Genomic DNA, 41,520 nt, shown 5'->3' with positions numbered 1-41,520 from the left:
GGCTGCTTCGCAGCCCAACGCGGGGCAAGCCCGCTCACCACAGCAAGCCCGCTCCCACATTTTGATCCGGTTGAGTCAGGGAAACCGGGTTACTTGCCCGGCACCAGCGTCAACCGCGTCTTCCCGTACACCCCGTCAAAGTTCTGTGGCTGCATCGGGAAGCTCAGGTATTGCGCCTTCAGCCACGGGTCGATGCCATTGGCATAGTTCGGGCTGGCCGGGTTGCCGGATTGGCCGATGCCGCTTTGGCCCATCATCGGTTCCGCCAGGCCGAAGTCGACAATCATCCGCAGCGCCGGCACCTGGGTCGTGTCGAAACTCTGGCCCCAGCTATACGGTGCGCTGTTCAGCGTGTTGTGATCGCCGCCCGCGGCCAGTGGGCCGCGAATGGCCTGGCCGCTGGTGTTCTTCCAGGTGTAGCTGTGCAGTTTGCCCCACTGCCAGGCCTTGTGATCGGCGCCCAGCGCGCTGTCGCCTGCGGTGATCGCGGCGGCCAGGCTACGGGCGAGGATCGCCGGCTTGTCGGTTTTCTGCCCGGTGCGGGCGTCATTCCAGAACGGGCTGTCTTCGCGCCCCAGCAGGTGGTCGGCCACCGCCGAGTACGACAGGTTGGCGTTACCGATAAAGGCTTTCCAGGTGGCGCTGTTTTCCGGACCGAGTTCGTCGAGGAAAATCTGCTTGGCGCTTTCCTGCAGGAACAACTCATAAATCGCCGCGTCGGCGGAGGTGGATGCCAGCCGACCGTCAAAGGCCATCAGGCGGCCCAGTGCTTCCCGCGCCTTGGCCTGGTCTGCCACCGGCAATCCATCGATCGCCTGTTTCAGCGGCTGGACCATGCCCGGCGCCTGGAACATGCTCTTGAGCTTGGCGGCAAACGTGGTGGTCTGGTCGTACTGCATGGCAATCATGCTGCGGCTGTCATGCTTGCCGCTGCCGGCCAGTTGCGCGATACGTTCGGCGCGTTCCGGCGCGGCCCACGAGTTGGACAGTTGCATGCCGTAGCCACGGGGAATGGTGCGCTGGTTGGCCGTGCCGATCCAACCCTGGGCCGGGTCCTGATCGTAGGGGTGCAGCATCGCGTCGGCGTAGCCATCCCAGTCGAAACGCCCGTCCCAGCCCGGCGATGGCACCAGGCCTTCGCCTTCACGGCGGTTGGGGAAGCGCCCGGTCACTTGCCAGCCAATGCTGCTGGCGTCGGCGAAGACCATGTTCAAGGCAATTGCGCGAATTTCCCGGGTGGCGTCAGACGCTTTACCGGCGGTTTGCGCACGGGACAGGTCGAAGAACGCGTCCAGGCTCTTGTCGTCCTTGAAATCGGCGGTTTGCAACGCCAGGCCGTAGCCGCTGGTCAGCGACTGGGCACTGTTGAGCAGCGGCCCGTGGCGGGTTTCGTACACCGCTTCGCGAATCGGCCGCTGGCCCTTGGCGAAGTAGGTTTCATTGCGCACGATGGCGGGCAGCCATTTGCCGTTGTTTTCGTAGTACAGCGCGTTGCCCTGGCGCTTGACCTTCTCCAGGAATACGTCCTGGGTGTCACCCGAGACCTGGCTCATGCTCCAGGCCACCTTGCCGTTGAAGCCGGAAAGCAGGGTTGGCAAACCGGCGATGGACACACCGGCGGCCTGGTATTTCGGCGAGCGGATCTGCACGTAGTTCCACAGCGACGGGGCCTGCATCGAGGTCGACAGGTCATTGGCCAGCAGGCTCTTGTTGCTGCGGCTGCGCTGCGGGCCGATCGCCCAGTTGCTGGAGCTGGACGTGCCCAGGGTGTTGAGGGTGCCGAGGTGCTCGCTGAGGCTGGTCAGCGCAGCGAGGCCCGGGATCTGGCCCAGGTTGATGCCCTTGAGCTTGTCGGACTCGGCCACTGGCAGCGGTTCATCCGGGTAGCTCGGGGTCAGCCAGGCGAGTTTGTCGGCACCGACTTTTTGCGCGAGCACCAATGACGACAGCTCTTCCTGCAAGTTGGTCGACTCGCTGAAATTCAGCAGGCAGAACAGCAGCGCCGAATCTTCCGGCTTCCAGTATTCAGGCTTGTAGCCAGTCTGGGCCAGGTCTGGCGGCAGCTTGTCGCGGTAGCGGAACAGGTAGGCGTTGACCCCGCGCGCATACACCTCAAAGAAGCGCTTGAGGCGCGGCGACGAGGCGTTATATAGCTCGCCGGCGCTTTTGCGCAGGTTGACCGCCCGCATGAAACGGTCGACATCCAGCACATCCGGCCCGGACATTTCCGCCAGGCGGCCCTGGGCCAGCAGGCGCAGGGTGACCATCTGGGTGATGCGGTCGCTGGCGTGCACGTAGCCCAGGGTGAACAGCGCATCGTGGAAGGTGCTGCTTTCAATCAGCGGGATGCCCTGGCTGTTACGGCGCACCGAAACGTTCTGCGCCAGGCCCTTGATCGGCTGTACGCCGGAAACCGGAGGCAGGGTGTCTTGGGTGCTCTGTAACTGGCAACCGGCCAGGCCCAAGGCACTGGCAATTGCCGCGGCAACGCCGAACCGGGGAAGAAAATGTGAGAGGGCTGGCGAGGCCATGGCAAAGCTCCTGCGGGGGGTAGCGTCAGTAAAGGCGCTACGTTAGTGAGCGCGGCGAAACGACGCAAGCGGGAGGCGATGCTTATTTCAGGATTTGCGTAAGGTTTCTAGTCGGGCACAAATCAGTGTGGGAGCGGGCTTGCTCGCGAATGCGGTGTATCAGCTAAAAGAGTTGTGGCTGATCCACCGCATTCGCGAGCAAGCCCGCTCCCACATTTTGATCCCGTTGACCTTCAGGATTTTGGCGGATTGACCTTCTGCACCAGCTCATAGGCACGCACCGTCGCCGGGCGTTGCTTGATGTGGTTGAACCAGCGTTCTACATGTGGGAAGTCTTCCAGCTTCTGGCTCTGCCACTTGTGGGAAACGATCCACGGGTAGATCGCCATGTCGGCAATGCTGTATTCCTCGCCGGCCACGAACGTGCGGTCGGCCAGGCGCCGGTCCAGCACGCCATACAGGCGGGCGGTCTCATCCACATAGCGTTTGATCGCGTAGGGAATCTTTTCCGGGGCGAACTGGCTGAAGTGGTGATTCTGGCCGGCCATCGGGCCCAGGCCACCCATTTGCCAGAACAGCCATTGCAGCGCTTCCTGACGACCACGCAGGTCCTGGGGAATGAACTTGCCGGTTTTTTCCGCGAGGTACAGCAGGATCGCACCGGATTCGAACAGGGAAATCGGCGCGCCGCCGTCGGTCGGGTTCTGATCGACGATGGCCGGGATGCGGTTATTGGGGGCGATCTTCAGGAAGTCGGGCTTGAACTGATCGCCCTGGCCGATGTTGATCGGGTGTACCTCGTAAGGCAGGCCGGCTTCTTCCAGGAACAACGACACTTTGTGACCGTTGGGGGTGGTCCAGTAATACAGGTCGATCATGAAGCTCTCCAAGGGTGGTGACGCTTGAGCGAATGCCTGTAGGTATAGGTGATGTTAGGGTGACGAAAATTCAATGAAACATTTGGGTCTATCGATATGGAAATTCGTGCGGGCGCAGCGTTGATTCTGATTGACCAGCAAAAAGGCATTCACCATCCCAGGCTGGGACGGCGCAATAATCCGCACGCCGAGGAGCGCATGCAGGCGTTGCTGGCGCATTGGCGGCGCGAAGGCTGGCCGGTGATTCATGTGCAGCATCTGTCCCATTCACCGGAATCGGTGTTCTGGCCGCAGCAGTCGGGGGTGGAGTTTCAGGATGCATTTATTCCGCAGGCGGGTGAGCAGTTGATCCAGAAACGGGTGCCGGACGCATTTTGTGGGACGGGGCTGGAAGCGAGGTTGCATGAGGCCGGGCTTCGGCAAGTGGTGCTGGTGGGCGTGGCCACCCATAACTCGGTGGAGGCCACGGCCCGCAGTGCCGGCAACCTGGGGTTTGAGACGTGGGTTATCGAAGATGCCTGCTACACCTTCGACAAGGCGGACTTTTTCGGGCAGATGCATTCGGCGCAGGCGGTACATGCCATGTCGTTGGGCAACCTGCACGGCGAGTACGCCACCGTCATCTCTTCAGAAACCCTCCTCCCGTAGGGAGGTCAGGTTACGGCGCCGTCCACCAACACCTGCAACGTTTGTTGTGAGCATCGCTCGATGCGTACCCGCACACCATAGACTTCGGCAAACAGCGCCGTATCCAGCACGTCATCCGCCGCGCCACTGGCGTACAGCCGGCCCTGGCGCAGCACCGCGATATGGTCGGCATAGCGCGCCGCGAGGTTGATGTCGTGCAGCACCACCACGGCGATCAGGTTGTGTTCCCGCACCAGTTCGCGCACGCAATCCATGACCTTCAACTGGTAGTTCAAGTCCAGCGCACTGGTGGGTTCATCCAGCAGCATCACCTGTGGCCGGCGCGCAATCAGTTGCGCCAGGCTGACCAGTTGCCGCTGGCCGCCGGATAACGTGCTCAATAGCTGATCCGCCAGATGAGCGATGCCAATCCTTTGCAACGCATCAAAGGCCTCGCGCATGCACGCGTCGCTTGAAAGCGCAATGCTCTCGACGTTCGCCACCCGCAGCGCCGCGATCACGCTTTCCATCACACTCAGGCTCAAGCCCGGCGGAAGGTTTTGCGGCATATAGGTCACGCGCCGGGCGCGTTCACCGACGGACATTTTCGTCAGGTCCAGGTCACCCAATCTGACAACGCCCTGCATCTTTTCCAGCCCCGCCACCGCCCGCAGCAACGTCGACTTGCCCGCACCGTTCGGCCCGATCAACGCGGTCAGGCTGCCGTGGGCCAGGGTTGGCAAACTCAGGTCATGCACAATCTGGCGCCGGCCATAACTGACCTGGGCGTTCTGAATCGACAGCCCGCTGCTCATAACTGCCTCCCGCGCTTGAACACCAGCAACACGAAAATCGGCACGCCCACCAGCGCGGTGACGATACCCACGGGTACGATCACCCCGGGCATGATCAGCTTGCTGGCGATGGATGACAGCGACAACAGTAACGCGCCGACAAGCGCGCTGGCCGGTAGCAGGAAGCGCTGGTCTTCACCCACCAGAATCCGCGCGATGTGCGGACCCACCAGGCCGATAAATCCGATGGTTCCCACAAACGCCACGGCGGTGGCCGACAGCAGGCTGATGCGCAACAACGAGAAAAACCGCAGGCGCTTCACATCGACACCGAAGCTTTGCGCGCGGTCTTCGCCCATGCGCAACAGGGTCAGGCGTGGCGCGGCCGCGAAGGAAAAGGGCATGACCACGGCGACCACCAACGCGAGGATGCCGAGCTTGTCCCAGTTGGCCCGGGTCACGCTGCCCAGGGTCCAGAACACCAGTTGTTGCAGCACATCTTCGGTGGCGACCAGTTGCAACAGGGCGACCACCGCGTTGCAACTGAACACCAGGGCAATCCCGAACAGCACCAGGCTTTCCACCCCGGCACCGCGCAGCCGCGACATGGCTTGCAGCAAAAAGACCGAGGCGGCGGCAAACACAAAGGCTGAAATGGAAATCGCCGTATTGGCCGACACCCACAGCGTCGTCACCGGAAACACAATCACCAGGGACGCGCCCAACGCCGCCGCCGAGGAAACCCCCAGGGTGAATGGACTGGCGAGCGGGTTGTTAAGGATAGCCTGCATCTCGGCGCCCGCCAGCGACAGCGCGCAACCGACCAACACCGCCATCAAGGCGTAGGGCAGGCGCACGTTCCAGATGATCACCTGGTCGGTGGCGCTCAGGTGGGCCGGGTGCAGCAAGCCATCGAGCAGGGCGCCAAGGCCCATGCCCGACGGGCCGCTGGCCAGGTCCACGAGGATCGCGCACATCAGCGCGCCACCCAGCAGGGCCAGCAGCCAGCAACGACGCGCGAGCAGGCGGCGATAGCCTTGGCTGGCGGTGGCGAGGTCGAGGGTTTGAGTGGTCATTGGATTCGCAGCCTTGAAAACGACGAAAATCCCTGCCGGTACACGGTCAGTGTGGGAGCTGGCTTGCCTGCGATGGCGATGGTGAATCCAGCACCGCTATCGCAGGCAAGCCAGCTCCCACAGGAACCGTGTACAGGCAGGGAATGGGTTGTGAGCCTTAGTTACTTGGCCTTGCCATCAATCCAGTAAGCACCCTGCAGCGGCATGCCGAGGAACTGTTGGTTCATCGCTTCCATGGTCGCCTTGGGATCCAGCTTGGCGAACAATTCCGGATGCACCCACTTGGCCAGCGCTTCAATCGCCAGCAGGTTGTACGGCGAGTTGTAGAAGTCATGCCACAGACCGTGGGAATTGCCCTCACGAATCGCCCGAAGGTTCACAAACTCAGGGCGGGCCAGCACGGTATCAAACGAGGCACGCGCGTCTTCGTTGCTCACGCCAGCACCCAGAATCAACCCGGGCTTGTGATTGCCGGTGGCCACATACACATCCGGGTCAGCTTTCAGCGCGTACTCGACACTGATATCTCCCAGCGCCCCCGGCACCACGTCGGCGGCGATGTTGCGCCCGCCCACCAGCTTGATCACTTCACCCATGCCGCTCTTGCCAGTGGTGTGCCCCGGTGCCTGCCAGGCGCCGGCCAGCAATTCCAGGAACACGCTCGGGCGCGGCCCGGCCGGCAAGGTGGCGACGGCGTCGGTGATCACCTTGATGTGCTGGTCATAAAAGTCGAGGAACGCCTTGGCCTGGGTTTCCCGGCCCAGGGCCTGGCCCAGGGCGGTCATGCTGGCGTGGGTGCCTTGCACCGGGTTGATGCGGAAGTCGACGAACAACACTGCAATGCCCGCCTTGGCCAACACGTCCGCCACCGGGCTGTGTTCAGTCGGGCCATGGCCGGAAATGCTGAACACCGCCAGGTCCGGTTTCAGCGAAAGAATTTCCTCGGCGCTGACGCTTTGCTCCGACGCCTGGCCAATCAGCGGAATGTCTTTTACCGTCGGAAATTTCGCCACGTAGGCGTTATAGGTGTGGGCGTCCAACAGTTTCAAATCATTCTGCCAGCCGACAACCCGTTGGAATGGCGCGTCCTTGTCCAGCAAGGCAAAGGCCGAAATCAGCCGGCCTTCGCCGAGCACCACGCGCTGCACGTGGTCTGGCACCTCGACCTTGCGGCCCAGCACGTCGGTGACTTCATGGGCGGCGGCGGTTTCGGCGTGGCCGAGGATCAGCACGGCAAACAGTGCGCCCAGCTTGAGGAAGTTGCGGGGTTTCAGCATGGCGAGAACTCCAGGTGAAGGCGGCGCATCAGACATCGCTCCAGCGCCGCAAAAGGTTGTGATAGGCGCCGCTCAGTTGCAGCAACGCGTGGTCGTCGGCGTGTTGCGCGGTGAGGCGTTGAATCGCCACGTCCATGTCCAGCAGCAGTTGGCGCTGGCTGTCTTCGCGCACCAGGCTTTCGATCCAGAAGAAACTGGCGATGCGCTCGCCGCGGGTGACCGGGTTGATCTTGTGCAAACTGCTGCCGGGATAAATCAGCAGGTGCCCGGCGGTCAGCTTCACCGAGTGCTCGCCGAACGTGTCGCGGATCACCAGTTCGCCGCCGTCGTAGCTGGCCGGATCAGCCAGGAACAAGGTGGCGGAGATGTCGGTGCGCACCCGTTCGCGCACACCCTTGAGGCCGCGAATCGCATTGTCGATATGCCAGTCGAAGGCTTCGCCGCCGCTGTAGCGGTTGAACAGCGGCGGGTAGATTTTCTTCGGCAGGGCGGCGGACATGAACAGCGCGTTATCCGACAGCCGCGACAGAATCTGCTCACCCAGGCGAATCGCTACCGGCGCGTCTTCCGACAGCTGCCGGTTGTTTTTCGCCCTGGCCGAGCGTTGCCCGGCGGTGACCTTGCCGTCGACCCACGGTTGATCGAGCAGGGTGGCGACGGCCACCTCGACTTCTTCGGCACTCAACAGGCCGGGGATTTCGATCAGCACGGCTTAAAACTCATAGTCGACACTGGCGGTGAGCGTGCGCCCGGCGCCCGGAATGCCGTAGAGCTGGAAGCCGTCCAGGGACGCGCCGATCTGGCTGTAGTAGAACTTGTTAAACACGTTGTTCAGGTTGAGGTTGACCGTGGTTTGCCTGGTCACTTTGTATTGCGCAGCCACGTTGTTGAGCCAGTAGCCGGGGGCCTTTTCGTGGTCACGGGTGTAGATCGCGTACACGCCGGACGGGCCGGTGGCGTAGCTGCTGTTGTTGTTCAGGCCGCCGACGTATTTGTTGTCGCTGTAGCGGCGGCGTCCTACGTATTGCGCGCCGTAACTCAGGCTCAGGTCGTCGGTGACGGCGTAGGTGGTCCACAGGTTGGCGGTCAGGTCGGGAACGTTCTTGGCTTCCTCGCCTTTGTTGGCCCCTTTGGTCTGGGTGCTTTTCAGCGCGGAGAACCCGCTGTACACCGTCCAGCGCGGGCTGATATTGCCTTGCAGGCCCAGTTCCACACCGTCTACGCGCTTGGCGGGGAGGGCGCGTACCGGAGCGCTTTCGCCGTCCTGGTATTCCCAGGAGTTGTCCAGTTCGGTGCGGAAGATCGCGGCGGTGACGTTCAGCAGGTCGTGGGCAATGTCCCACTTGGTGCCGATCTCGTAGGTCTTCGACTTGGCCGGGGTGTAGTTGCTGGTGCTCGCGGCGCCGTAGATCTGGTTGTTGGTCGACGCGCCCAGGGCTGACGGTTGTGCCGCTTCGCTGTAGGACACGTAGATGCTGCCGTTAGGCAACGGCTTGTACACCGCGCCGACCCGGCCGCTCACGGCACCGTCGGTGCTGTTGATTGAAGCTTGGCCACGTTGGGTGGTCTCGGCCTGCCAGTTGTCGTAGCGCAGGGAGCCGAGCACTTGCCACTGTTCATTCAGGGTGATGGTGTCACCCAGGTAGATGCCGGCGTTGTCGATCACTGAGCGTGGCTGGCCTTCACCCTTGGTCACTTCGGTGCTGGCGAAGCTGTGGTTCGGGTCGTTCATGTCGAAGAACAGGTCTCCGGCCGGCACTTCGGCGTTGCGTTTCAGGCCGCCGTAGGTCTCGTGATAGAACTCGAGCCCGCTGACCACTGCGTGTTCCAGCCCGCCGGTATTGAGCTTGAAGGCGAAGTCGGTCTGGTTGTCGAGGATGGTGTAGCGCGTCGACTGGCCGAAGTCGCTCCCTCGCAAAATACCGTAGGCGGTGTTACCGCTGTTGGCGTATCCCGGGTAGGCATTTACCGTGCTGCCGGGCACTTGGCTGATCGGTCCTACGCCGGTGTAGCCCAAGGTCGCACAGCGCGTGCCGGTGCAGGTTTTTTGGCCATTGCCGTTGGCGGCGAAGAAGCGCGCGGGCGAGAGCACCGCGAAGTTGTCGGTGCGTTCCCACTTGGTCTGGTTCTTCAGGGTCGCTTCGTTCCAGTCGAAATCATGCTCGAAGCGGGTGGTCAGCGAAGTGGTTTTGGTCTGCTGGGTGTACAGGTGCGAGTCGCCATACCAGTTGGAGCGCTTGACTCCCGGCATGCGGTCGCCGTCGGTGCCGCGCTGGATCGGCACACCGCCGTCCGGCGTGTTGTCGTCCTTCTGGTAGAAGGTGTCGATAAACAGGCGGGTGTCGGTGCCCAGGCCGAAGCCGAGGGAGGTCGCGATGCCCCAGCGGTCGTAGTCCACGTCGTCACGCTCGGCCACCTGGTTGTAGTGCTTCATCAGGTTGATGCGCAGGGCGGTGGTGTCATTCAGTTGTTGGTTGAAATCGCCGGTGAGGCGGCGGTAGCTGTCGGTGCCGATGCCGGCCGAGAGTTTGTTGGCATCCCCCAGGTGCGCCTCTTTACTCACCAGGTTGACGCTGCCGCCTACCGCGGAAACGCCGGATTCGATCGAGCCGGTGCCCTTGAACACTTCTGCCTGTTGCAGGTTGAAGGTGTCGGTGCGGGTCGATTGGCCGGCATCGCGCACACCGTCGACGGTCAGGCTCTGCTCCGAGGAAAACCCGCGAATCGAAAACAGGTCGCCCCAGCCCAGGTTGCCTTCGCCGGACATGAAGGTGATGCCCGGCACGTTGCGCAACACTTCCTGCAAGGTCTGCGCGTTTTGCTCCTTGAGCACTTGCTGCGGGACGATGGTTACGCTTTGCGGGGCATCAAGCAGCGGCTGGCTGATTTTTGCCGAGGTCACCCGGTCGACTTTAAAGGCGGAAGTGGCTTCACCGTCGATCTTGATTTCCGGCAGGCTCAGCACTGAATCATTCGACGCCGCCACCGGCGCATCGGCCCAGGCGGTGGGAGAAACGCTGCCGGCGGCAAGCAGGCCGAACATCGGCGCAAGGGTAGATTGCAGCGACAGGGCGCGCGGGGTAGGCAATGGCATTCGGAGTGACCTAGGCTAAATTACAATTAATCTCATTTAGATTCGGTAGTCTAAAGACCGATACCGGCCGCCATGCCGTGGCTTTGTAATGTGGATGCGTGATTACCGCTTCCCACAACATTCCATTACATTTGCGCGTACTCCTGGCTGAAGTTTCGGCTATCTCCTGCCTTTTGAGTTTCGGACGAATTGCCCCATGGCCAAGCAAGACCACCTGCTGATCGTTGATGACGACCCGCAAATCCGCCAATTGCTGTGCGACTACCTGAGTGACGCCGGCTTCCAGGTGTCCACCGCCGGCGACGGCAAGGAAATGCGCCGCCGCCTGGCGCTGAATGTCATCGACCTGATCGTCCTCGACCTGATGTTGCCCGGCGAAGACGGCCTGAGTTTGTGCCGCGAATTGCGCGTCAGCTCCAACACGCCGGTGATCATGCTCACCGCCAAGGGCACGCTGATCGACCGGATCGTCGGCCTGGAAATCGGCGCCGACGATTACCTGCCCAAGCCGTTCGACCCGCGGGAGTTGCTGGTGCGGATCAAGGTGGTGCTGCGCCGGGTGCAGAGTTTTCCGGACCGGGCGCGGCTCGATGAAGCACCGAGCATCAGCTTTGCCGGCTGGCAGCTGGACACCCGGGCCCGCCAATTGCTTTCGCCGGAAGGCGTGGTGGTCAGCCTCGGCAACTCCGATTACCGGGTGTTGCGCCTGTTATTGCAGCATCCCAACCGGCCGCTGAGCCGCGACTTTTTGCTCAACCACGTGTTCGACAAAGACAGCACGCCGTTCGACCGCTCGATTGATGTGTGCGTCAGCCGACTGCGCTCGCAGTTGCCGGCCGGGTTGATCAAGACTGTGCGCAACGAGGGTTACATGCTCACCGCCGACGACGTGGCGCTGCAATCGTGAAACTGCTGCCGCGTTCGCTGTTCGGCCGGCTGGTGCTGATCCTGGTCAGCGGCATGCTCGCGGCCCAGGCCCTGACCAGCAGCATCTGGTACGACATGCGCCACGGCCAGGTGCTGGAAATCCCCAGCCGGCTGATCGCCACGCGGCTGGCGGACGTGGTGCGGCTGGTACACAGCGATCCGGCGCAGGCGGATGTGCTGATCAAGCTGCTCGATACGCCGCGCTTTCGCCTGACCCTGAGTGACCAGGCCAGTGATGTGACAAGCAGCATCAGCGACAGCGACCAGGCCACCGAGCGCTTGCTGAATAAAGTGCTCTCGGAGAAAACCGGCTACACCCAGAACCTGCATCTGTTGAGCCTCAAGCTGCTGGATGCCGAGGGCCAGCATGCCGGGCTGTCGACTCTGCTCAGCTCCAGGCCTGTGGTGGGGCAATTCCTGATTGACCTGCGTTTGCCGGACGGGCGCTGGCTGCAGGCGCAGGCCACTGAGGAACAAGGCTGGACCAGTACTTCGCCGATGGACTTGCTGTTCGATTACGTGATGCGCATTTATCTGCTGCGGGTATTGGTGCTGGTGATCATTGCCCTGGTGGCGGTGCGCCTGGCCATTCGCCCGCTCAACGCCCTGGCCAAGGCTGCCGAAGCCTTGGGCCGGGACATCCAGCGGCCACCGCTGGCCCTCGATGGGCCCACCGAAGTGCGCCGTGCCGCCCAGGCGTTCAACGCCATGCAGCAGCGGCTGATCGCCAATATCGCCGAGCGCACGCGCTTCCTGGCGGCGATTTCCCACGACCTGCGCTCGCCCATTACGCGCCTGCGGTTACGTACGGAAATGCTCGACGACAACCGCACCAAAGAACGTTTTCGCAGCGACCTGGAAGAAATGGAGCACATGGTTTCCAGCACCCTGGACTTCGTCAGCAGCGGCGAAATCAACGAGAAGCGCCAGAACATCGACATCAACGCCTTGCTGCAAAGCTTGCAGGCGGACCTGCAGGACGTGGGCGAGACGGTGACGATAGAAGGGCGGGCCAAACAGCCATTGCCGGGGTATGCCCGCAGTCTCAAGCGTTGTGTGCAGAACCTGCTGGAGAACGCGGTGCGTTATGGCTCCGAGGTGGTGGTGCGGGTAGAGGACAAGGCGGACAGCTTGAAGATCGTCATCAGCGACCGTGGGCCGGGGATTCCCCAGGAACAACTGGAACAGGTGATGGAGCCGTTTTACCGGGTGGAAGGCTCACGCAATGTGGAAACCGGTGGTTACGGGCTGGGGCTGAGTATCGCGCATACGATCGCCAGTGCCCATGACGGGCGGTTGAGCTTGAGCAATCGGGAGGGTGGGGGATTGGAAGTGGTGTTGGAGTTTCAGCGCAAATCCTGGCCTTGAAATACAGGCTAAATGTGGGAGCGGGCTTGCTCGCGAAAGCGGTGTATCAGTAACAGAGAGGTTGACTGACACTGCGCTTTCGCGAGCAAGCCCGCTCCCACATTTGGATGTGCAGTGTTTCGAGAATCGGGTTTCTTAACTCAAGCCCCGTGGCACTTCTTGAATTTCTTCTCGCTGCCGCACGGGCAAGGATCGTTACGACCCACGTCCTTCAACGTATTGCGCACCGGCTCCTGGTGAGCGTGGCCGCAGTTCGGGCCGTGGACATGGCCGTGGTCGTGATCATGATGATCGTGATCGTGGTTGCAGTCGGGACCATGGACATGGGGTTGCTGAGTCATCGATGTCGCTCCGGAATAAAATCGCCGGGGATTATCTCGCCATTGCGCAACACCTGCACGTCGTTCCCGATAAATAAACCGGTTTTCAACTCGCCTTCAAGACGATAGGGCACGGGATTGCGCGGATTTTTCAGCATGTCGACCACATCGCGGATCTGCGGCCACAGGTTGGTGCGCACCGATACCCGGAAAAAAGCGTGGCTGTGGGGTGGCACGGTCAGCCATTCGTTGGACTCGCCTTCGGTCAGCACCATCGTGCCGAGGCTGACCTTGTAAACCAGGCCGCGTACGGTCAGGTCGTTGTCGTCACGGTTATCCACGCGGAAATACAGCTTGAACTTCTGCTCCAGCAACTTGACCCGCACGGGGTCGACCTTGACCAGTCGCACCTCGGGGGCGGGCGTATCGTCGGCGAACCACGACGCGCAGCCGGAGAGCCCCAGCATCAATGCCAGCAGAAGGCTGTAAGTCCTGAATACCCGCGCCTGAGAAACCATGCCGTTACTCCGTGTGAAGAGTCAGCATAGCAAGCGAGAGCCTGTCGGGTATCAATGAATGTCAGAGGTAGCCGGAACAGCACTTCTTGAATTTCTGCCCGCTGCCACACACGCAGGCGTCATTACGCCCGGCCTTCACGTCCACCGTCGGGTCGATAAAGTACCAGTGCTCATTGTTCTGTACGAAAGATGAGCGCTCGCGGTGGCTGTGTTCGCCGGTGCTGTCATGCCAGCGAGCGGTAAAGGTCACGAAGGCGTGTTCCGGCTGGCCGCCGAACACCTCGGAGCTTTCCACTGAAAGGCCCAGCCAGGTGCTTTGGGCGCTCCAGGCGCCGATGGCGGTGGTGTCCAGCCCGGCTTGCTGCGCAGGCAGGGTGGTTGCCACCAGGTAGTCCACCAGGCCCAGCACATAGGCGCTGTAGCGCGAACGCATCAACGCTTCGGCGCAGGGGGCCGGGTGGCCGGCGTGATAATGACCGCAGCAGGCATCCAGCAGGTTGCCGCTGCCGCAGGGGCAAATGGATGTACTCATCGGGTTACCACCAATACTTTCCAAAATTTTGCGGGTTGGCCCAGAAGCGGGCGTTCAGCCAATCCGGCACCTGTTTATAGTCAAGCAGATCATAGGTAAACAGCGTCAAAACCTGACCGTCGCGCTGGAAGCGTTCGCTGGCTTGCAGGGCCAGGGAGAAGAAGTCGGTGTCTTTCCAGTGGCAGGCCTCCAGGTCCACCAGCACCGCAATGCGACTGGCATTGAGGTTGCGGATGCCCCCCAGCAGGGTCAGGCCCGCAGGTTTTGACAGGTGTTCCAGGCAACCGACCGCCAGTGCCAGGTCAAAACGCTGGGCCGCGAGGTCGGTGGGCAAGGGGCCGGGCTCGGCGAAGGACACCACGGTATCCGGGTGTGCTTCCTTAAAGGCATCCAGCGCCGGGAACTGGCTGGCGCCCAATAACAGCAGGCGTTTGGGCGCGTGAAGATCAAGCAGCGCAGCGAGCGCTTGCTGGGGTGTACGGGAAGAAATACCGGCAGTCATCGAAGATCCTCACATCAGGACCGTAGAGACTAGCCTGCCTGAGCGTGCGGGCCTAGAGCGGGCGGCGAGAATAAACCGCTCGGCCCAATGAATACTGGGGTGTGACACGCTGGCGCAGATGAAAAGAGCCGTCTTTACTCCACTCGTCGGCCCCCGCCGATCCCCTCAGGAGAAAGTCAGATGAGCATCATGCGGACAGCTCTACCCTTGGTTCTGCTAACCGGAGTATTGACAGGTTGCGCAGGCTTGCAAAAAACCGACTGGCCCACCTGTGCCGCCGTCGGCGGTGTGACCGGTGCTGCCATTGGTGCGACCCAAAGCTCGTCCTATGCAGGCTACGGCGCACTGCTGATTGGCGGCATGGCTGGCGCCTATTGCTGGGTGCATGGCGACGGTGACGAGGACGGCGATGGCGTACCGGACAGCCGCGACAAGTGCCCTGGCACGCCAAAAGGCGTGCAGGTCGACGCCAATGGCTGCCCTCCGGTGCCGGTAGCGGTGGTTCAAGAGGAAGTGGTGGTGGTCAAGGAAGAAACCATCGTGATTCGTGACGTGCACTTCGAGTTCGACTCCGCGAAGCTCACGGCTGCCGACAAAACCAAGCTCGACGTGATTGCCACCCGCCTGAAAAAAGAGGCCCCGAGTGCGCAGCTGCGCGTCAGCGGGCATACCGACAGTGTCGGTAAAGATGCCTACAACCAGAAACTCTCTGAACGACGCGCTCATTCGGTGACCGACTACCTGGTCAGTTCCGGCATCCCGCGCAGCAGTTTTGTCTCCGTGACCGGCGCCGGCGAAAGCCACCCCGTAGCCGATAACAAAACCGCTGATGGCCGCGCGCTGAACCGCCGCGTGGAAATTCAGATCAACCGCTGACCCCGCCTCAAGGCCCCTGCGGAATCCCCAGGGGCCCCTTCATCAATTTTTTAATCCTTCACTGGCACAACGCCTGTAGAAGTCGTTACTGTGCGCCCAAAGAATAATGTGCAAGGGGAGCGTGCGGGATGAAGGTGTTTTGGGGGCTGGGTAAATTATTGACGTTGCTGTTCTGGGGCGTGGTGGTGGTCAACCTGATCACACCGCTGATCAACCCGTTCCACCTGTTGGTCAACCTGGCCGGCAGCCTGTTGTTGCTGACCCATGTTCTGGAACTGCTGTTGTTCAACGGCAGTGTGAAAACCCGTGCCCATCCCTGGCGTGACCGCTTGCAGATCCTGCTGGTGGGTATGTTCCATGTGCAGAGCTTTTCGACGCCGACACCGACTAATGATGTAAACAAGGAGGCCAATCATGCGTAAGGTTTTTCTGTTGGCCCTGCTGGTCAGCCCCATTGCCCTGGCCCAGAGCGTCAGCGTCGAGACCAACTCCTTGATGCGCCTGCCCAACAGCAGTGGTGTGTTGCAACTGGAGCGACTGGACGTGGCGGATTACGGCACCTTGCTGATTCCCGCCAATATCACCCAGGTGACCGTGGATGAACTGCACCTGGGCCGCGACGCGCGAATCGCCATCGTGCCTGGTAGCACCACGTTGCAACTGCAGGTGCGTCAGGCGCAGCTGGAGCAGGGCAGCCAGATCACCTCACGCGGCGCTCCCGGTACCCATGAGCGCCCGGCCAAGGCGGGGCGTGACCTGGTGTTGCGGATTAACTCGCTGACGGCCGATGAGCTGTCGGTGGATGCCCGCGGTGGCGCGGGTGCCCAGGGTTATGCCGGGCTGGATGGTGCCAACGGCGAAGACCCTGGCTGCACCTGGGGTTCGGCCGGGCGCGGTGCCAATGGCGACAACGGCGGCGACGGGCTGCCGGGCGCGGCGGGCGCGCAGGTCCGTGTGGAATTGCCGCAGGACTTCCCGGGCGAGAAAATCAAGGTCTGGGTGGACGGCGGAGCCGGTGGTTTGGCGGGCACGGCGGGCAAGCCGGGTAAAGGCGGGCAGTCCAAGGGGTGCCTGGTGTACCGCGCGGATGGCGGCGAAAAGGGCCGGGCCGGGTTGGAAGGGCAGCCGGGGCCAGCGGGGCCTGCGGGTGCTGTGACCATTCAGAGGCTCTGAGGCGACTGGCCTGACGCTTTCGCGAGCAAGCCCGCTCCCACATTTGAAACGCATTCCAAATGTGGGAGCGGGCTTGCTCGCGAAAGCGGTCTACTAGGCGCTTTAGAACATCGGCCGTGCCGAAGCAATCGCCACCAGCACCAACCCCACTATCAAGTTGATCCCCACCAATTTACGAATCTGCCCCAAGGCCGCAGCCCCGGCCGGCCAATCCTCCGCCGCCACCGCCACGCGCAGCTCCGGCAACTTCAGCGCCTGAATCCGGATAAACAGCGCCGTCATCACCACATACAACCCCATCATGACCTGTACATAACGCGGCGCGGTCTCAAACCCGCTGAAGCGCAGTTGCAGCAGGCCGACACCGCTGATCGGCAACACCAGCACCGCCACCCAGACCCACACGAAAAAACGTTGAAACACATTTACCCAGAGTTTCAGCCGGGCCGGCCCGTCCAGCGCGGCCATGGCGGCGGGGCGCAGGATCATCCAGGCGAAAAACATACCGCCGACCCAGATCAGGGCGGCCAGTACATGCAGGGTGTAAGCGAAGCTAAAGACGGTCATTGGGGTACTCCGTTCTGCGCGGGATTAATTAGCGGGGTATGATAGCGGCCGATCCGAACCACTGAAAATTTATCCAGCGTTTTTTGCGCCCGACTATCCATGATCAGCACTGAACTCAAAACCACGATCCAGGGCGCCTACTCGCGTTTTCTCGAAGCCAAGAGCTTGAAGCCGCGGTACGGCCAGCGCCTGATGATCGCCGAAGTCGCCAAGGTCCTCGGGGATATCGACACCGACGACGAAGGTCGGCGCAGTGGCGACCCCGCCGTGGTGGCCGTCGAGGCCGGCACCGGTACCGGTAAAACCGTGGCCTACAGCCTGGCGGCGATCCCCACCGCCAAGGCCGCCGGCAAGCGCCTGGTGATTGCCACCGCCACCGTCGCCCTGCAAGAGCAGATTGTCTACAAAGACCTGCCCGACCTGATGCGCAACAGCGGCCTGAATTTCACCTTCGCCCTGGCCAAGGGCCGTGGGCGCTATATGTGCCTGTCCAAGCTCGACGTGCTGTTGCAGGAAGGCCACGCGCAAACCGCCACTGCCTCGCTGTTCGAAGAAGAAGGCTTCAAGATCGAAGTCGATGAGGTCAGTCAGAAGCTGTTTACCAGCATGATCGAGAAACTGGCGGGCAATAAATGGGACGGCGACCGCGACAGCTGGCCCAATGCCCTGGAAGACGCCGACTGGGCACGGCTGACCACCGATCACAGCCAGTGCACCAACCGTCATTGCCCCAACTTCGGCCAGTGCGCCTTCTACAAGGCCCGGGAGGGCATGGGCAAGGTCGACGTTATTGTCACCAACCATGACATGGTCCTCGCCGACCTGGCCCTGGGGGGCGGCGCCGTGTTGCCCGACCCGCGCGACACACTCTACGTGTTCGACGAAGGCCATCACCTGCCCGACAAGGCCATCGGCCACTTTGCTCACTACACGCGGCTGCGCTCCACCGCCGACTGGCTGGAAACCACGGCCAAGAACCTCACCAAGTTGCTCGCCCAGCACCCGCTGCCGGGCGACCTGGGCAAGTTGATCGAGCAGGTGCCGGAGCTGGCGCGGGAGATCAAGACCCAGCAGCAATTCATGTTCAGCGCCTGCGAGCAGGTGGCAGACTTCAAGCCCGGCGAAGACGTGGAAGGCCGCGAACGGCCGCGCCATCGTTTCGTTGGCGGGCTGATCCCCGAGCACATGCGCGAAATGGGCGTCGAGCTGAAAAAGGGCTTTTCGCGCCTGACCGACTTGTTCACCCGTCTCACCGATTTGCTCAAGGAAGGCATGGATGGCGAGGTCAATATCGGCATCGCCAGCAATCAGGCTGAAGAATGGTACCCGCTGTTTGGCAGCCTGCTGTCCCGGTCCCAGGGCAACTGGGAGTTGTGGACCGCCTTTACCGTCGAAGACCCGGAAGACAACCCGCCCATGGCCCGTTGGCTGACCCTGTCGGAAAGCGGTGCGCTGTTCGATATCGAGGTCAACGCCAGCCCGATCCTGGCGGCGGAAATGCTCCGACGCAATCTGTGGAACGTGGCCTACGGTGCCTTGGTCACCTCGGCTACGCTGACGGCCCTAGGCACCTTCGACCGCTTCCGCATGCGCGCCGGGCTGCCGAAGAAGGCCGTCACCGCCGTGGTGCCCAGCCCGTTCCATCACGCCGACGCCGGTGTGCTGCGGGTACCGGACCTCAAGGCCGACCCACGGGATGCGCCGGCCCATACGGCGGCGATCATTCGTGACCTGCCATCATTGGTGGAGGGCTCACGGGGCACGCTGGTGTTGTTCTCGTCCCGCAAACAGATGCAGGACGTGTTCGACGGCCTGGACCGTGACTGGCGCAAGCAGGTGTTTATCCAGGGCAACCTGTCGAAACAGGAAACCCTGAACAAGCACAAGGCGCGGGTGGATGGCGGCGATTCCAGCGTGCTGTTCGGCCTCGCGAGTTTCGCCGAGGGTGTGGATTTGCCCGGTGCCTACTGCGAACACGTGGTGATCGCCAAGATCCCGTTCTCGGTGCCGGATGATCCGGTGGAAGCCGCGTTGGCCGAATGGATCGAAGCCCGGGGCGGCAATCCGTTCATGGAGATCTCGGTGCCGGACGCTTCCTTGAAACTGGTCCAGGCCTGCGGCCGCCTGCTGCGTACCGAAGAAGATCGCGGCACCATCACCTTGCTTGACCGGCGTCTGGTTACCCAGCGCTATGGGAAAGCTATCCTGAATGCTTTACCGCCGTTTCGGCGGGAAATTTCTTAAGGCCCAGTGGGCGAATTCGCCCACTTTGTGGTCTATCTCACCATCGCTTCACGTCATCAGGCCAGTCACCGGCCGTTTGGGAGAACCTTGTTCACATGATTCGCACGCTGCCCGCTGTTTTTGCCCTGTTGTTTGCCGCGCCATTGCTGGCTGCGCCTGCCGGGCAACAAACCTTGTTCAACTTTGTACGGCCCGCCGATGTGGTCAAGGTGGCGACCCAGGACGCCAGCCTGCCGCAATACAACGCCGAACAAACCGCTGAAGGCGAAGTGCTGCGCCGTATCACCTTCAACCCGGCGGCCGAACCGAGCCTGGTGCTCAGCCCGCAGACCGGCGCCTGGGACTGGTCGCAATCCGGTGCCATGAGCCTGCGGATTCAAAGTGCGATGGACTGGGCGCTGACCCTGTACGTCAAGGTGCAGAGCAATGACGGCCGGACACTGTTCAGCCGTATCGACCTGCCAGCCGGTCCCGCGCAAACGCTGTTGATTCCGCTGCAAGCCAACTCGCCCCTGAGCCAGGGGATGAAGGCCGGCCCGCCGATGCCGATCACCGTCGATGGCCAGCGCGTGCTGCTGGCCAGCAGCGAAGGGGAGATCGACCGCAGCCAGATCGTGTCGGTGACCCTGTCGATGATCAAGCCGAACGTTGCCCAAAGCATCTTGCTCGAACGCTTTGGCGTGCAGGACATCGCGCCGGTACTCAAGGCTACCTACAGCGATCTGGTGGACGCCTATGGGCAGTCCACCCGCGCCCGGTGGCCGGAGAAAGTCAGCAGCGACGAGCAGTTGAGGGCCGCAGCGGTCAAGGAACAGCAACAGCTCAAGGGCTGGCTGGCCGAGCGCGACAAGGCCTCCCTGGACAAATTCGGCGGCTGGAACAAGGGCCCGGCCTTTGACGCCAGCGGCTTCTTCCGCACCGAGAAGCGCGACGGGCGCTGGTACCTGGTGACACCGGAAGGCCATCCGTTCTACTCCCTGGGCGTCAACACCGTCGCCCCGGACAACAGCCAGACCTACGTGGCGGGCCGCGAATGGATGTTTGCCGCGCTGCCCAAGGCCGGCGAGCCTTTCGACAAATACTACGGCAGCGGTGACAGCCGCAGCGGCAATGGTGCCGATCAGGGGCGCAGCTTTAATGTCGGCCGCTGGTACGACTTCTATGGCGCCAACCTGCAGCGTACCTATGGCCAGCCGTGCGTGCCGCCGGCACCTTGTGCTCCGGAAGGTTTCGACCAGAAACGTTGGGTCAGCCACACCCTCGACCGCCTGCGGGCCTGGGGTTTCAATACTGTCGGCAACTGGAGTGCGCCGCAGCTGGCGACCGCCGACCGCGTGCCTTACACCTTGCCACTGTCGATCGTCGGTGATTACGCGAGCATCAGCACCGGCACCGATTGGTGGGGCGGCATGCCCGACCCGTTCGACCCGCGCTTCGCCATGGCCACCGAGCGTGCGGTGGCAATTGCCGCCCGTGACCATCGCGACGACCCGTGGCTGATCGGCTTCTTTGCCGACAACGAACTGGCCTGGGCCGGTCCCGGTGATGATGCGAAATCCCGCTACGCCCTGGCCTACGGCACCCTGCGCATGACCACCGACGTGCCGGCCAAGCGCGCGTTTCTCAAGCAATTGCGCGACAAGTACCGCAACCAGGAGGGGCTTTCCAGGGCCTGGGGCATCGAGCTGCCCGCCTGGGAACTGATGGAAGACCCGGGCTTTGTGCCGCCAATGCCAAGCCCGGAGCACCCGGAAATCGAAGCGGACTTCAAGTACTTCCAGAAGACCTTTGCCGACGCCTACTTCAAGACCATCTCCGATGCATTGAAATGGCATGCGCCCAACCAGCTGTTGCTGGGTGGCCGATACGCGGTCAGCACGCCGGAAGCGGTGGCGTCCTGCGCGCAATATTGCGATGTGCTGAGCTTCAACATGTACACCCTCAAGCCTCAGGACGGCTACGACTTCGCGGCCCTGCGGACGTTGGACAAGCCGGTGCTGATCACCGAATTCAACTTCGGCTCGGCGGACCGCGGCCCGTTCTGGGGCGGCGTGACGCAGCTGGCCCGGGAAGAGGATCGTGGGGTTGCCTACGCCAACTTCCTGAAGCAGGCCATGGCCGAGCCGTCGATCGTCGGCGTGCATTGGTTCCAGTACCTGGACCAGCCGGTTACCGGCCGTTTGCTTGACGGCGAAAACGGCCATTTCGGTCTGGTCGGCATCACCGATGTGCCGTTCCAGGGGTTTGTCGACAGTGTGCGCAAAAGTAACCTGGCTGCCGTCGATCAGCTGGGCAAGGAGGCCGAAAAGGCCAAGGCTGCCGCAGCGGTCCACGCCGGTGAGGGCGGCAAGCCCGGGCGTGAAGGCAATGCAGCAGCGCCGGGTGCAGAGCATTCCGGCGGGCATTCCGGCAAAGGTCATTGATGGGGGCTGATCGACGAGAGCGGGTTCACAAATCGCTCAATGGCTGGAACAATGTCGGCCACTTTCTGTAGTACTTTTCCAAGGGGGCTTAGGTGCAGATTCAGGGTCATTACGAGCTTCAATTCGAAGCGGTGCGTGAAGCCTTCGCCGGGCTGTTCGACGACCCTCAGGAACGTGGTGCCGCGCTGTGCATCCAGATTGGCGGCGAAACCGTCGTCGACTTGTGGGCCGGTACCGCCGACAAGGACGGTGCCGAGGCCTGGCACAGCGACACCATTGCCAATCTGTTCTCCTGCACCAAGACCTTTACGGCCGTCACGGCGCTGCAACTGGTGGCCGAAGGCAAGTTGCGGCTGGATGCGCCGGTCGCCAAGTACTGGCCGGAGTTTGCTGCCGCGGGCAAGGAAGCCATCACCCTGCGTCATCTGCTCTGTCACCAGGCCGGGTTGCCGGCCCTGCGTGAAACGCTGCCCGCCGAAGCCCTGTACGACTGGCAGATGATGGTCGACGCCCTCGCCGCCGAAGCGCCATGGTGGAAGCTCGGGGAAGGGCACGGTTATGCGGCGATTACCTATGGTTGGCTGGTGGGCGAGTTGCTGCGCCGCGCCGACGGTCGTGGGCCGGGCGAGTCCATCGTGGCCCGGGTTGCACGGCCACTGGGCCTGGATTTTCATGTGGGGTTGGCGGATGAAGAGTTTTATCGAGTTGCCCATATAGCCCGAGGCAAGGGCAATGTTGGCGATGAGGCGGCACAACGTTTACTTCAAGTAACGATGCGCGAGCCGACGGCGATGACTACCCGTGCATTTACCAATCCACCGTCTATTCTGACCAGCACTAATAAACCCGAATGGCGGCGTATGCAGCAGCCAGCGGCAAATGGTCACGGTAATGCGCGAAGTCTGGCGGGTTTTTATAGTGGGCTGCTCGACGGTAGTTTGCTGGAAGCCGATATGCTCGAAGAGTTGACCCGCGAACACAGTATCGGCCCGGATAAAACCTTATTGACACAAACCCGGTTCGGGCTGGGTTGCATGTTGGATCAACCGCACGTGCCAAACGCCACCTTCGGCCTTGGCCCACGGGCCTTTGGGCATCCCGGGGCCGGTGGTTCGGTGGGGTTTGCCGATCCGGAACATGATGTAGCCTTTGGTTTCGTGACCAATACATTGGGCCCTTATGTACTTATGGACCCGCGGGCGCAAAAGTTGGTAAGAATATTGGCCGGTTGTCTGTAAATAGCTTGCTGTCTTGCGTTTTTTTGTTACAAAGGCACATACAAAAAGACGCTAGGCAAAATGTTGTAACTTTAATGTTCCAAAAGCGTCTGTTTAACGGGTCATTCAGGCCCCTGGTTTTTTCTCATTTTGTGGATATCTCATGTTATCGAACAAGTCCTTGGCACTGGCGCTATGCCTCACTATTACTGGCTGTGCACAAACCCCACAAAATGATGCCGAGGGCGGGCATTGGTGGTCATTTGGCTCCGATAAGGCTGCTACCAAGGACGCAGTGAGCCAGGCCGACACCAAACCGGATGCCAAGCCGGCGGTCGCGGCCAAGGCGCCAGCGCCGGTAGCACCGGCTGCTGCACCTGCACCGGTTGCGAAGGCGGATACCGGCTCCAGCTGGTGGCCGTTCTCGTCGAAAGCCGACGACGCCAAGGCAGACCTGAAGGCCGACCTCAAGGCGGCAACGCCTGCCTCCGGCGCCCCGGCTGATGCACCGGCCGCTGCACCTGCCGTTGCCAAGACGGATACCGATACCAAATGGTGGTGGCCGTTCGAAAGCAAGCCAAAGCCATTGGCCAAGGTCGACGTCGCCAACATCCCGATGCCTGATCCAAAAATCACCCAGGCCTGGCTGGACGACTACGAGCCACGCCTGCGTCTCGCGATCAAGGACAGCAACCTGCAACTGGAACGCCGCGACAACGTATTGGTGGTGATTGCTCCGGTTGACGGCTCCTACAACCCGAAACGCCCGGCGATGTTGCTGCCGGTGACCCTGGGTCCGTTCACCCGTGTTGCCAAGGCCGTTGAAGGCGATCCGAAAACTGCCGTACTGGTCCTGGGCCATGTAGATACCTCGGGTGCCGAGCCGGTGAGCCAGGCCCTGACCAAGGAACGTGCACAGTCCATCGCTTCGATCTTCAGCCTCAGCGGCCTGAAGCAGGACCGCCTGATGCTGCGTGGCATGGGCGACCTGATGCCGCGTGCCGCCAACGACAGCAACCAGGGCCGCGCCCTGAACCGTCGCATGGAAATCATGTTCACCCAGCGCACCACCATGCTGGCCCTGTTGAGCAAGTACAACTCGGCCAACCCGCCGAAGGCTGAAATGGTCGCTGTGCAGGACGTTCCTGCTCCAGCCGCTGCTCCGGTCAAAAAAGCTGCCGCTCCGGCGAAAAAAACCGTTGCCAAGAAAGCTGCCGCCAAGCCGGCTGCCAAAAAGGCCCCGGCCAAGCCTGCTGCTAAAAAGCCAGCACCTGCCAAGGCCGCCGCTCCAGCTGCTACCAACGACCAGGCGAAGAACTGATTATTTGAGCAAGAAGGATAAAGCCGCATGACCCAGGCACTGGCCGATATGCGCCGTGACTACACACGGGACGGTTTGAGCGAGGCCCAGGCCCCGGATGAACCGTTTGCCTTGTTCCACCAGTGGTTCGCCGACGCGGTGAAAACCGAACAGCCACCGGTGGAGGCCAATGCCATGACCCTGGCTACGGTGGACCAGGACGGTCGCCCGCACTGCCGGATCCTGCTGCTCAAAGGCCTGGATACACAGGGCTTTACCTTCTTCACCAATTATCAGAGCGCCAAGGGCGAACAACTCGCGGCGCGACCGTTTGCCGCCATGACCTTCTTCTGGCCGACCCTGGAGCGCCAGGTGCGCATCGAAGGTCGGGTGGTCAAGGTCTCGCCCGAGGAGTCGGATGCTTACTTCCAGGTCCGTCCCCTGGGTAGCCGCCTGGGTGCCTGGGCTTCACCGCAAAGCCGGGTAATCAGGGACCGCGAAGAGTTGCAGGCGCTGCTCAAGGCCACCGAACAACGCTTCAGCGATACCCAGCCTGATTGCCCCGAACACTGGGGTGGTTACCGCCTGCTGCCGGAGCGCATCGAGTTCTGGCAAGGCCGCGCGAGTCGTTTGCACGACCGCTTGAACTTCCGCTTGCAGGGGGCCGACTGGACCCGTGAGCGCCTGGCGCCCTGAGCCCACCTTTCGTCACCTCGCCTGAATGTAGCGCTGCACGCCGAAGTCTCTAGTCAGAGGCCTTGGATGGGTAGCGCTGCGCTGCGTTATGCGGCCGTTAGCTACAATGATGACAGCGTCCATCAAGATCCTGACGGAGGTGGGATTGCTACCGTTCGTCGAGTTTTTCGGTACAGGTTCTCTGTACTAAGGCTGAATGAAAACAATTTTCTGCCCGGCATGCCGTGACAGGCGGCAAGCCACAGCGGTTTAATGGATACCTGTCCTTTGGAGTTGATGCTATGCGTAAGTCCGTTTTACTAGTTGCCTGCTTTACCACCCTGTCGCTGCTGCTGGGTGGCTGCGCCTCGAGTCTGACCGGCGACTCGTACTCCCGTGACGAAGCTCGTCGTGTACAGACTGTTCGCATGGGCACCATCGAATCCCTGCGTCCGGTGAAAATCGAAGGCACCAAGACCCCAATCGGCGGCGCTGCGGGCGCAGTCATCGGCGGCGTTGGCGGCAGCGCCATCGGCGGCGGCCGTGGCAGCATCGTGACCGCCGTTATCGGCGCAGTCGCCGGCGGCCTGCTGGGCTCGGCCACCGAGGAAGGCCTGACCCGCACCCAGGGTGTTGAAATCACCGTCCGCGAAGATGATGGCAGCATGCGCGCCTACGTCCAGGCGGTTCAAGAGAACGAAATCTTCCGCATCGGCGACCGCGTTCGCATCATGACGGTGGACGGAACCAGCCGCGTTACTCGCTAAGGGTAAGGTTGCAGGAAAAGAAAAACCCCAACCGGGTGGCCGGTTGGGGTTTTTTGTTGGGGGAGCGATTGTTCTTAACGGTCAGGCTTGTACGAGCGCCTGCTTGCGACTGGCCATCGCCGTCACCGCATACCCGATCAGCGCCGCCAGTATCGACCCGGTCAGGATGCCCATCCGGTCCATACCCGCGTATTCACTGCTGCCCGGCACAAACGCCAGGGAGCCGACAAACAGGCTCATGGTGAAGCCGATGCCGCACAGGACCGCCACGCCGAGCACCTGGCCCCAGTTGGCGCCGGCGGGCAGTGCGGCAAGGCCGGTTTTTACCATGACCCAGGTGAAACCCAGTACGCCAACGGTCTTGCCCAGCAGCAGGCCGGCGGCGATGCCCATTGGCACGTGGTGGGTGAAGCTTTCCAGGTTGACGCCCACCAGCGAGACGCCGGCATTGGCAAAGGCAAACAGCGGCAGGATCGCGTAGGCCACCCAGGGATGCAGGGCGTGTTCCAGGGTCAGCAGCGGCGATGGTTCGGCGTTTTTGGTGCGCAGCGGGATGCAGAAGGCCAATGTCACGCCCGCCAGGGTGGCGTGCACGCCACTCTTGAGCACGCAGACCCACAGGATCAGCCCGACAATCATGTAGGGCCCCAGCTTGACCACACCCAGCCGGTTCATGGCTATCAAGGCGATCAGGCATGCCGCTGCGCCGGCCAATGACGCCCCGGACAGGTCGGTGGAGTAGAAGATGGCGATCACGATGATTGCGCCAAGGTCGTCGATGATGGCCAGGGTCATCAGGAACAGCTTCAGCGAAACCGGCACGCGCTTGCCCAGCAGGGCCAATACGCCCAGGGCGAAGGCAATGTCGGTGGCCATGGGGATTGCCCAGCCACCCAGGGCGGCCGGGTTGTCCTTGTTCAGCGCCCAATAGATCAGCGCCGGCACGACCATGCCGCCGATGGCTGCCGCTCCCGGCAGTACTACTTGCGAAGGCTTGGACAGTTGGCCGTCGAGCAACTCGCGTTTGACCTCAAGGCCGATCAGCAGGAAGAACAGGGCCATCAGGCCGTCGTTGATCCACAGCAGCGCCGGCTTGGCGATTTTCAGGGCGCCGATTTGTGCGACCACCGGCACGTCGAGAAAACTCGCGTAGAGGTGCGACAGCGGTGAGTTGTTGATGATCAGCGCCAAAGCGGCAGCAGCGATCAGGAGCAGACCGCTGGCGGCTTCCAGCTGGAAGAAACGGGTGAAAGTGCTACGCAGAGGCAAGGGATGCTCTCCAATCAAAGTTCAATAGGTGGGTACCCTAACCCGTACCGTTAGTTGTTAAAACAAAAGTTATATTCTTATTTGTTATAAGGAATCGGTCTGATCACTTGCGCGCCAGACCCCGAAAATTGTGTGTCCAATTGAGTCATGACTGTATCTGTGTGGAGTGTAGGAAACATCCTAAGATCAGGTCTGAAATCCTTAGAGAAACCGATCATGAGCGACAACCGCCAATGGGCCCGCGAAGCCATTCGCATTATTGAAGCGGACTTCCAGCGTAGCGCCGACACCCACCTGATCCCCTTGCCAATGCAGGGTTTGCCAGGTATCGAGTTGTATTTCAAGGATGAGTCCAGCCATCCCACCGGCAGCCTGAAACATCGGTTGGCGCGTTCGTTGTTCCTCTATGCGTTGTGCAACGGCTGGCTCAAGCCCGGTGCACCGGTGATCGAAGCCTCCAGCGGTTCCACGGCGATTTCCGAGGCGTACTTCGCCAGGCTGCTGGGCTTGCCGTTTATTGCGGTGATGCCGGCCACCACTTCCCAGGAAAAGATTGCGCAGATCGCGTTCTACGGGGGCAAGAGCCATCTGGTGCAGGATCCGACGCAGATCTACGCCGAATCCGAGCGCCTGGCGCAGGAAAGCGGTGGCCATTTCATGGACCAGTTCACCTATGCCGAACGTGCCACTGACTGGCGCGCCAACAACAACATCGCTGAATCGATCTTCCAGCAACTGCGCTTTGAGCGTTATCCGGAGCCGAGTTGGCTGATTTCCAGCCCCGGCACGGGTGGCACCACGGCGACGTTGGGGCGTTATGTGCGTTATCGCCAGCACTGCACCCGAGTGTTGTGCGCGGACGCGGAGCGTTCGGTGTTTTTCGACTACTACCTGAGCGGCGACGCCAGCCTGCGCCTGGACTGTGGCTCGCGCATCGAAGGTATTGGCCGGCCACGGGTTGAGGCGTCGTTCCTGCCGAAAGTGATTGATGCGATGGTCAAGGTGCCGGATGCGCTGTCCCTGGCGGCCATGCATTACCTGGCGCAGCGCTTGGGGCGGCGAGTAGGCGGCTCAAGTGGCACCAACCTGATCGGTGCGTTGATCGCGGCGCAGCAGATGAAGGCGGCAGGGGAGTCGGGCTCGATCGTGGCGATCTTGTGCGACGGCGGTGAGCGCTATGCCACGACCTATTACGATCAGACCTGGCTGGCAGGGCAGGGGTATGAGTTGGAGGGTTTGATTGCGGCCGTTGCGGCGAGTGTCGAGCGGGGGCAACCGTTGCCGGAAAGCATCCTGCGCGCCAATATCTAAAACACCGCATTACCAATGTGGGAGCGGGCTTGCTCGCGAATGCGGAGTGTCAGCCAATACATGATTCGGCTGATCCACCGCATTCGCGAGCAAGCCCGCTCCCACATTTGATCTGCTGCGTTTTCAGCGCAGTGGTTAAGCCTCCAGGCCCAACATATCCCGCGCCAGCGCCTCGGCAATCCGAATCCCGTCGACACCCGCCGACAAAATCCCACCGGCATAACCGGCACCTTCGCCCGCCGGGAACAGGCCTTTCACGTTCAGGCTCTGCATCGACTCGTTACGGGTAATCCGCAGCGGCGAAGAAGTGCGGGTCTCGATCCCGGTCAGGACCGCGTCGTGCAGCGAGTAGCCCTTGATCTGCTTCTCGAACGCCGGCAACGCTTCGCGGATGGCTTCGATGGCAAACTCCGGCAACGCCAGCGCCAGGTCACCCAGGGCTACGCCGGGCTTGTAGGATGGCTCCACGGTACCGATGGCGGTGGACGGCTTGCCGGCGATGAAATCACCCACCAGCTGCGCCGGTGCTTCGTAGTTGCTGCCGCCGAGGATGAACGCGTGGGATTCCAGGCGTTCCTGCAACTCGATCCCGGCCAGCGGGCCGCCCGGGTAATCCACTTCCGGGGTGATGCCCACCACGATCCCGGAGTTGGCGTTGCGTTCGTTACGGGAGTACTGGCTCATGCCGTTGGTTACTACGCGGTTCGGCTCTGATGTCGCCGCGACCACGGTACCGCCCGGGCACATGCAGAAGCTGTACACCGAACGGCCGTTCTGGGCGTGGTGCACCAGTTTGTAATCGGCGGCCCCGAGTTTCGGGTGGCCGGCGTACTTGCCCAGGCGTGCAGCGTCGATCAGCGACTGCGGGTGTTCGATACGGAAACCCACCGAGAACGGCTTGGCTTCCATGTACACGCCACGGCCATGCAGCATGCGGAAGGTATCGCGGGCGCTGTGGCCGAGGGCCAGGATTACGTGCTTGGACAGGATCTGCTCGCCGCCATCCACCACCACGCCATTCAACTGGCCGTCTTCGATCAGCACGTCGGTGACCCGCTGCTCGAAGCGCACTTCACCGCCCAGGGCGATGATCTGCTGGCGCATGTTTTCCACGACGCCGGTCAGGCGAAACGTACCGATATGCGGCTTGCTGACGTAGAGGATTTCGTCTGGCGCACCGGCCTTGACGAACTCGTGCAGCACCTTGCGACCGTGGAATTTCGGGTCCTTGATCTGGCTGTAGAGCTTGCCGTCGGAGAAGGTCCCGGCGCCGCCTTCACCGAACTGCACGTTGGATTCCGGGTTCAGCACATTCTTGCGCCAAAGGCCCCAGGTGTCCTTGGTGCGCTGGCGCACTTCGCGGCCGCGCTCGAGGATGATCGGCTTGAAACCCATCTGTGCCAGCAACAGCCCGGCGAAGATCCCGCACGGGCCAAAACCGACGACGATCGGCCGCTCGGTCAGGCCTTCCGGCGCATGGCCCACGACCTTGTAGCTGATGTCCGGCGCCGGGTTGACGTTGCGGTCGTCGGCGAACTTGAGCAGCAGGGCCGCCTCGCCTTTGACTTCCAGGTCGATGGTGTAGATGAAGCACAGCTCCGACGATTTCTTGCGGGCGTCGTAGCTGCGTTTGAACAGGGTGAAATCGAGCAGGTCATCACTGGCGATGCCCAGGCGTTGCACAATGGCAGGCCGCAGGTCTTCTTCGGGATGGTCGATGGGCAGCTTGAGTTCGGTGATTCGTAACATGACAGGAATCCGGTAGGCGGCGGGCAAAGAGGCCGGCTGTTTTGCAAACCGGCGATTATAAGCCCCAACAGCGGTTTCCCGTCATGCTAAAACAGCGCAGGGCGCAATCAGTCGTCTCGCGAACCGCCGAACGACGCGCAACCGCGTTGCACCTGGCCGTTGACCCGAAGCTCGGCGGACATGTGCTGCAGGCTGCCGCTGGCGCTGTCGACACAGCGTTGCGGGGCCACCCACAGTTCGATGTGCTGGTTATTCGCTTCGGTCATCAGGTTGAACCGTCCGTCGCCCGATTGCTCTTCCACATACGGCACGGCCAATGGTGGCTGGCCTTCGCGTTCCAGCACCATGCCCTTGGCGGTGACGTTCATCGCCCAGGCCGGCTTGTGGCCGTTGGCCCGCAGGATCATGCGCTTGAAGTCCGGGTCATCACAGGCCGAGGTCGAGCGCTCGACGCGGTACACCTGTTGCAGGTCCACCGTGCCCTGGGTGCCGCTGGCGACGCCGGAGAACTTGCCACGCAGGTCGGCAAACAGTGCGCCTTGCTGGCCGGCCAGGGAGGCGGCCTCCTGCAGGATGCTGGTGCCACCGGTGTCGTTGACCACGTAGTTGCGTTTGTCGTTGCAGGGCTGGAACAGCAGTTTGTCACCCTGCGCCGTCAACTCGCCCTGCATGCGGGTCATCCCGGCGAGAGAGGGCTTGGCCGGCTCGTTATCGAACATCTGGCAGGCGGCGAACAGGGGCAACAGGGCAAACAAGGCTAGGGTACGGGCGGCACGCATTATCGGGTCTCCTGATAAGTGCCGCCACGTTACGCAGGCTGGCGGTGCATCACAAGCCCGGGACACAGGTTGAATAAGGTGTGCCGGGGGCGATCATCCCTGCTGGGACTTTTCCTATAGAGGGATCTGAACGGTCATGGGAACGTCTTTCTCTTTTATTCGGAAAGCCGCGATGACTATTCGATGGAATCTGTGGGGGCTGTTACTGGTGACGGGTTCTGCACTGGGCAGTGAACCGGCGCGGCTGGAGTACTCCTCTGCCACTGACTTTACCGAGATCTCGATCACCGTGAAGAGGACGCCTGACAGTATCCCGGACTTTATTTCGGTCAATGTCACGCTGAGCCCGGAGGCCAGGGCCCGCACGGCTGCAATTACTTTACTGGCTTACAACAAGCAGGTTTCGACATACGTAGACGGCTACAACGTGAGTGATGGCGCCACTGTAATGGGTGTGCTGAACACACGAGAAATACAGTTTTCCGTCCCCCAGGACATGCTCCGTAAATGGATGCCCTGGGTTCAACGGTGACGGCTTTTCAGGCTGGTCAACCAACGATAAACGTCTGCCCGGTCTGCAAGCCTTCCACGCTTTTCGCGTAGGCCAACGCCACTTCTGCACCCGGAGCCGGTTTGTACCCACGGAAGTACGGCGCGTAGCTGCCCATGGCTTCCAGCAGGACGGTAGGGCTGACCGAGTTGATGCGCAGGCCGCGGGGCAGTTCGATCGCAGCGGCTTTCACGAATGCATCCAGCGCGCCGTTGACCAGGGCAGCCGAAGCACCGGTGCGAATCGGATCGCGGTTGAGAATGCCGCTGGTGAAGGTGAACGACGCGCCGTCATTGGCGAACTCGCGGCCAATCAGCAGCAGGTTGACCTGGCCCATCAGCTTGTCTTGCAGGCCCAGGTCAAAATCGGTTTCGCTCATGTCGCCCAGGGGCACGAAGTTGACGCTGCCGGCGGCGCAGATCAGTGCGTCGAATTTGCCGGTCTGTTCGAACAGTTTGCGGATCGAGGCGCTGTCGCTGATATCGACCTGGAAGTCGCCACTTTTGCGACCGATGCTGATCACTTCATGCCGTTGGGACAGTTCTGCCTTCACCGCCGAACCCACGGTACCGCTTGCGCCAATCAACAGGATTTTCATCGTGCCTTCCTCCAGATGTGTAGGTGAAGTTTCAGTCTAGAGTGATTTTTTGCGCGGATAAGTGCACTAATAGGCAACCTTTGGTTTTCAATTGGAAACAATCCATGAGCGAAATGGATGACCTCGCCGCGTTTGCCGTGTTGATCGAAGCCGGCAGCTTTACCTTGGCGGCCCAGCAACTGGGCTGCAGCAAAGGGCAACTGTCCAAGCGCATCAGCCAGTTGGAAGCGCAGTTTTCGGTGGTGTTGTTGCATCGCACCACCCGCCGCCTGAGCCTGACGGCGGCGGGTGCGGCACTGTTGCCGCAAGCCCAGGCGTTGGTGGTCCAGGTGGAGCGGGCACGTCAGGCATTGGCCAGGCTCAAGGATGATCTCGTCGGTCCGGTGCGTATGACGGTTCCGGTGTCCCTCGGCGAAACCTTCTTCGACGGTCTGTTGCTGGAGTTTTCCCGGGAGTACCCACAGGTGCAGATCGAGTTGGAACTCAACAACCAGTACCGGGACCTGGCGCGGGATGGCTTCGACCTGGCGGTACGTTCGGAGGTCGCCAACGACGAGCGTCTGGTCGCCAAGCCGTTGCTCGCCTGGCACGAGATGACCTGCGCCAGCCCGGCTTACCTGGAACAGCACGGCGAGCCGCTGACGCCGGCGGAACTGGTGGGCCACAACTGCTTGCTGAACAGCCACTACAGTGGTCGTGAAGAGTGGCTGTATCACCAACAGCATGAGCTGCTGCGGGTTCGGGTATCCGGGACCTTTGCCTCCAACCATTACAACTTGTTGAAGAAGGCTGCACTGGTGGGGGCGGGCATCGCGCGCTTGCCGTCCTACGTGCTGCACGCGGAATTGGCTGACGGTCGCCTGCGCTGGCTCCTGCGGGATTATCAGACCCGCAGCATGCCGATGTACCTGGTCCATCCGTATCAGGGCGGCCTGCCGCGCCGCACCCAGGTACTCGCAGATTATCTGGTGGGCTGGTTCAAGCGCAGCGGCGAAGCCCTCGATCGCCTTTAGCGGTAGCGTCGCGCAATCAGGTGATCAATCGAGAAGCTGCCCGGCCCCTTGGCCATCAACAGCAGCAGCAATGCGATCCAGGTGCCGTGGGTCGGGTAGGCGTCCGGGTAGACGAAAAGCTGGATGGTCAGGGTCATGCCCAGCAGCGCCAGCGCCGAGAATCGCGTGGCAAACCCCACGAGGATCAGCACCGGGAAGAAATGCTCGGCGAACGCAGCCATGTGCGCCGCCACTTCCGCAGACAGCAGCGGCACGTGGTATTCGCTGCGAAACAGCGGCAGGGTGGACGGCGCCAAGTGCGGCCAGCCCAGCTGGAAGGTCCCGCCGATCAGGTCCACGGCGAGGCCTTCCACTTTGGTCTGGCCGGATTTCCAGAACACCGCCGCGATAGAGAAGCGTGCGACAAAGGCGATCAGGCTGTAGGGGATTTTCTCGAAGCACTGGATGATCCGTTGGATGAGCCCGGGAGCGGTGGTGTTCATGGCGATACCTTGGGTTCTGTGTGCAAGTGGGTGATGGCGCCGTGACCGATCAGCAGGGCCAGGCATTGGTGCAGGTCAAATTCGGCGGCCGCATCGAGGGCGTAGGCCACGGCCATTTCCAATGGCCAACCGTTGTTCAGGCTGTTGATAAACGTCGCTGAGCCGCTGTCGATGTGAAATACCTGCACGTGCAGGCCATTGCGTAGCACCAGCGCGCTTTGGGCATGGAAGGGGTCGAGGGTGGCGAGGGATTCGCCGGTCTGATGCGCCGCCCATAAAGCCACCACGGCGTAGGCCGAGTTCAGGGTGGCCAGGGATGGATGCAGTTGCAGGCGCAGTTCGCCCAGGTCCGACTGTTGTTGCAGGGTGGCGATGACCTCCTGTTGATCCAGTGGCTGTGCGTCTGCCGCGTGGTAGGCCCTCACCCGCAATCGCTCCAGGCGCGCCACATCAGCCAGGTAAGGCACGCTGGCGGCGGGCGCGAAGCCCTGGATAAAGTCCGCCAGGTCGCTGCCGTACTCATTGATCAGAGGGCTTGTCGGCGGGAAACCCTGGACATACACACCGGCCATCGCCCGAAAAAACTCATCGCCCACCAGTTGCAGGGTGACCGGGTAGCCGGCGGCCAGCGCGTTGATCAGCGAGCTATGGACATTGTTGCGATACACCGCAAAACGACTGGCCGGATCGGCGCCGTTGCAGCTGAACAAGCCTTGCGGGCAGTTTTCCTCGGGGGACAGCAGGGCGCGGCTAAAGACGTCCTGGCGGCTCATGCACGCACCTCCAGCAGAAACCGGTCGGCCTCGCGTGCTTCAGCGTGCAGCACGCTGAACGCCGGCACCTGGTTGTCGCGCTCGATCAGCGTGGCGACCGGCCCGGTGCGGCTGAGCACGTGCTGGTAGAGCTGCCATACCGCGTTGTCGATGGGGGCGCCGTGATCGTCAATCAGCAAACGGTCGCCGAGGCTGTCGGTGTCTTCGGCAAACCCTGCCAGGTGAATCTCGCCCACGGCGTGCAACGGCAAGGCCTCTATGTACTTCAGCGGGTCTTGCTGATGGTTGATGCACGACACATACACATTGTTCACGTCCAGCAGCAGCCCGCAGCCGGTGCGGCGAATCGCTTCGCTGATGAAGTCGGTCTCTTCCAGGGTGGAGCACTGGAATTGCAGATAGGTCGACGGGTTCTCCAGCAGCATGGTCCGCTGCAGGCGGGTTTGTACCTGGTCGATGTGTTCGCACACCCGCTTCAGGGTTTCATCGTCATACGCCAGCGGCAGCAAATCATTGAGAAACACCGGGCCGTGGCTGGACCAGGCCAGGTGTTCGGAAAAGGAGTGGGGTTGATAGCGTTCGATCAGCGTGGCCAAGCGCGCCAGGTGCTCGTCGTTCAGCGGACCTTCGCCGCCAATGGACAGGCCTACACCGTGCAGCGACAGCGGGTACTGTTCGCGGATCAAGCCCAGGTAGTGATGGAAAGGCCCGCCGGCCACCATGTAGTTTTCGGCGTGGACTTCAAAAAAACCGATATCGGGGGACGTCTCGAGCACTTCACTGAAGTGCTCGTTCTTGAGCCCCAGCCCGGCCCGACGGGGGAGGCCGGGCGCCTGAGCCTGGGAGATGGAGTGGGTGAATGAGAGCGTCATCGTCAGTACTCAGGCTGTGCAGGGTTTCAGGACTTGGCGGTGAAGGCAGCTTCCTGGCCGAAGCCGGTTGGCGAGGTGGTGCTTGGGGTTTTCAGGCAGGTACCGGCCGGGACCAGTTTCCAGGCGTTGGCCTGATCCTTGACCTTCGAGGTGCCCGCGCAGGAAGTGCCCGCGCCTGCGGCGCAATCGTTCTTGCCGGCTTCGGCTACACCGAAGCATTTCTGCATGTCATCGGCGGCGTGGGCGGTGGTGGTCAGGGCGGACAGGCTCAGGGCCGAACCCAGGGCCAGGACGAGGGTGGCGGCGGACAGCGAGCGGGTTTTGGTAGTCATGGTGTATCTCCAGCAGTGGGTTGAGTTGGCAAGCATGTTCGCCTGCTTACACCACTAGAGAAAGGGGGAAGGGATTCGTTACAAAGCCGGGGAAAATAATTTCAGGTTTCGCCAAAGTCTTTGGTTCACACCAAACAAATGTGGGAGCGGGCTTGCTCGCGAAGGCAGTGGGTCAGTCACCCAACAAGTTGGCTGATCCACCGCCTTCGCGAGCAAGCCCGCTCCCACAAAAGCCCGCTCATACATTGACCAGATGGGCATCAACCGCCCAGATAAGCCTCACGTACTTTCGGATCGGTCAGCAGTTGTTCGCCGCTGCCCTGCATCACCACTCGGCCGTTTTCCAGCACGTAGGCGCGGTCGGCAATCTTCAGCGCCTGGTTGGCGTTCTGCTCCACCAGGAACACCGTCACACCGTCCTTGCGCAGCTGTTCGATGATGTCGAAGATCTGCTGGATGATGATCGGCGCCAACCCCAGGGACGGTTCGTCCAGCAACAACAGCTTGGGCTTGCTCATCAGCGCGCGGCCGATGGCGAGCATTTGCTGTTCGCCGCCGGACATGGTGCCGCCGCGCTGGCTGAAGCGTTCCTTGAGCCGCGGGAACAGGTGCAGCACCTTGTCCATCTGCTCCTGGTAATCGCCCTTGTCGGTGAAGAACCCGCCCATGGCGAGGTTCTCTTCCACGGTCAGGCGGGCAAATACCCGGCGGCCTTCCGGAACCACGGCAATGCTCTTGCGCATGATCTCGGAGGAGGCCTGGCCCACCAGCTCCTCACCCATGTAGCGGATGCTGCCGCTGTGAGCCTGGGGCGAACCGCACAGGGTCATCAGCAGCGTGGATTTACCGGCACCGTTGGCGCCGATCAGGGTAACGATTTCGCCCTGGCGCACTTCCACGTTGACGCTGTGCAGCGCCTGGATCTTGCCGTAGAAAGTGGAAACGTTTTCGAATTGCAGCATTTTACGCTTCCCCCAAATAGGCTTTGATCACTTCCGGGTTGTCGCGGATCTGCTCCGGCGTACCGTCGGCCAGTGGCGTGCCCTGGTTGATCACGACGATATGGTCGGAAATGCTCATGACCAGTTTCATGTCGTGTTCGATCAGCAGCACGGTGGCGTTGTTTTCTTCACGCAGCACACTGATCAGCGCCTTGAGGTCTTCTGTTTCCTTCGGGTTCAAGCCGGCGGCCGGTTCGTCGAGCATGAGGATCCGCGGGCGGGTCATCATGCAGCGGGCGATTTCCAGGCGCCGTTGCTGACCGTAGGCCAGGGTGCCGGCAGGACGGTTGGCAAACTCGGTGAGGTTGACCTTGTCCAGCCAGTACGCTGCATATTCCATGGCCTCGCGCTCGCTCTTGCGGAACGACGGAGTCTTGAACAGGCCGGCAAAGAAGTTGGTGTTCAGGTGGCGATGCTGGGCGATCAACAGGTTCTCGACCGCCGTCATGTCCTTGAACAACCGCACGTTCTGGAAGGTCCGCACCACGCCCTTGCGGGCGATCTCGTGGCCGGCCAGGCCCTGGATCGGCTGGCCGTCCAGCAGGATGGTGCCGCCAGCCGGCTTGTAGAAGCCGGTCAGGCAGTTGAACACCGTAGTCTTGCCGGCGCCGTTGGGGCCGATCAGGGCCACGACTTGTTTCTCTTGCACGGTCAGGGCCACGCCGTTGACCGCCAGCAAACCGCCGAAGCGCATGCTCAAGTTTTCGACTTTCAGGATCTCGCGGCTCATTTGCGCAGCTCCATGTGGGGACGTTGCATGGGCAGCAGGCCTTGAGGTCGCCAGATCATCATCAGCACCATCATGGCGCCGAACATCAACATGCGGTATTCGCTGAATTCACGCATCATTTCCGGCAGCAGGATCATCACGATCGCCGCGAGGATCACGCCCAGCTGCGAGCCCATGCCGCCCAGTACCACGATGGCGAGGATGATTGCCGACTCGATGAAGGTGAACGACTCCGGCGTCACCAAACCTTGGCGAGCGGCGAAGAAGCTGCCAGCAAAACCGGCGAAGGTGGCCCCGAGGGTGAATGCCGAAAGCTTGATGACGGTCGGGTTCATGCCTAGTGCACGGCAGGCGATTTCATCTTCGCGCAGCGCTTCCCACGCACGGCCGATCGGCATGCGCAGCAGGCGGTTGATCACGAACAGCGCCGCCAGTGCCAGCAGCAGGGCCACCAGGTACAGGAACACCACTTTGCTCACCGGGTTGTAGTCGATCCCGAAGTACTCGTGGAACGTCTGCATGCCTTCGGCCGCGGTGCGGTCGAACGTCAGCCCGAAGAACGTCGGCTTGGGAATGCTGCTGATGCCGTTGGGGCCGCCGGTGATATCGGTGAGGTTACGCAGGAACAGACGGATGATTTCACCGAAGCCCAGGGTCACGATCGCCAGGTAGTCACCGCGCAAGCGCAGTACCGGGAAGCCCAGCAGGAAGCCAAATGTGGCCGCCGCCATGCCGGCCAGTGGCAGGCAGATCCAGAAGCCCCAGCCCAGGTAGTGCGAGAGCAGCGCGTAGGTGTAGGCACCCACCGCGTAGAAGCCCACATAGCCCAGGTCGAGCAGGCCGGCGAGACCCACCACGATGTTCAGGCCCAGGCCCAGCAACACGTAGATCAGGATCAGCGTCGCGATATCCACCGCACCACGGGAACCGAAGAAAGGCCAGATCAACGCGGCCACGATCAGGCCGATGATGATGTAGCGCTGGGTGCGCGGCAGGGTCAGGAACTGGCTGACCTTGGGCGAAACCAACGGCCCACGGTTGGACTTGAGGAGTGCCCCGACCTGCTGGGTGAACAGCACGCGCAGGAACATCAGCACCGAGCACAGGGCAATGATGGTCAATGTCACGGGGCCGGTGCCATGCACTTCGAGGTTGATCCCGACAATGCTCAGCTTGAGCCCGAGTACCGGGAAGGCCACGGCCCAGACCAGCAAGGCGCTGAAAAACGCCGATTTAAGATATCTGCTCATACTTTCTCAACCTCCGGACGGCCCAGAATGCCGGTCGGCCGGAACAACAGCACCAGAACCAATAGACCGAATGCCACCACGTCCTTGTACTGGTCACCGAATACGTCGGCGCCAAAGGCTTCAGCCACCCCCAGCACCAGCCCGCCGAGCATCGCGCCCGGAATGCTGCCGATGCCGCCCAATACCGCCGCGGTGAAGGCCTTGAGGCCCACCAGGAAACCGGCGTTGGGGTTGATCACGCCGTACTGCATGCTCAGCAACACGGCAGCGATAGCCGCCAGTGCGGCACCGATGACGAAGGTCAGGGCGATGATGTTGTTGGTGTTGATGCCCAACAGGTTGGCCATCTTGATGTCTTCGGCGCAGGCCCGGCAGGCGCGCCCCAGACGGGAGCGAGAGATGAACAGGGTCAGGCCGAGCATTGCCACCAGGGTGACGACGAAGACCAGGACCTGCATGTAGGAAATCAGCACTTCTTGTGCGCCACCTGGGCCGAAGGAGAAGCTCCCCGGGATCAGGTTGGGAATGGATTTGTCCTTGGAATCCTGGGACAGCAATACGGTGTTCTGCAGGAAAATCGACATGCCGATCGCAGAGATCAGCGGGATCAAGCGGTTGCTGCCACGCAAGGGGCGGTACGCAACGCGTTCGATACTGTAGCCATAGGCACTGGTTACGACGATGGACGCCAGGAATGCAGCGGTCATCAACAGCGGCAGGGAATGGATACCCAGCATGGCCAGCCCGGCAAGGGCGATGAAGGCCACGTAGGAACCAATCATGTACACCTCGCCATGGGCGAAGTTAATCATTCCAATGATGCCGTAAACCATTGTGTAGCCAATGGCTATCAAGGCATAGGTGCTGCCAACGGTCATGCCGTTAACCAGCGTTTGGAAAAAATGATAGATCTCAGGCATTACAGCGCTCCTAAAAACCCGATACGCATTTCACTGGTGGAGTCAATTTCCGGCTCGGTGCCCTGTTCTGTGATCAGGTTGCACAAAGCGTTTGCCAGCGAACCGCTGGTGACGGTTTTAAGATTTTCAGGTGAGCCAGCGCCCGGATCGCGGGTGACAGGCCCATAAACCTCGTAAAACAAAGCCCACTGCTTGCACAGTGGGCTTGTTGACCAGTAACGCCTGGCTTACTGAGGGGAAACTTCGGTTTTTGGTTTGCCGAAGTGCCATTCGTAGACCACGAACTTGAAGTCCTTCAGGTCGCCCTTGGCGTCGAAGCTCAGGTCGCCGGTCGGGGTCTTGAAGGTACCGGCGTGGATGGCCGCTGCCACCTTGGCGGTGTCTTCGCTCTTCGCGGCAGCGATACCGCCGGCGATCACTTCAACAGCCGAGTAGGCCGGGAACACGAACGGACCGGTTGGGTCCTGCTTGTTCTTGGTGAACTCTTCAACGATTGCCTTGTTGGCAGGATCGGTGTCGAAGGATTTCGGCAGGGTAACCAGCAGGCCTTCGGAAGCGTTCTGGGCGATTTGCGAGATGGAGTCGTTGCCGACGCCTTCAGGGCCCATGAACTTGGCGTTCACGCCTTTTTCCTTGGCTTGGCGCAGGATCAGGCCCAGCTCAGGGTGGTAGCCGCCGTAGTAGACGAAGTCGACGTTGGCTTGCTTGAGCTTCTGGATCAGCGAACCGAAGTCTTTGTCGCCAGCGTTGATGCCTTCGAAGAGGGCAACTTTCACGCCTTTCTTCTCGAGGGTTTGTTTAACGGCGGTGGCGATGCCTTCACCGTATTGCTGTTTGTCGTGGATAACGGCTACGACTTTCGGCTTCACGTGGTCGGCGATGTAGTTACCGGCGGCAGGGCCCTGGGCGCTGTCCAGGCCGATGGTGCGGAAGACCAGCTTGTAGCCACGGGACGTGATTTCCGGGCTGGTGGCAGCCGGGGTGATCATGATCACGCCTTCGTCTTCGTAGATGTCGGATGCTGGCTGAGTGGAGCTGGAGCAAAGGTGACCGACCACGAACTTGACGCCGTCGTTGACCACTTTGTTGGCTACGGCCACGGCTTGTTTTGGATCGCAAGCGTCGTCGTATTCCTTGGCTTCGAGCATTTTGCCATCTACGCCGCCCTTGGCGTTGATGTCGGCGATGGCCTGCTTGGCACCCATGAACTGCATGTCGCCGTACTGGGTCACAGGGCCGGTTTTAGGGCCGGCAATACCGATCTTGATGGTGTCAGCTGCGAACGAATGGCTGGCAACCCCGGCCAGGACCATAGCGGCAAACAGTTTGGAAATCTGCTTAGTAGCCTTATTCATAGTGCTCCACTCTTACTGTTGTATTTTTTATAGTTCTAGCGGCCTTGTGAGCTGCAGAACCGGATCAGATATCTCGGATATCCCCCGGCAGCGGCCTGGCAACTGTACCGGTACAGTGTAGAGCGCCGGTTGATCGCTTGAAAAGCTGGCTGCTGGGGGCAAAACCCGGGTATGTCGCTTAAATGAAAGAAAAAGACAGAATTGCGGCGGGGTGATGCCAGAGTTTCGGGCAATCCTTGGCTTTCCTGACACTTTCGTTCGGTGCCTCATTTGCAACTGGGTTTTTCTGCCTGGGGCTCGACGGTATGATTGCGCCGATTTTTTCTTCAGGTGAACTCCCATGACGCAAGAACCTAGCACCCTCTATGCCAAGCTGCTTGGTGAAACTGCCGAAATTTCCTGGAAGGAGCTTGAGCCGTTCTTTGCCAAGGGTGCCCTATTGTGGGTCGACGCCGGGCTGGATTTGATCGAGGCCGCCGAGGGCATGGCTGAGGACAACCGTGAGAAAGTCGCTGCCTGGCTGGCTGCGGGGAGTCTTGGCGAGGTGTCTGCGACGCGGGCATTGGATCTGGTTGAGCGGGATCCGAGTTTGTGGGCGGTGGTGGTTTCGCCGTGGATTCTGATCCAGGAAAGGGCAATGTAGGAAATGCATGCGCGAAAAGGGTGCGTGATTTTTCCGAGTTTAAGTGTGTAGGCGGGTAACTGCATTTGCGGTGATGGCACCTTGCCGTAGAGAAAGGTCACAGGCGGGGGTTACGTGCGCGTCATGGGAACAGTTTTGGTAGCGGCGGAGTGCGGGGGGAATTGTTTCTGGGTATGTGTACATATTCGTTATTTAGGTAACGGCCAC

42 protein-coding genes are annotated in these 41,520 nt (G+C 61.5%); 16 read left to right on the top strand and 26 right to left on the bottom strand.

The genetic code is table 11. The features are described from left to right. Positions 1 to 89: 89 nt before the first annotated feature. Both HX873_RS25475 and HX873_RS25470 read right to left on the bottom strand, forming a co-directional pair. Positions 90 to 2,531 carry a penicillin acylase family protein gene (locus HX873_RS25475; protein ID WP_177037038.1) on the bottom strand — a complete coding sequence of 814 codons (2,442 nt, stop codon included), beginning with the start codon at positions 2,529 to 2,531 and terminating at the stop codon, positions 90 to 92. Between the two features lie 233 nt (positions 2,532 to 2,764). Beyond that, positions 2,765 to 3,409, bottom strand: a complete 645-nt coding sequence (locus HX873_RS25470; RefSeq protein WP_003213676.1) for a glutathione binding-like protein — start codon at positions 3,407 to 3,409, stop codon at positions 2,765 to 2,767. A gap of 96 nt (positions 3,410 to 3,505) precedes the next feature. On the opposite strand from HX873_RS25470, the gene HX873_RS25465 reads away from it, so the two are divergent. After that, on the top strand, positions 3,506 to 4,057 hold the full coding sequence (locus HX873_RS25465; RefSeq protein WP_177009882.1) for a cysteine hydrolase family protein: 552 nt from the start codon (positions 3,506 to 3,508) through the stop codon (positions 4,055 to 4,057). A gap of 5 nt (positions 4,058 to 4,062) precedes the next feature. Here HX873_RS25465 and HX873_RS25460 read toward each other — a convergent pair whose 3' ends face one another. From HX873_RS25460 to HX873_RS25440, 5 genes are all read right to left on the bottom strand, one after another. Then, positions 4,063 to 4,851: an ABC transporter ATP-binding protein gene (locus HX873_RS25460; RefSeq protein ID WP_177041957.1), complete on the bottom strand. Its 789-nt coding sequence runs from the start codon at positions 4,849 to 4,851 to the stop codon at positions 4,063 to 4,065. Beyond that, entirely contained in the window at positions 4,848 to 5,906 is a 1,059-nt protein-coding gene (locus HX873_RS25455) for an iron ABC transporter permease (RefSeq protein ID WP_134325843.1), read from the bottom strand. The genes HX873_RS25460 and HX873_RS25455 overlap by 4 nt, the downstream gene beginning before the upstream one ends. Positions 5,907 to 6,067: 161 nt before the next feature. Then, a complete protein-coding gene (locus HX873_RS25450; protein WP_177123378.1) occupies positions 6,068 to 7,183 on the bottom strand; it encodes an ABC transporter substrate-binding protein in 1,116 nt (371 codons plus the stop codon). A 28-nt stretch (positions 7,184 to 7,211) separates the two neighbouring features. Then, positions 7,212 to 7,892 carry a Fe2+-dependent dioxygenase gene (locus HX873_RS25445; protein ID WP_087694267.1) on the bottom strand — a complete coding sequence of 227 codons (681 nt, stop codon included), beginning with the start codon at positions 7,890 to 7,892 and terminating at the stop codon, positions 7,212 to 7,214. A 3-nt stretch (positions 7,893 to 7,895) separates the two neighbouring features. Further along, positions 7,896 to 10,277, bottom strand: coding sequence for a TonB-dependent siderophore receptor (locus HX873_RS25440; protein ID WP_177123377.1), 2,382 nt, complete (start codon positions 10,275 to 10,277; stop codon positions 7,896 to 7,898). Between the two features lie 196 nt (positions 10,278 to 10,473). On the opposite strand from HX873_RS25440, the gene HX873_RS25435 reads away from it, so the two are divergent. After that, the gene (locus HX873_RS25435) at positions 10,474 to 11,184 is read left to right on the top strand and encodes a response regulator (RefSeq protein WP_003213692.1); all 711 of its coding nucleotides are present in this window, start codon (positions 10,474 to 10,476) and stop codon (positions 11,182 to 11,184) included. Beyond that, positions 11,181 to 12,572, top strand: coding sequence for an ATP-binding protein (locus tag HX873_RS25430; RefSeq protein ID WP_177123376.1), 1,392 nt, complete (start codon positions 11,181 to 11,183; stop codon positions 12,570 to 12,572). The genes HX873_RS25435 and HX873_RS25430 overlap by 4 nt, the downstream gene beginning before the upstream one ends. 140 nt (positions 12,573 to 12,712) lie before the next feature. On the opposite strand, the gene HX873_RS25425 is transcribed toward HX873_RS25430, so the two are convergent. The 4 genes from HX873_RS25425 to HX873_RS25410 form a co-directional block, all read right to left on the bottom strand. After that, the gene (locus tag HX873_RS25425; RefSeq protein ID WP_003213695.1) at positions 12,713 to 12,913 is read right to left on the bottom strand and encodes an SEC-C metal-binding domain-containing protein; all 201 of its coding nucleotides are present in this window, start codon (positions 12,911 to 12,913) and stop codon (positions 12,713 to 12,715) included. Beyond that, a complete protein-coding gene (locus HX873_RS25420) occupies positions 12,910 to 13,410 on the bottom strand; it encodes an LEA type 2 family protein (RefSeq protein WP_177023314.1) in 501 nt (166 codons plus the stop codon). The genes HX873_RS25425 and HX873_RS25420 overlap by 4 nt, the downstream gene beginning before the upstream one ends. A 61-nt stretch (positions 13,411 to 13,471) precedes the next feature. Then, on the bottom strand, positions 13,472 to 13,942 hold the full coding sequence (locus tag HX873_RS25415; RefSeq protein ID WP_177009888.1) for a YchJ family protein: 471 nt from the start codon (positions 13,940 to 13,942) through the stop codon (positions 13,472 to 13,474). 4 nt (positions 13,943 to 13,946) lie between these two features. Then, complete coding sequence (locus HX873_RS25410; RefSeq protein ID WP_177050501.1) at positions 13,947 to 14,444, bottom strand: DUF6231 family protein; 498 nt, start codon at positions 14,442 to 14,444, stop codon at positions 13,947 to 13,949. Between the two features lie 180 nt (positions 14,445 to 14,624). Between HX873_RS25410 and HX873_RS25405 the strand changes: the two genes are divergently transcribed. The 3 genes from HX873_RS25405 to HX873_RS25395 all read left to right on the top strand — a co-directional run bounded on the left by HX873_RS25405 (position 14,625) and on the right by HX873_RS25395 (position 16,493). Continuing rightward, positions 14,625 to 15,320 carry an OmpA family protein gene (locus HX873_RS25405; protein WP_008432103.1) on the top strand — a complete coding sequence of 232 codons (696 nt, stop codon included), beginning with the start codon at positions 14,625 to 14,627 and terminating at the stop codon, positions 15,318 to 15,320. A gap of 128 nt (positions 15,321 to 15,448) precedes the next feature. Beyond that, positions 15,449 to 15,742, top strand: a complete 294-nt coding sequence (locus tag HX873_RS25400; protein ID WP_177123375.1) for a DUF1145 domain-containing protein — start codon at positions 15,449 to 15,451, stop codon at positions 15,740 to 15,742. Next, positions 15,735 to 16,493 (top strand): hypothetical protein, encoded by a 759-nt coding sequence (locus tag HX873_RS25395; RefSeq protein ID WP_003213707.1) that lies wholly within the window; start codon positions 15,735 to 15,737, stop codon positions 16,491 to 16,493. Before HX873_RS25400 ends, HX873_RS25395 begins: the two co-directional genes overlap by 8 nt. A gap of 102 nt (positions 16,494 to 16,595) precedes the next feature. On the opposite strand, the gene HX873_RS25390 is transcribed toward HX873_RS25395, so the two are convergent. Next, positions 16,596 to 17,060, bottom strand: a complete 465-nt coding sequence (locus tag HX873_RS25390; RefSeq protein ID WP_003213709.1) for a CopD family protein — start codon at positions 17,058 to 17,060, stop codon at positions 16,596 to 16,598. A gap of 99 nt (positions 17,061 to 17,159) precedes the next feature. On the opposite strand from HX873_RS25390, the gene dinG reads away from it, so the two are divergent. The 6 genes from dinG to HX873_RS25360 all read left to right on the top strand — a co-directional run bounded on the left by dinG (position 17,160) and on the right by HX873_RS25360 (position 25,686). Further along, positions 17,160 to 19,304, top strand: coding sequence for an ATP-dependent DNA helicase DinG (dinG, locus tag HX873_RS25385; RefSeq protein ID WP_008432096.1), 2,145 nt, complete (start codon positions 17,160 to 17,162; stop codon positions 19,302 to 19,304). Positions 19,305 to 19,399: 95 nt separating this feature from the next. Then, the gene (locus tag HX873_RS25380) at positions 19,400 to 21,727 is read left to right on the top strand and encodes a beta-galactosidase (protein ID WP_008432094.1); all 2,328 of its coding nucleotides are present in this window, start codon (positions 19,400 to 19,402) and stop codon (positions 21,725 to 21,727) included. Positions 21,728 to 21,819: 92 nt separating this feature from the next. After that, positions 21,820 to 22,965 (top strand): serine hydrolase domain-containing protein, encoded by a 1,146-nt coding sequence (locus HX873_RS25375; protein ID WP_177123374.1) that lies wholly within the window; start codon positions 21,820 to 21,822, stop codon positions 22,963 to 22,965. A 142-nt stretch (positions 22,966 to 23,107) separates the two neighbouring features. Further along, positions 23,108 to 24,265 (top strand): OmpA family protein, encoded by a 1,158-nt coding sequence (locus HX873_RS25370; protein ID WP_087694263.1) that lies wholly within the window; start codon positions 23,108 to 23,110, stop codon positions 24,263 to 24,265. A 27-nt stretch (positions 24,266 to 24,292) separates the two neighbouring features. After that, on the top strand, positions 24,293 to 24,940 hold the full coding sequence (gene pdxH / locus HX873_RS25365) for a pyridoxamine 5'-phosphate oxidase (protein ID WP_003211693.1): 648 nt from the start codon (positions 24,293 to 24,295) through the stop codon (positions 24,938 to 24,940). A gap of 281 nt (positions 24,941 to 25,221) precedes the next feature. Continuing rightward, a complete protein-coding gene (locus HX873_RS25360; RefSeq protein WP_003189251.1) occupies positions 25,222 to 25,686 on the top strand; it encodes a glycine zipper 2TM domain-containing protein in 465 nt (154 codons plus the stop codon). 81 nt (positions 25,687 to 25,767) lie between these two features. Here HX873_RS25360 and nhaA read toward each other — a convergent pair whose 3' ends face one another. After that, positions 25,768 to 26,955, bottom strand: coding sequence for a Na+/H+ antiporter NhaA (gene nhaA / locus HX873_RS25355; RefSeq protein WP_003211688.1), 1,188 nt, complete (start codon positions 26,953 to 26,955; stop codon positions 25,768 to 25,770). Between the two features lie 213 nt (positions 26,956 to 27,168). Here nhaA and HX873_RS25350 point away from each other — a divergent pair, with 213 nt between their 5' ends. Beyond that, positions 27,169 to 28,266: a PLP-dependent cysteine synthase family protein gene (locus HX873_RS25350; protein WP_177123379.1), complete on the top strand. Its 1,098-nt coding sequence runs from the start codon at positions 27,169 to 27,171 to the stop codon at positions 28,264 to 28,266. 135 nt (positions 28,267 to 28,401) lie between these two features. Here HX873_RS25350 and HX873_RS25345 read toward each other — a convergent pair whose 3' ends face one another. Both HX873_RS25345 and HX873_RS25340 read right to left on the bottom strand, forming a co-directional pair. Then, positions 28,402 to 30,015 carry an NAD(P)/FAD-dependent oxidoreductase gene (locus HX873_RS25345; RefSeq protein WP_177123373.1) on the bottom strand — a complete coding sequence of 538 codons (1,614 nt, stop codon included), beginning with the start codon at positions 30,013 to 30,015 and terminating at the stop codon, positions 28,402 to 28,404. 107 nt (positions 30,016 to 30,122) lie between these two features. Next, positions 30,123 to 30,794 (bottom strand): COG3650 family protein, encoded by a 672-nt coding sequence (locus HX873_RS25340; protein ID WP_003211681.1) that lies wholly within the window; start codon positions 30,792 to 30,794, stop codon positions 30,123 to 30,125. 136 nt (positions 30,795 to 30,930) lie between these two features. Between HX873_RS25340 and HX873_RS25335 the strand changes: the two genes are divergently transcribed. Continuing rightward, the gene (locus tag HX873_RS25335) at positions 30,931 to 31,326 is read left to right on the top strand and encodes a hypothetical protein (RefSeq protein WP_177123372.1); all 396 of its coding nucleotides are present in this window, start codon (positions 30,931 to 30,933) and stop codon (positions 31,324 to 31,326) included. Positions 31,327 to 31,342: 16 nt separating this feature from the next. Here HX873_RS25335 and HX873_RS25330 read toward each other — a convergent pair whose 3' ends face one another. Continuing rightward, positions 31,343 to 31,942, bottom strand: a complete 600-nt coding sequence (locus HX873_RS25330; RefSeq protein ID WP_003211677.1) for a short chain dehydrogenase — start codon at positions 31,940 to 31,942, stop codon at positions 31,343 to 31,345. A gap of 104 nt (positions 31,943 to 32,046) precedes the next feature. Between HX873_RS25330 and HX873_RS25325 the strand changes: the two genes are divergently transcribed. Then, positions 32,047 to 32,955 carry a LysR family transcriptional regulator gene (locus HX873_RS25325; protein WP_003211675.1) on the top strand — a complete coding sequence of 303 codons (909 nt, stop codon included), beginning with the start codon at positions 32,047 to 32,049 and terminating at the stop codon, positions 32,953 to 32,955. Here HX873_RS25325 and HX873_RS25320 read toward each other — a convergent pair. The 10 genes from HX873_RS25320 to HX873_RS25275 form a co-directional block, all read right to left on the bottom strand. After that, positions 32,952 to 33,437, bottom strand: coding sequence for a DoxX family protein (locus HX873_RS25320; protein WP_003211673.1), 486 nt, complete (start codon positions 33,435 to 33,437; stop codon positions 32,952 to 32,954). The two genes, HX873_RS25325 and HX873_RS25320, sit on opposite strands and share 4 nt — an antisense overlap. Then, positions 33,434 to 34,210, bottom strand: coding sequence for a DUF2063 domain-containing protein (locus HX873_RS25315; protein ID WP_087693196.1), 777 nt, complete (start codon positions 34,208 to 34,210; stop codon positions 33,434 to 33,436). Before HX873_RS25315 ends, HX873_RS25320 begins: the two co-directional genes overlap by 4 nt. Further along, positions 34,207 to 35,082, bottom strand: coding sequence for a DUF692 domain-containing protein (locus HX873_RS25310; RefSeq protein WP_003211668.1), 876 nt, complete (start codon positions 35,080 to 35,082; stop codon positions 34,207 to 34,209). The genes HX873_RS25315 and HX873_RS25310 overlap by 4 nt, the downstream gene beginning before the upstream one ends. A 26-nt stretch (positions 35,083 to 35,108) precedes the next feature. Next, on the bottom strand, positions 35,109 to 35,414 hold the full coding sequence (locus HX873_RS25305) for a DUF2282 domain-containing protein (RefSeq protein ID WP_003211666.1): 306 nt from the start codon (positions 35,412 to 35,414) through the stop codon (positions 35,109 to 35,111). Between the two features lie 260 nt (positions 35,415 to 35,674). Continuing rightward, positions 35,675 to 36,376: an ABC transporter ATP-binding protein gene (locus tag HX873_RS25300; protein ID WP_003211664.1), complete on the bottom strand. Its 702-nt coding sequence runs from the start codon at positions 36,374 to 36,376 to the stop codon at positions 35,675 to 35,677. 1 nt (position 36,377) lies between these two features. Then, on the bottom strand, positions 36,378 to 37,145 hold the full coding sequence (livG, locus tag HX873_RS25295; RefSeq protein WP_003211663.1) for a high-affinity branched-chain amino acid ABC transporter ATP-binding protein LivG: 768 nt from the start codon (positions 37,143 to 37,145) through the stop codon (positions 36,378 to 36,380). Further along, positions 37,142 to 38,395 carry a high-affinity branched-chain amino acid ABC transporter permease LivM gene (locus HX873_RS25290; protein ID WP_003211661.1) on the bottom strand — a complete coding sequence of 418 codons (1,254 nt, stop codon included), beginning with the start codon at positions 38,393 to 38,395 and terminating at the stop codon, positions 37,142 to 37,144. Before HX873_RS25290 ends, livG begins: the two co-directional genes overlap by 4 nt. Beyond that, complete coding sequence (livH, locus tag HX873_RS25285) at positions 38,392 to 39,315, bottom strand: high-affinity branched-chain amino acid ABC transporter permease LivH (RefSeq protein ID WP_017137212.1); 924 nt, start codon at positions 39,313 to 39,315, stop codon at positions 38,392 to 38,394. The genes HX873_RS25290 and livH overlap by 4 nt, the downstream gene beginning before the upstream one ends. Continuing rightward, on the bottom strand, positions 39,315 to 39,497 hold the full coding sequence (locus HX873_RS25280) for a hypothetical protein (protein WP_003211657.1): 183 nt from the start codon (positions 39,495 to 39,497) through the stop codon (positions 39,315 to 39,317). Before HX873_RS25280 ends, livH begins: the two co-directional genes overlap by 1 nt. A gap of 45 nt (positions 39,498 to 39,542) precedes the next feature. Further along, positions 39,543 to 40,670, bottom strand: coding sequence for a branched-chain amino acid ABC transporter substrate-binding protein (locus HX873_RS25275; protein ID WP_087693197.1), 1,128 nt, complete (start codon positions 40,668 to 40,670; stop codon positions 39,543 to 39,545). A 340-nt stretch (positions 40,671 to 41,010) separates the two neighbouring features. Here HX873_RS25275 and HX873_RS25270 point away from each other — a divergent pair, with 340 nt between their 5' ends. Continuing rightward, the gene (locus HX873_RS25270) at positions 41,011 to 41,313 is read left to right on the top strand and encodes a DUF2288 domain-containing protein (RefSeq protein WP_177123371.1); all 303 of its coding nucleotides are present in this window, start codon (positions 41,011 to 41,013) and stop codon (positions 41,311 to 41,313) included. The last annotated feature ends 207 nt before the right edge of the window (positions 41,314 to 41,520 follow it).

The organism is Pseudomonas sp. P7758 (assembly GCF_013386485.1).
Taxonomy (GTDB): Bacteria; Pseudomonadota; Gammaproteobacteria; order Pseudomonadales; family Pseudomonadaceae; genus Aquipseudomonas.
The sequence above is the reverse complement of the archived record's forward strand: the minus strand, read 5'-3'. Positions and strand labels throughout refer to the sequence as shown.

Bases quoted from the DNA above. Each gene is read 5' to 3' on its own strand.
- HX873_RS25455 (WP_134325843.1), bottom strand. From the start codon at position 5,906: ATGACCACTCAAACCCTCGACCTCGCCACCGCCAGCCAAGGCTATCGC.
- dinG (WP_008432096.1), top strand. From the start codon at position 17,160: ATGATCAGCACTGAACTCAAAACCACGATCCAGGGCGCCTACTCGCGT.
- HX873_RS25405 (WP_008432103.1), top strand. From the start codon at position 14,625: ATGAGCATCATGCGGACAGCTCTACCCTTGGTTCTGCTAACCGGAGTA.
- HX873_RS25345 (WP_177123373.1), bottom strand. From the start codon at position 30,015: ATGTTACGAATCACCGAACTCAAGCTGCCCATCGACCATCCCGAAGAA.
- HX873_RS25450 (WP_177123378.1), bottom strand. From the start codon at position 7,183: ATGCTGAAACCCCGCAACTTCCTCAAGCTGGGCGCACTGTTTGCCGTG.
- HX873_RS25305 (WP_003211666.1), bottom strand. From the start codon at position 35,414: ATGACTACCAAAACCCGCTCGCTGTCCGCCGCCACCCTCGTCCTGGCC.
- HX873_RS25415 (WP_177009888.1), bottom strand. From the start codon at position 13,942: ATGAGTACATCCATTTGCCCCTGCGGCAGCGGCAACCTGCTGGATGCC.
- HX873_RS25460 (WP_177041957.1), bottom strand. From the start codon at position 4,851: ATGAGCAGCGGGCTGTCGATTCAGAACGCCCAGGTCAGTTATGGCCGG.
- HX873_RS25335 (WP_177123372.1), top strand. From the start codon at position 30,931: ATGGGAACGTCTTTCTCTTTTATTCGGAAAGCCGCGATGACTATTCGA.
- HX873_RS25315 (WP_087693196.1), bottom strand. From the start codon at position 34,210: ATGAGCCGCCAGGACGTCTTTAGCCGCGCCCTGCTGTCCCCCGAGGAA.
- HX873_RS25395 (WP_003213707.1), top strand. From the start codon at position 15,735: ATGCGTAAGGTTTTTCTGTTGGCCCTGCTGGTCAGCCCCATTGCCCTG.
- HX873_RS25390 (WP_003213709.1), bottom strand. From the start codon at position 17,060: ATGACCGTCTTTAGCTTCGCTTACACCCTGCATGTACTGGCCGCCCTG.
- livG (WP_003211663.1), bottom strand. From the start codon at position 37,145: ATGAGCCGCGAGATCCTGAAAGTCGAAAACTTGAGCATGCGCTTCGGC.
- HX873_RS25310 (WP_003211668.1), bottom strand. From the start codon at position 35,082: ATGACGCTCTCATTCACCCACTCCATCTCCCAGGCTCAGGCGCCCGGC.
- HX873_RS25475 (WP_177037038.1), bottom strand. From the start codon at position 2,531: ATGGCCTCGCCAGCCCTCTCACATTTTCTTCCCCGGTTCGGCGTTGCC.
- HX873_RS25440 (WP_177123377.1), bottom strand. From the start codon at position 10,277: ATGCCATTGCCTACCCCGCGCGCCCTGTCGCTGCAATCTACCCTTGCG.
- HX873_RS25410 (WP_177050501.1), bottom strand. From the start codon at position 14,444: ATGACTGCCGGTATTTCTTCCCGTACACCCCAGCAAGCGCTCGCTGCG.
- HX873_RS25470 (WP_003213676.1), bottom strand. From the start codon at position 3,409: ATGATCGACCTGTATTACTGGACCACCCCCAACGGTCACAAAGTGTCG.
- HX873_RS25290 (WP_003211661.1), bottom strand. From the start codon at position 38,395: ATGAGCAGATATCTTAAATCGGCGTTTTTCAGCGCCTTGCTGGTCTGG.
- HX873_RS25370 (WP_087694263.1), top strand. From the start codon at position 23,108: ATGTTATCGAACAAGTCCTTGGCACTGGCGCTATGCCTCACTATTACT.
- pdxH (WP_003211693.1), top strand. From the start codon at position 24,293: ATGACCCAGGCACTGGCCGATATGCGCCGTGACTACACACGGGACGGT.
- HX873_RS25380 (WP_008432094.1), top strand. From the start codon at position 19,400: ATGATTCGCACGCTGCCCGCTGTTTTTGCCCTGTTGTTTGCCGCGCCA.
- HX873_RS25360 (WP_003189251.1), top strand. From the start codon at position 25,222: ATGCGTAAGTCCGTTTTACTAGTTGCCTGCTTTACCACCCTGTCGCTG.
- HX873_RS25270 (WP_177123371.1), top strand. From the start codon at position 41,011: ATGACGCAAGAACCTAGCACCCTCTATGCCAAGCTGCTTGGTGAAACT.
- HX873_RS25330 (WP_003211677.1), bottom strand. From the start codon at position 31,942: ATGAAAATCCTGTTGATTGGCGCAAGCGGTACCGTGGGTTCGGCGGTG.
- HX873_RS25420 (WP_177023314.1), bottom strand. From the start codon at position 13,410: ATGGTTTCTCAGGCGCGGGTATTCAGGACTTACAGCCTTCTGCTGGCA.
- HX873_RS25325 (WP_003211675.1), top strand. From the start codon at position 32,047: ATGAGCGAAATGGATGACCTCGCCGCGTTTGCCGTGTTGATCGAAGCC.
- HX873_RS25275 (WP_087693197.1), bottom strand. From the start codon at position 40,670: ATGAATAAGGCTACTAAGCAGATTTCCAAACTGTTTGCCGCTATGGTC.
- HX873_RS25425 (WP_003213695.1), bottom strand. From the start codon at position 12,913: ATGACTCAGCAACCCCATGTCCATGGTCCCGACTGCAACCACGATCAC.
- HX873_RS25465 (WP_177009882.1), top strand. From the start codon at position 3,506: ATGGAAATTCGTGCGGGCGCAGCGTTGATTCTGATTGACCAGCAAAAA.
- HX873_RS25320 (WP_003211673.1), bottom strand. From the start codon at position 33,437: ATGAACACCACCGCTCCCGGGCTCATCCAACGGATCATCCAGTGCTTC.
- HX873_RS25400 (WP_177123375.1), top strand. From the start codon at position 15,449: ATGAAGGTGTTTTGGGGGCTGGGTAAATTATTGACGTTGCTGTTCTGG.
- HX873_RS25435 (WP_003213692.1), top strand. From the start codon at position 10,474: ATGGCCAAGCAAGACCACCTGCTGATCGTTGATGACGACCCGCAAATC.
- livH (WP_017137212.1), bottom strand. From the start codon at position 39,315: ATGCCTGAGATCTATCATTTTTTCCAAACGCTGGTTAACGGCATGACC.
- HX873_RS25300 (WP_003211664.1), bottom strand. From the start codon at position 36,376: ATGCTGCAATTCGAAAACGTTTCCACTTTCTACGGCAAGATCCAGGCG.
- HX873_RS25340 (WP_003211681.1), bottom strand. From the start codon at position 30,794: ATGCGTGCCGCCCGTACCCTAGCCTTGTTTGCCCTGTTGCCCCTGTTC.